Below are 57,671 nucleotides of genomic sequence, written 5' to 3' on the forward strand. Positions count from 1 at the left end.
GTCGAGCCCTCTAACGACCCCGCATGAACAACCGGTCCAGCTCAGCCACGCTGAGCTGGGTCCAGGTGGGGCGACCGTGATTGCATTGACCGGAACGTTCGGTCGCCTCCATCTCGCGCAGCAAGGCGTTCATTTCGGGAATACCCAGACGCCGGCCGGCACGCACCGAACCGTGGCAGGCCATGGTCGAAAGCAGTTCGTTTTCCAGCTCCTGCAGGCGACGCGAGCTGCCGTGCTGGGCCAGCTCGCCAAGCACGTCGCGGGTGAGCTGGCCGACATCCGCCCCTTCCAGCAAGGCCGGAATGCGCCGCACGACGACACTCGAAGGGCCGCTGCGCGAAAGCTCCAGCCCCCAGTCGGCCAGCGCCTCGGCATGTTCCTCGGCCGCGGCCGCTTCTTTCGTGCTGACCGCCAGACTCAGCGGCACCAGCAGGAGCTGCGAGCGCAGATTGCTGCAGGCCCGGCCCGCCTTGAGCTTTTCGTAGGTGATGCGCTCATGCGCGGCGTGCATGTCGACCAGCACCAGGCCCTGCGCATTCTCGGCCAGGATGTAGATGCTCTTGAGCTGGGCGACGGCGAAGCCGAGCGGCGGCGCCTCGCCGGGATCGGCATCGGGCAGCGGCAGCACTGCGGACACCCGCGGCGGCTCGCCGGCAAGGGCCGCATAGTCGGCCAGCGGTTGCTCACGCACACCCAGCGGCAGCCGGCTCTGTGGCGCATGCGCAGGCCACGACTGCATGGCCGGCAAGCCGGGTACCGGCGCACTCGACGTGGCCATGTGCAGACGGCCGTCGTCAGCCTGTGCCTGCGAGGCCACCTGCCCTGCGCGGGTCTGCGCCAGCGCCTCGTGCAGGGTGCGGAATAGGAAGTCGTGTACCAGCCGCTGCTCGCGGAAACGCACCTCGTGCTTGGCCGGGTGCACGTTCACGTCGACGCCGGCGGGATCCAGTTCCAGGTACAGCACGAAAGCGGGGTGACGACCGTGGAACAGCACGTCGGCATACGCCTGACGCACCGCATGCGCCACCACCCGGTCGCGCACCAGCCGGCCATTGACGTAGAAGTACTGCGAGTCGGCCTGCGCGCGCGAGGCGGTGGGCAAACCGACCCAGCCGGACAGGCGCAGACCGGCTGCCGCATGATCGACGCGCAAGCTTCGTTGCGGGAAATCGGCACCCAGTACCTCGGCCACCCGCTGCAACTCCGACTGCTCGTCGCGCGCAGCCTTCCAGATCCGCACCGGCTTGCCGTTGTGGCTGAGCCGGAACTCCACCCTGCCGCGTGCCAGTGCCAGCGACTTCAGCAGGTCGTCGATATGTGCGAACTCGGTGCGTTCGGCACGCATGAACTTCTTGCGCGCCGGCACGTTGTAGAACAGATCGCGCACTTCGACGCTGGTGCCCGGCGGATGCTGGGCGGGGCGTGCCGTCTGCACATTACCGCCGTCGACCTCGATGCGGAACGCGCTGTCCGCATCGCGCTGGCGCGAGGTCAGCGCGAAACGTGCCACCGACGACACCGACGCCAGCGCCTCGCCGCGAAAGCCCATGCTCGCCACGTGTTCGAGATCGTCGAAACTGCCGATCTTGCTGGTGGCATGCGAGGCCACCGCCCACTGCAGTTCGTCCGGGGCGATGCCACCACCGTCGTCGCGCACACGGATCAGGCGCGCACCGCCCTGCTCGATGTCCACGTCGATCCGGGTGGCGCCTGCATCGAGGCTGTTCTCGACCAGTTCCTTGACCACCGACGAGGGGCGTTCGATGACTTCGCCAGCGGCGATCTGATTGATGAGTGCGGGGGGAAGCGGGCGGATCTGCTGCATCGGCCAAGCTTAGCCGAGCACGCTCTGGCTGCGGAAGCCGGACGCCATGCATCAACGCGGCAAAATCCCGGCAGGCGAGGCTCAGCTGGTCGGTATCATCAACACCATGCCGGCACGCAGGGTGTTGCCGCTGATGCCGTTGGCGCTCTTCAGCGAGCTGACGCTGACGCCGTAGTGGTGCGCGATGCTGGACAGGCTCTCGCCACGCATGACGCGATGCCGGTCGCCCGCAAGCGACGGGGCATGCCGCTTCGAGGTCGATGCCACCTGCTCGTCCATGTGACGGTCGGCCTGGGCCGCGAACCAGGTGCCCGGCGGCGGCGACGTCTGGAAGTAGTCCTTGATGCCGTGCATGATCGCCAAGGCAAGCTTTTCCTGATGCGCGGGGTTGCGCAGCTTGCGTTCTTCCACGGGGTTCGAGATGAACGCCGTCTCGACCAGGATCGACGGCACGTCAGGCGAACGCAGCACCACGAAGTTGGCATGCTCGATGTGATCGCGATGGGTCGGACCGATCTTGGCCAGCGCATGGAGCACATTGTTGGCAACCACCGTGCTGGCCTGCACTGCCCAGCCCTGCTGCATGTCCAGCAACACGGAGGCCAGGCTGTCGTTTTCGGCCGCCAGCGAAACGCCGCCGATCAGGTCCGAGCTGTTTTCACGGTCGGCCAGCCAGCGTGCCGCCACGCTGCTCTTACCGCGCGAGGACAGCACCCACACCGACGAGCCGCGCGCGTCGCGGCCGTCGTAGCTCGAGTCGGCATGGATCGACACGAACAGGTCGGCCTTGGCGGCACGCGCGATCTCGTAACGCTGCTTTAGCGGAATGTAATAGTCGCCGTTGCGGGTGAGGATCGCCTTCATGCCCGGCTGCTTGTCGATCGCCGCCGCCAGGTCCCGCGCCACCGCCAGGGTCACGTTCTTTTCCAGCGTGCCGCCGGGGCCATGGGCGCCAGGGTCCTTGCCGCCGTGACCGGCGTCCACCGCCACGATCACCTTGCGCTCGCCGCCCAGCAGCGCCGCGACCTGGCGCGAGTCCATGTGACGCGACACCACCGCCCGGTACCGGCCCCGCGCATGGGTGTCCGCGGTATCGGCGGCGGCCGACCGGGGCGCCGGCTGCGCCGATGCGGCACCACTGTCCGGGTAGAGATCGAGCACTAGCCGATAGCCGGCCTGTCCGGAGGGACCCAGCAGGAAATCGTGCGGCCTGCTGCCGGGTGCCATGTCGGCGGTGAGCTTCAGCGCACTGCCGTCGCGCGCATCGGTCATGCCCTTGTAGCGCCCCTGTGCTGACGGCGCATCGAATCCGGGGGCCAGCCGACTGGACGGCAGCTGCAGCACCACCTGCCCGTTCTGCTGCACCACACGGTAGTGCACCGGCCCGGACAGGTCGAACACCACCCGGGTGTAGGCCGGTCCGGCCCAGACCCGTGCATCCCGCACTTCCGCGGCGCGACTGGCGCCATACGGCAGGACCGTCGCCAGGACGGTACCGGACAGCCACAGCAGACGAGTCAGGGATCGGTTCATGGAGCCGCATTGAAACGCACCCCATAGACGAATGCAAGGGTTTTTCCCTTGAATATCCATAACCTGCATGGCATTCGTCAGATCAAATCAAGGTTTGGGAGCCGGCGATCCGGCGCTCAATATCGGCACCGGCCCGCCCGGCGATCGTATTTTTCCTATACGAAACGGTGACTTGCGATCGAATTCAGGCGAGTCGATCGAGCACCGACCGGCCGCGACCGCTCAGCGCGCGTAGGACGGCCTGCCGTCCGCTGCCGGCATAGGCCAGATCGATCACCAGGTCGGGCGCAGGCAACGCCCCACGGCCACGTTCAGGCCACTCCACCAGCACCAGCGCGAGCGGATCGGACAAGGCATCGAGTCCCAGCCACTCAAGCTCGCCGGGATCGGCGATTCGGTAAAGATCCAGATGCCAGGCGGGACGGCCCTGGGCCCGGTAGCCTTCGACCAGGCTGTAGGTCGGGCTCTTGATCCGCTCACCCACGTCCAGCGCGCCCAGCAGCGCGCGCGCGAAGCTGGTCTTGCCGGCACCAAGTTCGCCATGCAGGTAGACCACCAGCCCTCCGCCCTGCAAGGCCTGGGCGAAACACTGCCCCAACGCCGCCGTCGCCGCCTCGTCGGGCAGGTTCCGGATGCGTGCGGGGTCATGTCCGGAGGCATGCTCCACCGAGCGCTCAGTCATGATCGAGTCCGTTTCCAAGCCGGCGCAGCACCGGCAACAAATCGCTGGCGAGCAGCCCGCGCTCCCCGCCCAATGCCGCCCGGTCACCCGCCCGTGCATGCAGGCCAACACCGAGGCAGGCCGCTTCCCAGGCGTCACAGCCCTGGGCCAGCAGGGCCGCGACGATGCCGGTCAACAGATCGCCCATCCCCCCCGAGGCCATCCCCGGATTGCCCCATGGGCATACCGCCACACGTCCGTCGGGGGCCGCAATCAGGCTGCCCGCCCCCTTCAGCACGACAACGGCGCCATAACGCGCCGACAGCTGGCGGACCGCGGCGAAACGGTCGGCCTCGACCGAAGCCACCGTGCCTTGCAACAGGCGAGCTGCCTCGCCCGGGTGAGGCGTGAGCACGGTCGCCGCCTTGAACGTCCGCGGTTCCTTTGCCAACAGGTTCAGGCCATCCGCGTCGAGCACCAGCGGCTTGCCGGCGTCGAGCGCGGTCAGCCACAGCGCATGACCCCAGGCCCGCTGACCCAGGCCGGGACCAACCGCCAGCACACCGGCCCGGTCGATCAGCGGCTGCAGTGCCTGCGGCCCGTCCACCGCATGCGCCATCAACTCGGGACGCGCACAGTTCAGGGCGAGCAGATGATCGGCATGCGTAGCCACGCTGACCAGGCCGCCGCCCGCACGCAATGCCGCCTCGCCACACAAACGGATCGCCCCTGCCGTCCCCTGGTCGCCACCCACCGCCAGGACATGACCGTTGTTGCCCTTGTGTGCCGCGCGGGCGCGTGGCGGCAGATGTCCCGGTCGCAGCATCCGGGCATCCGCTGGCGTGCCGTCGAACACGCTGTCCGGCAGTCCCAGCACGTCGAGTTCGAGCCGACCGACATGGTCGGCGGCGTGCCCTGTGTGCAGGCCGCGCTTGGCGGCGATGAAACTCACCGTGACATCGGCCCGGATCGCCGCGCCGGGACAGGTCCCGGTATCGGCATCGAGTCCGGATGGCACGTCCAGCGCAAGCACCGGCGCATGGGTACCAGTGATGGCCTCGATCAAGGCCGCGACATCAGGTTCCGGGGCGCGACGCAGACCGGTGCCGTACAGCGCGTCGACATGGACATCGGCCGGCGGCAGTGCCTGCCCCACGTCCCATCGGCGCACCGTGCCACCGGATTGCGTCCAGGCATCGCGGGCCAGCGCGGCATCGCCACGGGCGACATCGGCCAACGCCAGCAGTTCGACCTGCACGCCAGCTTCACGGGCCAGCAGCGCCAGCAGGAAGCCGTCGCCGCCATTGTTGCCCGGTCCGCAATAGACCGCGATACGCCGCGCCTCCGGCCAGTGCCGGCGCAGACTGGACCAGCCGGCCCAGGCGGCCCGCCGCATCAGCTCGATGCCGGGCACGCCGCATCCGCCGATCGCTCGGCGGTCCAGCGCGCGCACCTGTTCGACGGTGTAGAGATCGTGGCTGTGCGGATGAGCGGGCATGCGCGAATTATAGGCATGGCGCACCGGTGGCTCGACGGCCCGCCGTACAATCACGGCATGCCTGCCGCCGTTGACCTCGACTACGCCGCCCTCGCCCGCGACATCAAGCGCTGGTCGCGCGAGCTCGGTTTCGCCGATGCCGGCATCAGCGGTGTCTCGCTGGACCAGGACGAACAGCACCTGCTGCGCTGGCTGGACGACGGCCATCATGGCGACATGGACTACATGGCCCGGCACGGCACCCGGCGCAGTCGGCCGGCCGAGCTGGAGCCCGGGACCCAGCGGGTGATCTCGGTGCGCATGGATTACGTTCCGCCCGGTACGCGCAACGCCTGGGATGTGCTCGACGACGATACAACCGGTTATGTGGCGCGCTACGCGCTGGGCCGCGACTATCACAAACTGATGCGCAACCGCCTGCAGAAGCTGGCCGAACGCATCCACGCCGTCGTCGGCGACTTCGGCTATCGCGCCTACGTGGACTCGGCGCCGGTGCTGGAGAAGGCGCTGGCCCGCAATGCCGGGCTTGGCTGGATCGGCAAGCACACCGTGCTGATCAATCGCCGTGCCGGCTCGTATTTCTTCCTGGGCGAGCTGTACACGGACCTGCCGCTGCCCGTGGACGAGCCGGCCAGCGCCCATTGCGGCAGTTGCCGCCGCTGCATTGACATCTGTCCCACCGGGGCCATCGTCGCGCCCTACCGGTTGGATGCACGCCGCTGCATCGCCTACCTCACGATCGAGCTGAAGGGCTCGATCCCGGAGGACCTGCGGGCACCGATCGGCAACCGCATCTTCGGTTGCGACGACTGCCAGCTGATCTGCCCCTGGAACAAGTTCGCGCAGGAAACGCAGGAGCCCGACTTCGCGCCGCGCCACCAGTTGGACGGAGCGCGCCTGCTGGAACTGTTCGCGTGGAACGAGGAGACCTTCCTCAACCGCACCGAGGGCATGGCGATCCGCCGCACCGGCCACGAAGGCTGGCTGCGCAATATCGCCGTCGCACTGGGCAACGCGGCGTATTCGGACGCCATCGTCGAGGCACTCAATGCGCGAGCCGACGATCCATCGCCGATCGTGCGCGAACACGTCGCCTGGGCGCAGCACCAGCAGGACAAAAAGAGGCGCGCCCGGTCAGCCGGCACATGACCTGGGCTATCTGCCAGAACGAACAGATACGCCGCATGCCAGGCATGCGGCGTCCGTATGCGTCAACGTCGAAACAAGCTGGCCGGGACGCCTGATGCAGGCCCCGGCCTGAGTTGCGGCAAACCGGTCAGGCGGCCGCCATCTGCTTCGGGATCGAGCGGTTGGTGTGGCTGATACGGTTGCCTTCGCCGGCCGCGATGTAGACGCAGGTCGGCTGGAACTTTTCCAGCTCCGCTTCGTTCAGCTGCGCAAAGGCGGCGATGATGATCAGGTCGCCCTTCTGCACGCTGCGCGCGGCGCTGCCGTTCACCGAGATGATGCCCGAACCTTCTTCGGCACGCAGTGCGTACGTAACGAAACGCAGGCCGTTGTCGATGTCCCATGCGTGGATCTGCTCGTACTCGCGGATGCCCGCAGCGTCCAGCAGCAGGCCGTCGATGGCGATCGAGCCTTCGTAGTGCAGTTCGGCATGGGTGATCGTGGCGCGGTGGATCTTCGCCTTCAGCATGTTCAGTTGCATGACTTCATTACCTGCAGGAACCGCCTGCACAGTCGCACATTATCGAACCCCCGACATTGCGTCGCAACATCGGGGCCTTTACCGGGATATGGGGATGGCTCAGTCGAACAGCAAGTTGTCGATAAGACGGGTCTTGCCAAGCCGCGCCGCAATCAGGCCGACCAGTCCATCACGCTCGCCCTCTGCGGGCTCGGAAAGGTCGGCTGCGCGACGAATCGCCGCATAATCAGGCTCGAAACCGGCGCGTTCCAGTTTCGACAGCGCCGCCTGTTCAACCACCCGCCACGCATGGCCCTTGCCGATCAGCTCGCGCATCTGCGCCAGTACGGCATGGATCTGCGGCGCCAGGGCCCGCTCCTCGTCGGACAGGTACTGGTTCCGCGAACTCAGCGCCAGGCCGTCCTCGGCGCGCTGCGTGGGGGCAGCCATCACCTTCACCGGCAGCGAGAGGTCGCGCACCATCCGCTCGATCACCTTCAGCTGCTGGAAATCCTTCTGCCCGAACACGGCCAGGTCCGGCTGCACCAGGTTGAACAGCTTGCACACCACCGTGGCCACTCCGTCGAAATGACCCGGCCGGTGCGCGCCCTCCAGCGTGTCGGTGATCTGGGGCACATGCAGGCTGACGCTGTGCTGCGCCCCATACGGATACATCGTGGCGACTTCAGGCGCGAACAGCAGGTCGCAACCCTGTTCGGCAAGGCCGGCCTGGTCCTGCCCCAGCGTGCGCGGATAACGCTCGAAATCCTCGCTGGGCCCAAACTGGGTCGGATTGACGAAAACGCTGGCGACCACACGATCGGCCCGCGTGCGCGCCAGCTTGATCAGCGAAAAATGGCCTGCGTGCAGATTGCCCATGGTCGGCACCAGGCCCACCGTCTGCCCCTGGGCATGCCAGCCACGGATCGCGGCACGCAGGGCGGGAACGTCATGTACGGTTTGCATGCAACCCTCAGTCGAAGCAGTGCTCGGGCGCCGGAAAGGCACCACTGCGCACGTCGGCCACATAGGCCCTGATGGCGGCGGCCACGGAATCGTGGCCGGCCAGGAAATCCTTGCTGAACTTGGGACGCTTGCCGCGGGTGATGCCAAGCATGTCCTGGATCACCAGCACCTGGCCGTCACAATGCGGCCCTGCGCCAATGCCGATCACCGGAATGGACAGCGCGCGCGTCACGCGTTCGCCCAATGCAGTAGGCACCCCTTCCAGCACCAGCATGCCGGCACCGGCGACCTGTACCGCCTTCGCCTCGGCCAGCACGCGGTCGGCGGCATCCTGTTCGCGCCCCTGAATGCGGAAGCCACCGAACTTGTGGACTGACTGCGGCGTCAGGCCCAGGTGTGCGCACACCGGAATTGCCCGCGCGACCAGCGCCTCGATCGCCTCAAGGATGTGCGGTGCCGCGCCCTCGATCTTCACCATCGCCGCCCCAGCCTCGCCCACCAGCCGCGCACCGGCTTCCAGCGCGTGGACCAGGTCGCGATCGGCCATGAACGGCACATCGGCCACCAGCAGCGTAGCGGACAGTCCGCGGGCCACCATCGCCGTGTGATAGACCATGTGGTCGAGCGTCACCGGCAAGGTGCTGGCGTGTCCCTGCATCACCATGCCCAGCGAGTCGCCGACCAGCGCCACATCCACACCGGCGGACTCCAGCTGCCAGGCCATGCTGGCATCGTAGGCGGTAAGCATGGTGATCCGCTTGCCATCGGCCTTCATCGCCTGCAGGCGCGGCACGGTGACCGGCTTGCGCGCTGGAGCGTCGGCATTCTGTACGTACACGGCAGAACCTCGGAGTTGCTGCAAAGCAGAATGCCGATTATGAGTCGCAGAACGACGAAGGCTCAAGGCAATACTTCGCAACCGGCCCGGTCGACCTGTGCCAGCAAGGTATCGACGCGGCCCTGACCGGGCAATTCGAGCATTGGCGCGACGTCATGCAGCGGCAGCAGCACGAACGCCCGCTGCGCAATGCGTGGATGCGGCAAGGTCAGACGCTCATCGTCGATTCGCACGCCGTCCATGTGCAGTACGTCGAGATCCAGTGTCCGTGGCCCCCAGCGCTCGCCGTCGCGCAGGCGGCCGGCGGCCCGCTCCATCGCCAGCAACGCATCGAGCAAGGCATGCGGCGACAGAGACGTCTCCAGCGCGGCCACCGCGTTGACGAACTGCGGCTGCTCGCGCACGCCCCACGGCGGAGTCAGGTACAGCCGCGAGCGTGCCAGCATCCGGCTACCAGGCAAGGCGGCCAGGCCATCCAGCGCATCCAGCACCTGCCGTTTGGGGTCGCCCAGATTGCTGCCCAGCGCGACATAAGCGCGATGCATAGGCGGCTATTTGCCGGTGGGCTTGCGGCGTCGGCGACGACGCTTGCGTGGCGGGGCACTCGACAACTCGGCCTCGACGACATGACTGCCATGGCCAGGCAAGGCCGCCGCCAGGGTCTCGTGCGGCAACTGCTGCGCGTGATCCCACCACTGGCCCAGCTCGCGCATGGCCGGAGATTCATGCGAACGCAGCAACAGGAAATCGAAGGCGGCACGGAAACGCGGATGCGTCAGCAGGCGGAAAACCTTCTTCCGCTGGATCTGTTCGAAGCGCGGCTGCAATGACCAGATCTCCTCCATCGTGAAGGTGAATCGCCGCGGAATCGCCACCCGCTGGCACTGTTCGCCGACCACATGCATGGCCGCACGAGCCCAGGCCTCGTCAGGAGCGCGATCCTGCTCGATCAGCAGCTGCGCCTGATCACGCACTTCACCCCACAGCAGCACCGCGAACAGGAACGCAGGAGTTACCGACTTGCCCTCCGCGACACGCTCGTCGGTGTTCGCCAGGCCCTGCTCGACCAGCGCGCGAAGCGCCTCGTCACCACGCTCCAGCGCCCGTGCCGTGGCCGGAAACATGTACTTGAGCAGGCCGCACTTCTCGAGCATGCGGAAGCTCTTCAACCCATGCCCGGCGAGGAACATCTTCAGCGACTCGTCGAACAGGCGCGCTGGCGAAGCCTCGCCAAGCAGGTCGCCCAGCTCCGCGAACGGTGCTGCCGCCGCCCTGTCGATGCTGAAACCGAGCTTCGCAGCGAGACGAACCGCCCGCAGCATGCGGACCGGGTCCTCGCGGTAGCGCGTGGCCGGGTCGCCGATCAGCCGCAGCACGCGGTCGTCGAGATCCTGCATGCCGCCGACATAGTCGCGCACCGAGAAGTCGCTGATGTCGTAGTACATGGCATTGACGCGGAAGTCGCGCCGCAGCGCGTCTTCCTCGATCGAACCCCAGACGTTGTCGCGCACGATGCGCCCGTCCACGATGTGACGCTCGCCTTCGCTACCCTCTTCTTCGCCGGTGCCGCGGAAGGTCGCGACCTCGATGATCTCCGGGCCGAACACCACGTGCGCGAGACGGAAGCGCCGTCCGATCAGGCGGCAGTTGCGGAACAGCTTCTTGACCTCGTCCGGGGTGGCATTGGTGGCCACGTCGAAGTCTTTCGGCTCGCCGCCAAGCAACAGGTCGCGCACCGCGCCACCCACGAGAAAGGCGTCGTAGCCCGCCTCGTGCAACCGGTACAGCACGCGCAATGCGGCCTTGCTGATGTGCTTGCGGGAAATGATGTGCTGTTCACGCGGAATGACTCGCAACGCGTGCACAGGTTCAGTCCTTGCTTTCGGGTTCAAGCGGTCGGAATCCTTGCGGAAAATCTGCCGGGTAGAGTTGTCCGGTCGCGGAGCCATGCCCTGCATACCGGTTCAGCCGGCCCGAACGGCACCGTGCGGAATAAACCGCAGGATACACATCGGCTGCACGAGGGCATTGCCGGACGAAACAATTCGGCTATACTACCGCGCCTCGCAACAATACGCTCCCATCGTCTAGTGGCCCAGGACACCGCCCTCTCAAGGCGGGAACACGAGTTCGAACCTCGTTGGGAGCGCCATTCTTGCTTCACCTGCGCGATCGGCAGCGGTCGCGGCCCGTAGCGCAGCGATGCCCCTTTCGGCACCCGCCGCCACGATCAGGTGACGCACGCGGTCGTAGTTTTCACGAAAGGCAGGCCTCATGACCTTCGTCGTTACCGACAACTGCATCAAGTGCAAGTACACGGACTGCGTCGAGGTCTGCCCTGTCGACGCCTTTCACGAAGGCCCGAATTTCCTGGTGATCGACCCGGACGAGTGCATCGACTGCACCCTGTGCGAACCGGAGTGCCCGGCGAATGCCATCTATCCGGAAGACGACGTCCCGGCCGGCCAGGAAGGCTTCGTCCCCCTGAATGCCGAGCTCGCGAAAGACTGGCCGGTGATTACCGAGCGCAAGGACGCCCCGGCCGACGCCAAGGAATGGGAAGGCAAGCCGAACAAGCTGTCCCTGCTGCAACGCTGAACAGGCCTGCTTCGCGTCGCCTCGCTTCCGCGAAGCACGCCAGCCATCATCACACCAGCCCAAACGAAAACGCCGCCCAAGGGCGGCGTTTTCAATGGCGACGCGGAAAACCGCTACTCAGCGCACGCCGAGGCTGGACTTCAGCGCGCCGATCACCTTGGCCACGGCCGCCGCATTGCCCTGCGCCCGGACCTCGCTGCCGTTCTGACCGCTGGTCGCGACACTAACTTGCACCGGATAGGTGGCAGCGCCCTTGGCCTGCTTGCTGTCGTGATGGAACATGCGATGGAAGAAGCCTTCCTTGTGGCCCGACAGCGGCGCCGCCGTCACGTCCAGCGCGTAGGTATGCGCGCTGTCGTCGTGCGACTGCACGGTGCCGATGGCACCCGACTGCAGCGCCTTGGCCACGCGGCCGTAGGTGTCGTCCACGCTGGAAGCCAGCACGAAACCATCGGAAATGACGCCACCATTGACGCCGAACCGGGAGGTGGCGCCACTGGAGGTCGGCTGATTGGCGCCGGGCGGCGGAATGACCAGCGCCTCGCTGGCGGTCGGGGTGTCCAGACCCGGAGGAATCTCCAGTGGCGACTCCTGCTTGGCGGTGTCCCACGCCTTGGTCGAACGGAACATGCCGCAGCCCGAAAGCAGCAGGCCGGTAAGCGCCAGGGCCGGCAGGGCAACGGCGAGCGAGGTTTTCTTCATGGAGTCATATTCCGTCAGGTAAGTCGGGCGGCCGCTTTATCAGGCAGCGTCCGCCAAGGATGCCAGAGTCGCCAGTTCCTTGCGCAGCAAAGCCCGCGCAGGACCTTCTTCCAGTTCTACCAGTGGCAACCGCGGCATGGCCAGGCCAAGCCCCAGTTCGGGCAGGCCAGCCTTGACCGCGATCGGGTTCGGCGCGCATTCGAGCGCCTTTAGCAAGGGGTCGAGCATTGCCCCACAGCGCGCCGTACCGTCCCGATCACCACCCGTGGCCGCATCACACAGCGCCCGAAACACCCTGGGCACCAGATTCGCCACCACCGAGATGGTGCCAGCCGCGCCGGCCAGCATGGCCTCGCCAGCTGTCGCGTCGTCACCGGACAGATAGACGAAATCCGGGCGCACAAGTTCCGCAAGGGCGCGAATGCGCGCGGCGTCGCCCCGTGCTTCCTTGATGCCCACGATCATCGGATGATCGTGCAACCTGGCCACCGTCGCTGGCTCGATATCGCATGCAGTGCGGCTTGGCACGTTGTAGAGCACCACCGGCAAGCCGCCCTGCTCCGCCACCTCGAGGAAATGACGGCGCATGCCTTCCTGGGTCGGGCGCACGTAGTACGGCGCCACCACCAGTGCCGCGTCGGCACCGAGCTTCCGCGCCCGACGGGTCAGCGCGACGGTCTTGGCCGTACCCGCCTCGCCGGTTCCGGCGATCACCGGGATACGGCCAGCCACACGCTCCACCGCGAAGGCCAGCAGGCGATCGTACTCGTCGTGTTCGAGCATGTGCGCCTCGCCAGTGGAACCGGCCACCACGACCGCCTGCGTGCCGCCCTCGAGCTGGCTGTCGAGCAAGCGCCCGAACGCCGACAGGTCGAGTGCGCCATCCGCCCCGAACGGGGTAGCCAGGGCACAGATGCTTCCGCGAATGCTCATTGCGTGTTCCGCATGAAACCGAACTGCTGATCTTACTTGCGGGCTCGCCAAGCGGACAAGTAAGCTGGGCGGACCGCCCTTTCGACCGCGTCGAGCGGGACTCTTGCAGGCCATGCCCTTGAACCGCTCCGCCAGCCGCACCGGCAACGACCACCAGCTACTGATCCAGACGCTCACACCCTCCAGCCATGCCCCGCTGCTTGGCCTCGCCAAACGCATTGCCGACGCCGGCTGCAACCTGTCCGACGCGAGGGTTTCCAGCATCGGCGACGACACCTCGCTGATGCTGCTGGCAACCGGCTCATGGGACGCCATCGCCAAGCTGGAAACGGCACTGACCAAGCTGAGCCGCGACGACAGCCTGCGCCTCGTGCACTACCGCACCGAGCCGCGCGCACCCAGCGGCAACCTGCTGCCTTACCTGGTCGAAGTGGTGGCGGCCGACCGCCCCGGCATCCTGGTGCAGATCGTGGATTTCTTCAGCCGCCTGCAGATCAGCGTGGAACAGCTCAGCTCGATGCGCTACCACGCCATGCAGACGGGCGCGGCGATGTTCCAGGCCCAGTTCACCGTGGGGATTCCCGCCGAGCTGCATATCGCCGCGGTACGGGACGATTTTCTCGAATTCTGCGATGGTCTGAATCTGGATGCGATCATGGACCCGGTGAAGTTCTAGCATGCCCCCAAGCATGGCAACTGACAAGGCTGTCATCTGTCATCACAACCGCGCTAGTCTCTGCCTCGCAGACAGGCGAAACCCCGTCGGGTTTCCGGAGAGACCATGCCGACACTCGGAAAGAAAGTCCCCGCACTTAAAGGTGCCACGGGCGACGGCTCCACGCTGAAGCTCGCCGACCTCAAGGGCCAATGGGTCGTGGTGTATTTCTACCCCAAGGACTCGACCCCCGGCTGTACCAACGAAGCCAAAGACTTCCGCGACCTCTACCCGACCTTCCGCAAGCGCCATGCCGAGATCATCGGCGTCTCGCGCGACTCGGTGAAATCCCACGCCAACTTCGCCGCCAAGCAGGAGCTGCCGTTCCCGCTGGTGTCCGACCCGGACGAGACATGGTGCGGCGCCTTCGACGTGATCCACGAAAAAGTGCTCTACGGCAAGCGCTACCTTGGTGTGGTGCGCAGCACCTTCCTGATCGACCCGGACGGCAAGCTCGCCGCCGAATGGCGCGGCGTGAAAGTGCCGGGCCATGCGCAGGCCGTTCTCGACGCCATTCCCGCCAAGTGATCCTGACACACGCCGACCGTCCGACCGTGACATGCCGCATGTCGCGCATCCATTTCTGCATCTCCAGCGAGGTTGCTTCCGCATGACCGAAGGCAAGCGCATCTACGTCCTGGATACCAACGTGCTGCTGCACGACCCCACGTCACTGTTCCGTTTCGAAGAGCACGACGTGTTCATTCCGATGACCGTACTGGAAGAACTGGACGACAAGAAGAAAGGCGGCTCGGAAGTATCGCGCAACGGCCGCCAGGTCAGCCGTTTCCTCAACGAACTGATCGAACGCGGCAACGGCCATGGCATCAGCAACGGCATTGAGCTGTACAACCCGCAGGGCGTAAGTCTGAAACGAGGCAACGCCGTCGGTCGTCTGTACTTCCAGCAGCGCACCACCAACGGACACGGCAAGGCCGACAACCAGATCCTTTCCGCGGTTATCGAACTGCGCGAGCAGTCGCCGGACCGTGCGGTGGTACTGGTCAGCAAGGACATCAACCTCCGCATCAAGGCGAAGATCTACGGCATCCACGCCGAGGACTACGAAAACGATCGCGCGCTGGACGACTTCGCCCTGCTGTTCACCGGTTCGGCCGAACTGCCCGAGCACTTCTGGGACCAGCATCCCGAAGTGCATTCCTGGAACGAGCACGGCAGCACCTACTACCGGCTCGACATGCACGAGGACGAGGACTGGTACCCCAACCAGTGCCTGTACCTGCCCGGCGACAACAGCGTGGAGCTGCGCGTGCTGCAGGTCGACGGACAACAGGCCACGCTGGCACTGCTGGGCGACCACAGCCATCCCAGCCACAGCGTCTGGGGCATCGCCGCGCGCAACCGCGAACAGAACTTCGCGCTCAACGTGCTGATGGACCCCAATGTGGACTTCGTCACCCTGCTCGGCACAGCCGGCACCGGCAAGACCCTGCTGGCCCTGGCCGCCGGCTTGGCCCAGGTGATGGACCAGCAGCGCTACCGCGAGATCATCATGACCCGCGCCACCGTGAGCGTCGGCGAGGACATCGGCTTCCTGCCCGGCACCGAGGAAGAAAAGATGACGCCCTGGATGGGAGCACTCACCGACAACCTCGAAGTGCTGGCCAATCCCGAGGAAGGCGGCTCATGGGGCCGTCAGGCGACCAACGACCTGCTCGCTTCGCGCATCAAGATCCGCTCGCTGAACTTCATGCGCGGCCGTACCTTCCTGTCGCGCTACCTGATCATCGACGAGGCGCAGAACCTCTCGCCCAAGCAGATGAAGACCCTGATCACCCGCGCCGGCCCCGGCACCAAGATCGTCTGCCTGGGCAACGTGGAGCAGATCGACACGCCCTACCTCACCGAGACCACCTCGGGACTTACCTACGCGGTGGACCGCTTCAAGAACTGGGAGCACTCGGCGCATATCACGCTGCGTCGAGGCGAGCGTTCCCGGCTGGCCGATTTCGCCTCGGAAGCACTGTAGCGACAAACCCTGCAGGCGGTCCGGCGTGCCAACCAAACGGCACGCCGGACACCGTTGACGCATTGATCTGCATCAAGCCGCAACAGCCGGTTTCGCTTGACTTGAGACATGGCGGCCACATACTCGTGGCCTGCCGTCCGGCAGCGTGAACTGGCCCCCGTCGATGGATTTCCTCAGCCCCCGCTTTATCGCTCTCTACATTCTGCTGGCATTCGTGCTGTGCGTGCTGCTGGTGCACCTGCGCGGCCGGGCGCGACTGCGCTTCGACCGCCAGCTGGTCGACCACTCCGCCGTGTTCGCGCCGTACAACCTGCTGATGTACGCATTCTCGGCGGTCCCGGCCCGACCGATTCTCGACCGCCGCGGCTTCCCGCAGCTGGACCTGCTGCAGGCCAACTGGCAGACCATCCGCGAGGAAGCCCTGACCCTGTTCGACGAAGGCCACATCCGGGCTGCCGAACGCAACAACGACGCCAGTTTCAACAGCTTCTTCAAGCAGGGCTGGAAGCGTTTCTACCTCAAATGGTACGGCGAGCCACTGGCCTCGGCCGAAGCGCTCTGCCCGAAGACGGTCGCGCTGCTGAACTCCATCCCCAGCATCAAGGCCGCGATGTTCGCCACGCTGGCGCCGAACAGCAAGCTGAACCCGCACCGCGACCCGTTTGCCGGCTCGCTGCGCTACCACCTCGGCCTGATTACCCCGAATTCGCGCGACTGCCGCATCTTCGTGGATGGCGAAGAACATGCCTGGGGCGACGGCAAGGACGTGGTGTTCGACGAAACCTATGTGCACTGGGTCGAAAACAAGACCGACCAGACCCGGGTCATTCTGTTCGCCGACGTCGAGCGCCCGCTGCGCTCACGGCTGGTCGGCGCCATCAACAAACGTGTGGGGGCGTTCATGGGAAAAATCACGGCATCGCCCAACACCGAATCGCCGGAAGAGAAAACCGGATTCGTCAATCGCGTGTTCGCACTCAATCAGCGCCATCGCGACCGCAGCCGCGCTTTCAAGAAGAAGTACCCCAGGCTGTTCCGCGCACTCAAGTACGCCGGCATGCTGCTGCTGATCTGGCTGATTTTCCTCGCGCCCTGGCCTTTCACGCGCTGACCGTCACGCTCGGCGACAGCTATGCGTCCTTGACTTGTTGCCCTTCGTGGAAACCGTCATGGCCCCCAAGACCGCCCAGTTCCAGAAACTCCGTCCACGCCTGTTCGGCCTGGCGGTGTGACCCCGATCAACGCCTGGAACCGCGTCGCCATACCCTCGAAAACGGAACCGGGTCACCACCAGCCCGGCCGGCATTGACCCTTCCGACAGGCGTGCCGGACGAACCCCGGAAACGCGAACGCCGCGGCAAGTGCCGCGGCGTTCGAGACGAAACGCTCAGGTTGTTCAGGCCTTGACGCGCTTGGCGATCGCTTCGCCGAAGCTCTCGGTAGAACCCTTGCCGCCCAAGTCGGGCGTGACGCTGTCGCGATCGTTGGTCATGGTGTCGCGGATCGCCTTGCGCAGCTTGTCACCCTTGGCCACCATGCCCAGGTGGTCGAGCATGTCAGCCGCCGCCAGCAGCAGCGCGCACGGGTTGGCGATGCCCTTGCCGGCGATGTCCGGCGCCGAGCCGTGCACGGCCTCGAAGATCGCCGCGTTCTCGCCGATGTTGTCGCCCGGGGCCAGGCCCAGGCCGCCGACCAGACCGGCGCACAGATCGGACAGGATGTCGCCGAACAGGTTGGTGGTGACGATCACGTCGAACTGCTCGGGACGCATCACCAACTGCATGCAGGTGTTGTCCACGATCATCTCGTTGAACTCGATCTGCGGGTATTCCTTGGCGATTTCGCGGGCCACGTTGAGGAACAGCCCGGAGCTGGTCTTCATGATGTTGGCCTTGTGCACCGCGGTGACTTTCTTGCGGCCCTTCTTGACCGCCATCTCGAAGGCGTAGCGCACGATGCGCGAGCTGCCCTTGCGGGTATTGCGGATGATCGACTGCGCCACCTCGCCGTCTTCCGACAGCGTCTGGCCTTCGGCCAGGTAGGCGCCTTCGGTGTTCTCGCGCACGGTGATGATGTCGATGTTCTCGAAGCGTGCCTTGGTGCCCGGGAAGCTGATCGCCGGACGCACGTTGGCGTACAGGTCGAAATGACGACGCAGGGTGACGTTGATCGAGGTGAAACCGCCACCGATCGGCGTGGTCAGCGGCCCCTTGAGCGCAATCTTGTGCTCGGCGATCTTGTCCAGCGTGGCCTTCGGAAGCAGATCGCCATGCTTGTCCAGCGCGACCATGCCGGCCTCGGCAAAGTCGTAGCTCAGGTCGCAATCCAGCGCGTCGAGCACGCGCAGCGTGGCAGTCATGATCTCCGGGCCGATACCGTCGCCCGGGATCACCGCAATGGTCTTGCTCATGGGGAACTCCTTGAGGAATGAACCGGTCGGCCAGCGCCGTGGGGAACCGCGCAGTGGGCCGATAACCGGTCGATTATCGCCGATATGGCTGATAACGAACAGGGCAGGAGCCACCCGAGGCGTTGCAAATCCTCGCACGGAGCGTTGCGTAAACCTGCATGCGCCCCGTACCGGAAACCCGGATCAGGCGTGATCCGGGCACTGACCGGCGCTGTCCGCCTCGCCCGCTTCCAGCGTATCGAGAAAATCCACCGCGCGGCGCAGATGCGGAATGACGATGGATCCGCCGACCACCAGGCCCACGCTGAACACCTCGAAGAATTCGTCGCGGCTGACGCCGGCTTCCTTGCACTGCGCCACGTGGTAGCTGATGCAATCGTCGCAGCGCAGCACCATCGAGGCGACCAGACCGAGCATCTCCTTGGTTTTCACGTCCAGCGCGCCGGCCCGGTAGGTCTGCGTGTCCAGCGCGAAGAAGCGCCGCACCACCTGGTTGTCCTCGGACAGGATGCGCTCGTTCATGCGTTGCCGGAACGCGGTGAAATCCTCGACCCGGCTCTTGCCGGAGGGCGTATCGCCGCTGCTCATGCGGCAGCATCCAGCAACTCGGCCAGTTTGCCGCTGCGGTCCGCCGCCACCAGGTCGTCGTAACCGCCGACCAGCTGGTCGTTGACGAAAATCTGCGGCACGGTGCGACGACCGCCCGAACGTGCCAGCATGGTTTCCCGCTGCGCCGGGTCGGTGTCCACGCGCACTTCTTCCCAGGCCAGTCCCTTGGCTTTCAGCAGGTTCTTGGCCGCCACGCAGTACGGGCACACGGCGGTGGAATAGACTTCGATTTTCGGCATGGTGGAACTCCGCGAAACAACTGCCCCACAGATGGCGGCAAGTGTTGATTATTACAAGTCGGCGGGCAATGAACCGCACCTGCCCGTCATGGTCGAAGTGCTATTGTCTCGCAACCTATGCCGATGTCACCACGCCGCCCCATTCCCCGCCTGCTGACGGCACTGCTTCTCGCCGGCCTGAGCTTCGGTGCTGGGGCCCAGTCCCAGGTGCGCCTGCCCGACCTGGGAAGCTCGGCCAACGCACTGATTTCGCCGCAGGAAGCACAGGATTACGGCGCCGCCATGTTCCGCCAGATGCGCGCGATGAACATGCTGGTGGACGATCCGCTGCTGGACGACTACATCAACAATCTCGGCTTCCGCCTGGTCGCCGCCTGCGCCAAGCCGCGCGATCATTTCGCGTTCTTCATCGCGCGCAACCCGGAGATCAATGCCTTCGCAGCGCCGGGCGGCTATATCGCGGTCAATTCAGGACTGATCGTGCTTGCCAAGAACCAAAGCGAGCTGGCCGCGGTAATGGCCCACGAAATCGGCCATATCACCCAGAACCACCTGCAACGCGCCTTCGAGGCGTCGAAGAAGGACACCCCGCTGCTCGCGCTGGTCCTGCTGGGCGCCATCGCCGCCGGCTCCACGCCCAACGGGGGCGATGCCGGCATGGCGGTACTCACCGGCGGTCAGGGTCTGCTGGAACAGAAGCAGATCAACTTCACTCGCAAGGACGAGGCCGAAGCCGACCGCGCCGGCATCCAGACGCTCGCCAATGCCGGCTTCAACCCCAATGCCATGGCGGACTTCTTCCAGCGCATGGAAGACGCCATGAGCACCGGCTCGGGTGGCGAGAGCGTACCGGCGCTGCTGCAGGACCACCCGGTTACGGCCGAGCGCATCAGCGACGCCAGGGCACGTGCGCGCCAGCTCATCGCGGAACAGAAGCAGCGGGCATCCGGTGTCATCGTCAACAAGGCGCAATGGGCAAAGCTGACCGCGCCGATCATGTACGTGAAGGACCCCACCGCGCTGCAACCACCCCGCACCGGCAAGAACCACCTGGACACGTTCCTGCTGATGCGCGCGCGCGTCCGGGTACTGGCCGGCGACCCGCAGCGGCTGGATACCTACTACGCATCGAACATGGCCAGGCAGCACGGCTTCGATACGCCGTACAACCGCTATGGCTATGCGCTGGCGCTCACCCTGAGCGGCAATGGTCCGCAGGCTGTCACGGAACTGCAACCTGTGCTGGCGGCCCATCCGGGCAACATGATCGTGCGGCTGGCCATGGCCGGTGCGCAGCTGCAAGCCGGCCAGCACGAACAGGCGCTGGCCATGTACCGGTCGCTGAACAATGAAATACCCGGCAACCGGGCGATCGCACTGGCCTATGCCCGCGCACTGACCGACGGCGGCAGCAAAGCCCAGGCCACCCTTGCCACTGACCTGCTGCGCCCGCTGCTGGACAACAGCGACGAGCCCAGTCTGTACGACGCCTACGCCCGCGCCAGCGACAAGGCAGGCAACAGCGAGCTGGCGGGTGAAGCCTTCGCCGATGCCAGCTACCTGTCCGGGCGTCCGTTCGACGCCATGCAGCAACTGCAGCGCCTGCTCAAGCGGCCCGACCTCGACTATTACGCCCGCGCCCGCATCCAGGCCCGGCTGGCCGAGCTGACACCGCTGGTCATGGAGCTGCGCAAGCGCAGGATCAAAACCCCCGACAACCCGGATGCCCACTCGTCACAGTGACCGGCAACCCGCCGTCGCAAGCGCCGTTCGCGCATGTCCACAGCGACTTCGTGCAATGACAGGCCGGTTGTCGTACTTTGATGCTGTCATCGCCACGTAACATGGCGAAGCTGCAATACCAGCGTCACAGGCCACACGAGCGAGCCCGCGCGTGCACAAACGCATCCTGATCGTCGAAGACGAACCCTCGATCCGCGACATGGTCGCCTTTGCCCTGCGCAAGGCCGACATGGAAGCCGTACCCGCCGCCGACGCACGCGCAGCCCAGATGGCCATCGCCGAGCGCATCCCCGACCTGATCCTGCTCGACTGGATGCTGCCGGGCATGAGCGGTCTCGAACTGGCACGCCGCCTGCGCCGCGAGGAATCCGGCCGCGAGATACCGATCATCATGCTGACCGCGCGCGGCGAGGAAATGGACCGGGTGAACGGTCTCGAAGCCGGCGTGGACGACTATGTCATCAAGCCGTTCTCCTCGCGCGAACTGATCGCCCGCATCAAGGCGGTGCTGCGACGCAGCCACGGTGATGACGGCTCCGGCGTGATCGAGCTGGGCGGCCTGCGCCTGGACGGCCCTGCGCATCGCGTGTTCGCCGGCGACGAGGCCGTGTCCATCGGCCCCACCGAATACCGTCTGCTGCATTTCTTCATGACGCATCCCGAGCGCGTCTACTCGCGCGCGCAACTGCTCGACCACGTCTGGGGCGGTAGCGTCTATGTCGAGGAGCGCACCGTCGACGTGCATATCCGGCGCCTGCGCAAGACCCTCGAGCCCTGGAAGCTGGACGAACTGATCCAGACCGTGCGCGGTGCCGGCTACCGCTTCTCCACCAGCACCTGACCTGTCGACTGGATGGCTCGATTCACACAAGGCGCATGGTTGTCTCCGCTGCCGCTTGTCGCCGGCCTGGCCGCTGGCGCCCTGCTGGGTGCGCTGGCAGGACATGCGGCGCTCGGGCTCGCCATTGTCGCCGTGACGGAAATCGTCCTGCTGCTGTCGCGTCTCCGTCACCTGACGCACGCAAACATAATGCCCATGTCCGCCCCCAACCCGCTTCGCCACGATCGTTTCATGCGCCGCTCACGCCGTCTCGCCAGTAGCCTGCACGACCTGCGCCACGCTGCCGCCAACCTGCCGGATGCCCTGGTGCTGCTTGACCAGAGTCTGCGTATCCGCTGGTTCAATCATGCGGCGGAAAGCCTGCTCGGCCTGCGCCGACCGAACGATCGGGGCAACCTGCTGGCCGACCGGCTGCGCGGCTCGGAACTTGCCCACTGGCTGCAGGGCGATACCAGCGAACCGCTGGGCGACATTGCCGCCCCGGGCCAGCCCAGTCGCCACATCAACGTGACCATGCTGCCGTTCGGCAACCGCCAGCACCTGCTGCTGGCCCGCGACATCAGCCATCTCACCCGACTGGAACAGATCCGTCGCGACTTCGTCGCCAATGTCTCGCACGAACTGCGCACACCGCTGACCGTCATCCATGGCTATCTGGAACTGCTCGACCCGGAAGACGTGCCCGAACTGGCCCCGGTACTGGGCGAGATGCGCACGCAGTCCAAGCGCATGGGGCAGATCGTGGAAGACCTGCTGACCCTGTCCCGGCTGGAAACCCAGGATCACGTGGTGGACGAACGCGTGCCCATGGCGCCACTGCTGGCAACCCTGCGCAAGGAGGCCGAGGCACTCAGCAAGGGGCGTCATCGCATCGTCGTCGAGGACCTCACGCACGTGGACCTGGTCGGCTCGCAGAAAGACCTGCACAGTGCCCTGTCCAACCTGGTCAGCAATGCCGTGCGCTACACGCCCACCGACGGCTGCATCACTATCCGCTGGGAATGCCTGCCCGATGGCGATGCCATCTATTCGGTCAGCGACACCGGCTTCGGCATTCCCGCCAATCACCTGGCACGCCTTACCGAGCGCTTCTACCGCGTCTCGTCCAGCCGCTCGCGCGAAACTGGCGGCACCGGCCTGGGCCTGTCGATCGTCAAGCACGTGCTGAACCTGCACCAGGCGCAACTGGAAATCCGCAGCAGCCCGGGCGAGGGCTCGACCTTCGCCTGCCGGTTCGGCCACGCACGCCTGCTGCAGCGTGAAGCCAACGCAGCCAGCCTCAGCGCCAACGGTTCCAGCAGCGGAACCTGAGGCCTTTCACCCAGGAGAGGCCCGACATGCCGGGCGGCGTGCACGCCATCGCGGCATGGGCCAGAATGTCCCGATGTCACATCCCGCCCCGTCGCCATCCCTGTTGCCCGATCCCACGGCCCCCGAGTTCTATCTGAACCGCGAACTGGCCGCACTGGAATTCAACTTCCGCGTGCTGAGCCAGGCACAGGATCCGCGTGTGCCGCTGCTGGAGCGACTACGCTACCTGAGCATCGTGGCCAACAACCTCGACGAGTTTTTCGAGGTGCGCGTGGCCGTGCTCAAGCATCACCACAGTTACGGCACGGTCGCACCGGGCCCGGATGGGCTGAGCTCCGCCGAGACCCTCTCCCGCATCCGCCAGCGCGTGCTCGATCTGGTCAGCGCCCAGTACACCACCTGGCACGAGCAGCTGCGTCCGGCACTGGACATGGAAGGCATCCACTTCCTCACCCGCACGCAGTGGAGCGACCGCCAGCGCCGCTGGCTGCACGGCTACTTCGAGAACGAAGTACTGCCGGTGCTCTCGCCGCTGGGGCTGGACCCGGTACATCCGTTCCCGCGCATCCTGAACAAGACGCTGAACATCGCGGTGGTGCTGCACGGCCGCGACGCATTCGGCCACGAAGGCCACATCGCCCTGGTTCGCGCACCACGCTCGCTGCCCCGGATCATCCGGCTGCCCGACGAGGTATGCGGCCCCGGCGAGCATTTCGTGTTCCTCGCCGAACTGCTGCAGGCCTTCGCCGACCTGATGTTCCCGGGCCTGGAAGTCGCGGGTTCCTACCAGTTCCGCGTCACCCGCAACAGCGAGTTGATGGTGGAAGAAGCCGAGGTGGACAACCTCGCCCGCGCACTCAGCGAGGAACTGCTCGGTCGCGGCTACGCGCGTCCGGTGCGTCTGGAGATCGGCAACGACTGCCCGCAGTCGATCGTGTCCATGCTGATCGCCAATTTCGAACTGGAAGAGACCGACGTCTACCGCTGCGACGGCCCGGTCAACATCATCCGCGCCGGCTCGATCTACGGCCAGCTGGACCGCCCTGCCCTGAAATTCCCGCGCTTCACCCCGCGCATGCCGGTGGGGCTGGATCCCGACGTCAGCACGTTCGACGTGCTGCGCCAGCGCGACATTCTGCTGCACCACCCCTACGAATCGTTCGGCGCCGTGGTCGACCTGCTGCGCCAGGCCGCCCAGGACCCTGATGTGCTGGCGATCAAGCAGACGCTCTACCGTGCCGACTCCGACACGCCACTGGTCGACCTGCTGGTGGAGGCCTCGCACAACGGCAAGGACGTCACCGTGGTGATCGAGCTGCGCGCACGCTTCAACGAGGAGGCCAACATCCGCCTCGCGACGCAGTTGCAGGAGGCCGGCGTACAGGTGGTGTACGGCGTGGTCGGCTACAAGACGCACGCCAAGATGATGCTGATCGTGCGCCGCGAACACGGTGCGTTGCGGCGCTACGTCCATCTGTCCACCGGCAACTATCACCAGGCCAACAGCCGTGTGTATACCGACATCGGCCTGATGTCGGCGCAACCGGAGATCGGCGAGGACATCCACAAAGTGTTCCAGCAGCTGTCCGGACTGGGGCCGCAGATCAAGCTGAAGCGCCTGCTGCATTCACCCTTCACGCTGTACACCAGCGTGGTGGCAAAGATCGAACGCGAAACCGCCCACGCCCGCGCCGGCAAGCCGGCACGCATCGTCGCCAAGCTCAACGCACTGAACGAATCGCACGTGGTCGAGGCGCTTTATCGTGCCTCGCAGGCCGGCGTGGAAATCGATCTGATCGTGCGCGGGGCCTGCACGCTGCGCCCGGGCCTGCCCGGCCTGTCCGAGCGGGTCCGCGTGCGCTCCATCGTCGGACGTTTCCTCGAACACAGCCGGGTGTACTGGTTCGCCAACGACGGCGATGCCGAGGTGTACTGCGCCAGTGCCGACTGGATGGGCCGCAATCTGCTGCGCCGGATCGAGATCGCATTTCCCATTCTCGACCCCGAACTGGCCCAGCGTGTCTACGAGGAGACCCTGGCGCTCTACCTGGCCGACAACACCCATGCCTGGCTGCTGGGTGCCGACGGCCACTACACCCGTGCCGAGCAGGGCGACGCGGAACCCTACGACGCACAGCAGACCCTGCTAGACAAGCTTTGCCCATAAGGGCGGCTATCCGGCATGATCTGCCGATCGGGCATCAGTGCCGAGAGCAAGGAATCCACGCTTGAGCCAGAGCGACGCCACCCCGATCCACAACGGCGAGCTGATCGCCGCAGTGGACATGGGCTCGAACAGCTTCCATCTGATCGTCGCGAGGGTCGAGCACGGTGAACCGCGCGTCATCGACCGCCTGCGTGACAATGTGCGCATGGCTGCAGGCCTGCGCTCCGACGGCACACTCGACCCGAGCCGGCGCATGCTGGCCCTGGAGTGCCTGGCACGCTTCGGCCAGCGTATCGCCGGCATCCCCAGTAGCCACATCCGCGCCGTGGCCACCAATGCGGTGCGCCAGCTGGCCACGCCGCAGACTTTCCTGAGCGCCGCCGAGGCGGCACTGGGTCACCCGGTGGAAGTGGTGTCCGGCCGCGAGGAAGGCCGCCTGATCTTTCTGGGTGCCGCCCACGGCCTGCCGATTTCGCGCGAACCGCGGCTGGTGATCGATGTCGGCGGCGGCAGCACCGAGTTCATCATCGGGCGGGCGCTGGCCCCGCTGCAGACCGAAAGCGTGCAGGCCGGATGCATCGCCTCCACCCAGCGCTTCTTCCCCGGCGGCAAACTCACCCGCAAGCGCTGGCAGCGCGCCAACAACGAACTGGGCCTGCTGCTGCAGCAGTTCGCCGAGGACTACCGCGAGGTCGGCTGGCTGGATGCGTACGGCTCATCCGGCAGCGCCAAGGCGATCGGCGCCGCCGTGCAGGCCATGAAACTCGGCGACGACGGCATTACCGCGGGCGCACTGGCCGTCCTGCGGGATGCGATGCTCGAACAGGGCCAGATCGGCACCCTGAAGCTGCCCGGACTGACCGACGACCGCGCGCCCGTCATCGCCGGGGCCGTGGCCATCTTCGAGGCAGCGTTCGAGGCGCTGGGCATCGAACGCATGCGGGTCTGCGAGAACTCGATGCGGGAAGGCCTGCTGTGGGACCTGCTCGGCCGCGCCGGCGGCAGCGATCCGCGCACGTCGAGCATCGAGGCGGTAGCCAGCCGTTATGGCGTGGACCGTGCCCAGGCGCGCCGGGTCGAATCGACCGCCCTGGCACTGTTCGACCAGGTGGCCGACAGCTGGTCGCTGGACAGCGAGGCGCGCGAATGGCTGTCGTGGACGGCCCGCGTGCATGAAATCGGCCTGTCCATCGCGCACAGCCAGCACCACAAGCACGGTGCCTACATCCTCCGGCATGCCGACATGGCCGGCTTCTCGCGCCAGGAACAGCAACTGCTGGCGGCCGTCGTGGAGTCGCACCGGCGCAGGCCCGACAAGGCCACCTTCGCCGGCCTGCCCCTGCGCTATCGCCAGCTCGCACGGCATATCACCGCGCTGCTGCGACTGGCCGTACTGCTGCGCCGGGCACGCCGCCCCGAATCACTACCTCTGCTGCGACTGTCCGCTGCCAGCCAGCGCCTGCATCTGCAGCTGCCCGGCGACTGGCTAGCCCAGCACCCGCTGTCCCGCGCCGACCTCGGGCAGGAAGTAGCACCGATGGGCGAACTGGGGCTGACGCTGGACGTTTCGCCGGACTGAAATCCGCTCCCGCGCGATCGAATGACTCCGCAATAGAGCCGTATTCACCCGCTCCGCGTATGATGGGCGGATATTCCTGCCGCCTGCTCCGCCATGCACAAGTTTCTGCTCGCATCACTGCTCCTGCTGACGCTGCCCGCGCTCGCCGCCGAACCGACCAAACCCGTCGTGCCGGGAACCGATCCCGAGGTGTTGCTGCATACGTCGATGGGCGACATCACGCTTGAGCTGTTTCCCGACAAGGCCCCGAAAAGCGTGGCCAATTTCCTCCGCTATGTCCGCGAAGGTTTCTATGCCGGCACCGTGTTCCACCGCTCGATTCCCGGCTACCTGATCCAGGGTGGCCTGTACACGCGCGAATTGCAGCCGCGACGCACACACCCGCCGGTGCCCAGCGAAGCGAACAACGGTCTTTCCAACCTGCGCGGCACCATTGCAGTGGCGCGCGGCGCCGACCCCAATTCCGGCACATCGCAGTTCTTCATCAACCTGGTCGACAACCGCCGGCTCGACTACGCCGGCAACCAGAGCGGCATGACCTGGGGCTATGCCGTCTTCGGCAAAGTGGTCAAGGGCATGTCCGTGGTCGACAAGATCGCCGCCCTGCCGACGCGCCCGCTTGGCCCCTTCGCCGCCGACGTGCCCAACCCGCTGGTCGTGATCGAGGGTGCCCGTGTGCTCAATGACGGCGCTCCGGCTGCCGCCAGCAGCAGCGCTGCACCCGCCGCACCCGCATCCACCGATGCAGCCAAGCCGGAATCCAAGACCAAGCCGGCCAAACCCGAACCGCATGCGAAGAAGAAGGCCAAAGCGGCGGCCAGCCACTCGCACGCATGAGCGCCACCCTGTTCATCGCCGACCTGCACCTGGATGACAGCCGGCCGCAGATCACCACGCTGTTCGAACGCTTCCTGGCCAGCGACAGCGTGCGCGACGCCGACGCGCTGTACATCCTCGGCGACCTGGTCGAGGCATGGATCGGCGACGACGACGACGCCGAACTGCTGCAACGCATCGCCCACGCCACCCGCGCCGTGCACGACGCCGGCGTACCGGTGTACTTCATGGCCGGCAACCGCGACTTCCTGCTCGGCAGCGACTACGCGCAGCGGGCCGGCTTCAGCATGCTCGACGACGGCACCGTGCACGATCTGTACGGCACCCCCACCCTGCTGATGCACGGCGACCTGCTGTGCACCGACGACGTGGCCTACCAGACCGTGCGCAAGCAGGTACGCACGCCCGAGTGGAAGGCCCAGGTGCTCGGCATGCCGCTGGAAGCCCGCCGCGCCTTTGCCGCCAAGGCACGTGCCGACAGCAAGGCACACACCGGCAGCACCATGGAGTCGATCATGGACGTCAACCAGGACGCCGTGGCCGAGGCCATGCGGCAAGCCGGGGTCACACGCCTGATTCACGGCCATACCCATCGCCCGGCTGTCCACTCTCTCGAAGTCGACGGCCAGCCCGCGAAGCGCGTCGTACTCGGCGACTGGTACGAACACGGCTCGATGCTGGAAATCACACCGCACCATCTGCAACTGCGCGGCCTGTCGGACTGAGCGCACGGCGACACCGATCGCCTCGCCCCCTGTGAACCCACTCCGCAGAGGTTCGCAGCACTTGCGCCGCTTGCTGGACACCGGACATAGTTTCCGCAGGCTCAAGGAGAGGCCCAGCGGAGCTCAAGGGGAATGAAGATGCGGCGATGGCCATGGCTGGCATGGTGGATGGCGCTGCTTGGCGCCGTGGTCAGCAGTGCTCATGCCACGGCATGCCCGGCGCCCTCCGGCAAACAGGTCATACACGTTCAGGGACATCCCTTCTCGGCGATTCCCAGCCCTGATGGCTGCTGGCTGTTCGTATCGAGCAACCGCACAAAGACCAGCGAAGTGATCGTGCTGCACAACGCCGGCGGTGTCTTCGCTATGGATCACGCCGTCACATTGCCGGCCCGGGCCTACGGCGCCGCCCTCTCGCCTGATGGCAAAACACTGGTGGTAGCCGGCGGTGCAAAAACCAGTGTGCTTGATGTCGAACAGCTCGAGCAACGCAGCGGCCATGCAGTGCGCGGTGTCCTCGATGACGGCAGGCATGCGGGAGCCGTGTATGTAGCGATATCGCCAGACGGTCGCCACGTCCTGGTGGCAGACGAATGGGCCGCCCGTATCGACATGTTCGATCTCGGCAAACTGACGGCAACGGCATCCGAACTGGCCCCGATGGGGCGCATTCGTACCACGCCTTCACCAGTCGGCCTGGCCATCACCACCGACGGACATTGGCTGTACGCCACGACCGAAAACGGATTGCCGGGCATGCCGGCCATATGCCATGCCGAGCGAGGCCCCGACCGTGGCCACGCGGACGGTCTCTTGCTTCGCATCGACCTGCGGCGCGCACTCGCCCATCCAGCGTATGCCTCGGTGGGTGCCGCACTCCCGGCCGGCTGCAACCCGGTACGTGTCGCACTGAGCCCGCACGACCACCATCTCTGGGTCACCGAGCGTGGCAGCGGCACGCTGATGATGGTCGACGCCAGCAGCTGGCTCCAGCATGCCACGCAGACGAATATCTCCGGCTATTTCGTCGGCGACAGTCCCGTGGGCGTCGTCGTACACCCGGACGGGCATGAAGTGTGGGTGGCGCTCTCGGCCCGCTTCGCCACTCATATCAAAGGCGGCCTGTTTGGACTCACGACACCTGCAGCGGGCCGCCCTATGAAGCAATACAGGCTCGATCTTGCGGGGTTTCCGCGTGACGTAACGTTCCTGCCCGACGGACACTGCCTGGTCGCCACCCTCTACAACGCCAGACAAGTGCTGCTTGTACCTACCCCCTGAAAGCGTGGGCGATCCGGTAAAAACCAGCGGGACCATCAACATGCCGTAACGCATTTCTTCGGGGCACAAAAAAGCCCTGACGCATCAGGGCTTTTTTGTATCTGGCGGAGAGAGAGGCCGCCTCCAACTAGTCCAACCAGGCACAACGGACCACCATCAAACTCAATAATTAATCCTAATATTCAAATACTTATGCTTACTCATGCATCAAGGATCACCAACGAATCTCAATCCGTGACAAACCAGCATGGCATACTCAATGGCATACTGACATTCTCGCATGGAGCCCTCGCTCAATGGCGCTACTCACCGATACCAAAGCACGTAGTGTCAAACCCGGAGGCACCCCGCTGGCGCATGGCGGAGTAACCGGGCTGACACTTCACCCGTCGCCCGCCCACAAGGGGCAAGGCAAATGGGTACTACGCTATGTCAGCCCCATCACCAAGAAGCGCCGAAACGCCGGACTCGGCAGCTATCCAGACATCAGCATTGCGGGAGCAGCTGAACAGGCCCGCGTCATGCGCGACCAGATTGCCCACGGACAGGACCCATTGGAGGTCAAAGCGGCCGAGGCAGCCATGCCGCGTATCCCCACCCTAAGGGAGGCAGCTGAAGTTCTGCACAGGGAACTAACCCCGGGCTGGAAGAATGCGAAGCATGCCCAGCAATGGATCAACACTCTGACGGAGTATGCCTTCCCCCTGATTGGCCAGCTTCCGATCGACCAAGTTCTGCCTCGACACATCGCCGAGGCACTCCGCCCCATCTGGCTGGACAAAGCAGAGACCGCAGGCCGAGTTAAGCAGCGCTTGCATGCCGTCATGGCATGGGGGTGGGCGCATGGCCACTGCGCCGCTAATCCCGTGGATGTCGTACATCACCTCCTGCCTCAACAGCCAAGCAAGACTGTCCGCACCCAACATCAGCCAGCCATGCCGTGGATGGACATCCCTGCATTCATGGCCAAGCAGCTTCAGCACCCACACGACGTAGTATGTGCTGCTCTTAAGCTGCTGATACTGACAGCGACTCGCTCCGGTGAAATCCGGGGCGCTCGGTGGTCCGAATTTGACCTTAAGCACGCCATTTGGACGATTCCAGCCGAACGAATGAAGGCGAAACAAGCGCACCGCATCCCCCTCGCCAGGCAGGCAGTCGATCTCATCAAGAAGCAACGTGGTCTGCACGACACCCTGGTATTCCCATCGATGCGCGTTCAGAACGAGCTGTCTGATATGACCCTGACGGCCTTCCTACGCCGAGCCAAAGCGGTGAGCGACACCGCTGGCCGTACAGCGACCGCACATGGATTTAGGTCTAGCTTTCGGGATTGGTGTAGCGAGAACGGCTATGCACGTGATCTCGCAGAGAGATCCCTCGCCCACACGGTTCAGAGCCAAGTAGAAGCGGCATACCACCGAACGGATCTACTTGAGCAGCGACGCCCCATGATGCAAGCGTGGGCTGATTTCGTAGCCCGCTAACCGAGCCGCCTTCCCCGAGCCGCTGCACAGGGGAGCGGTGTCGCTTATGCCAGTTTTCATCAGGAGCATATGAGCGTGGCGTGCAGCTGCAATTGATTGGACCGGGAAAGCCGAACCAGAGCGCCTACTTCGAATCGCTTAACGGCAGATTTCGCGACGAGTATCTCAACGAGCACTGGTTCCCCAGCCTCCTGCATGCCCGTGCCGAGATCGAACGCTGGCGCTGCGAATACAACGAGAGGCGACCGAAGAAAGCACTGGCCGGACTGACACCGCCCGCTTACGCGAAGCAGTAAAAGCCCCCGGACTCTGAACCCATCCGCTACTCAAGGCGGGGAATGTCGCCCCGCTACCGGGACCACAAGCACATCCATCCGCATGGCGATGACATACCCCTAAGTCACGATCCGCAGGAGGCCACCCTAAGCTACTGGGCAGTCATTTCGCGACCTAAGAGCTGACCACACCATCGCCAATCATTTCGCTCTTACAAAATTTTATGAAATCGGACATCATCATCACCCGGCAAGGAACTCCAAGATATTCAAAAACAGCCACACATTTACGAAAAAAACGCCTATCGTTCGTAACAAAGTAATCACAGTAAGCACCATAAATAGCATGAGTAATATCATGCATATCCGATCTGCTCTTGGCAACCGGCTCCGGATAAAATCTTGAAATAGTTAAAAACTTCATAGCCGCCTCAATCATTGCCATAACTGCAGCATGAAAATTCGCTATTAAAGGAAAGGACTCCCTGGGACTCTCAGGACCTTCCGCCAAAGTTCGCCTAATTTCTTCATTGATAAACTCCGCGCAAGCTATGTTAAATTTTACATTTACTACAGAACCCGCCTCAAGAATTTCCTTATATTCCGACATTACGGCCTGCGCGGCACCATCATTACCAAAGAGGCTCATGGGATCAACATTATTTACAACCACTGAACTAACATCTGTATCAGCAGCCCTATTGGAAAAATCCTCCTGCCCCTTTTCTGCGGATTTATTCAGGCCGCGATGCAAGTAAACCCGTTCAAAGCAAACCAAAGTTGATTCATGGTGAAAGTGAGCACCAAAAGGCCCCATCCTAGACACAACCCGCATCCCTCGCCTAAAGCCCGGACCAATAGATAAATCCTCCGTAAGATTGGATATTTTCAATAGTTTATCGCTTACGTCCTCAAGCCCTCTTGAACCAGACAAGTAGGGTACGCACAATTCTTCCATATGAGCCGGGCTATAAACAACGTCCGAATTTTTTGATATAAATTCAGCTATATTGTCAGGAAAAATTCTTTCAACCCCCTCTTCAATAGGATCCACGATGTAAGACACAATGTTGTAATCAAGATAAATCTTCTTCCCCGAAAGCACCGTCATATATAACCCCTTCACTTCTAAAAGTGACTTTTTCCAACCATTAAAGCCACCAATCTCATGGCAAATAGTAGGCATTTCGCGCGATACCGATACTAGAACCTACGACTACATGTTCAACAGCCTTTTCTTCCGTGGCTCTTTATCAGTGGCAAGACTGCAAACCGGTGTCGTTCGATAACCTCACGCACATACTCAGGCACAACATCCTCTGGCAGCTGACCGGCATCGTTTCTCACGTCGGCAGGCAACCCTTTTTCAAGGAGCCAGCTGCACATTCCTGGCGTCATAGTCAGGTGCAAGAGACTATTTCCATGCACATCGTGGGCACCATGGAGCGAGCGCACTCTCATCAGAAGACTGGTGAACACAGGTGAGACAACTGGTAGGCTCGTTAATGGTCTGCCGCCTGCAGAAAGCCGCTCGTTCTCGCAGTCAATGAGGAGGGCGAGGCCCGTTGCCGTGAGCCCCCGAAGCTCCACGGGTACGCCATCGACTTCCACGGACCGCGTGAAGCGATAGTCACCGTTAGCTCCGCCGTATTTGACGAGGCGACGCACCCGCTCAGCATCCCTAGCCTCAAGTGCCCATCCGATGACCTCTGCAGGATGGAAGGCGGCCAGCAATGGCGGTGGTCCGACCAGATCCCTTGCTACATCAGCCGAGACGCGGGCCTGATCGCCGTAGCCAAAGTGCTTCAACACTGCGAAATGGTCATTGTCGAGGACTTTTCTCCATTTCGATTTTGGTAGCAAAGGTAAGGCCCACCCAGTTGCTCCCTTCCCTGCCAGCGCCATGGTCACTTCCGCGCGATCAACCACTCCAAGAAGAGCAAGAGCCTTTTCGCATTCTTCAATACTCTTCGGCGACGGATCGGCCACAAGCGCAAGAAGCACTTCCCGCGCACTTGCGCCCCCCATAAACGGCGCACCATGCTCGATGAGGTAACGCAAAACACTGCGGCTGCGCGCGAAAGACAGTAGCGTGCGACCTTCGGAATCGACCTGTGCGATGTTGCCTCCGTGATGGAGCAAGAGCGGCGTGAGGAAAAGCCCGTCCGCTTCACTGTCGAGAGTGACGGCCCAGGACACTGCGGTAAGGTTCGTAAGCCATTTGCCATCGCGCATCTCGTGCACCATGCATTCAAGCTCGAGGTTCGCTCCGGCCGCGAGTTGCTCTGTGATGCCGTAGAGGTCACACCTGAACAGCGCATGCTCTAATGCACGCGTGGCGTCGTCTGGACTACCCGTTGTCGTCGTAGGCACCGCTTGAACTTGCACTTGCGGCATCTGCAATTCCCATCTTCTTCAAACAACCAGCCCCGAAAAGCAACGATTGACCGCCCGGTCCCTTGTTGCTCCGTCCTTTGTTCTAGGCGGTCCAATAATTGGGCGACAACGACACGTAAACAGGAAGGCGCGTCAGATCAGGCGGGCGCGAGCGCGACCTCCACCATCCGCTTTCGCTCAATGAGCACTTCCAGCATGGCGTCGAGGGCGCAGAGAAACTCCTCGGGATCATCGGACATCGCCGACTGGGGCAGCTCCCCAAGCATCGCTGTCGCCGCTGCCATCGCCTTGCGCCAATCCTTTGGCTTTGGCACGTTGGCCGTTGCGGCATTTCGCGCTTGGTCAATGGTTAATTCGAAAGAATCGAGTTGGCTCAGCAGTGACCAATGCTGATTCTCAACGAGGTAAGCCACGTCCTTGATTTGCCGAGGATCATGAATCCTACGCCCGTTTCCTTGCTCCTCGTCGGGTGTGATCCAAGAATAGAAGCGCTTGCAGTTCTCAACGTTCGAAAATGACCGGGTGTTGTCGCTCCATCCAAGCCAGTCCTTCAGCGAACTCGTGCGAAGGACGGTCTCGAACAGGGAAAAATAGTCGTTCCTAGCCTTCCGGCCATAGTCTTCATCAGCAGCCATCTGCGCAAGAGCCTTGTAAGGCCGGTAGAGCCTTCCGACGGCCACGGCCGACAAGCCAAACTGTTGGCCGGTCGCCGACATTGACTGGCCGAGCCGGTCTATCTGGTCGGCGATGAGCTTGGCGCGTTGCGCGGGTTCCCAATCGCGGACGCCATTGATATGGCGGATGCCCTGGAGGATCCAACTGATGTCTTCACCACTTTTGCCCTGGTAGACCAGGACCTCGATCTCGTTAGTCTGGGCCACCAACCGCTCTAGTTGTTCGGGCGGAATCTCTGCATCAAATGACCGACCTTCGGCGATGTCCTGTCGGAGTCGGGAGAGCGACTGGAAACGGCGATTTCCTTCTACCACAACGAATTTGCCTGGCACCCCTTCGAGTTCACGCACGACAATACGGTCGAGGAGCAAAAAACCGTTGTACAGGATGCTGTTGTAGAGCGAATCGATGCCATGATTGTGGTTGTCAATTTCATCTCGCGTCCGCTTTTGGACCGCTGGCATGACAATGCGTTTGTCAGGAACGGGGTTGTGGGCTGCGCCGGTCCAGAAGCGAGGATTGTTCGGGTCAAGATAAATGTTGGCCACATCGATGCGATGGGCGGAGAGCTGTTCTGTATACATCGTCATCGATCCCTGATAGCAGTTACGGCTCGCGCAGACGACGCGGCAGCTTGACGTTGTCGTCCCCCCGAGCACTGGCATAGCGCTTACGTAGTTTGGCAACGTCCACATCGAGCCCAAACATGTATCTGAGCAAGTCACGGGCGAGGGTTTTGTTGGCGACAACCATCTTTCCCGTCGAAGGATTCCAGAGCACATCACGGTACGGACGTGCATCGAGTTCCACCGGAAAGTCATCCAGCCATTTGACTGCCTCGGGCAGATTCAACTCGTGCTTCTTGGCGACATCGACGGCCAGTCGCGTGAAGATGTCCAATCCCGCCGGACGGAACAGAATATGCCCGCCATGGGGGCCGCGGTGGAGCTGGGTGACCGTGGCAGGATCCCTAGCCTTGAACAGTGCATCAACTGGAGGAAACGTCGCAGCGATCGCCGAGAAATACTTGACTGCGAACATCTGGTACTGGTCGAGCACAGCATCCGATGGCCGAAAGAATCGTAGCTCAGCGTCCCTGGTGCCAACACCTGCCTTGAAGCGGAAGGCAATCTTTAACACATCGTAGAGGTTCGCGATGGTCGTTAAGCTTATCCGGTTTGTCACCGGAAGGCTTTCACTGGACGCGACGAGGATTTTCGGGTTGCGGAACCAAGCGTTCTCCTCGACGAGACGTCTGGCAATGATCGCCATCGTGTCGTCCTCATCGAGCGCGATGATGTCGAGCTTCTTGACGGGCCTGGCAGTCTTGTTGAGGGTGGTGAATAGACGGCGCGTGCGGGCTGGCTCGTCTTGCGCATGGGCGATGAAAATGGCTGTTACACGCTCCTCGCCCCCACTGAATCCGTCGTCCCGCGCCCGTTTGATGCCCGCAAGCCTGTGTTGGCCATCGACCGCAAAAATTCGCTCGTTACCGTTAAGGCTGAGAAACCCCATGGTGTCGAGCGCCTGTTCATCGAGCGTTGCGTAAAGCGCCTTTTGGGAGACAGCTCGCAAATTGCCGACCTCAAGCCACTCGGGACGGCCATCGTAGGTCGCAAGCACCAGCGCATTGAAGAACCGCTGCGGCGTTCGTTTGAGATAGGTGCTTATCTCCATCGAACGACCACCCTCGAGCTGTCGCTGAATGAGCTGAGAGAGCGCCTTGTCGGCATGAATGGTATCGGCGTATTCGACACGCTTGGCGATCTCATTTAACGGGACAAGGCAGGTGTAATACACCCAATCGCCCATGCTTCCGCGCAGCGCGGGCAACAGGAGAGGCTCCACTTTCGCCGACGCGCTCTTTACAGGTTTCTTCGTTACCACGCGGACCTCCTTGTGCGGCCAAACTCACCGCTGTAATCGCGTTCATTGATGGGCGGGTCCACCGCGTCGAGAAATTCGGTCTCCAGGGCCTCGAGATTGATGGCGGGGTCAGGAATGGGCGCGAAGTTAAAAAAGAGGTGATCTTCGAACCGCAGGAGCATGTCGAGCACCTTGGGCCTTTCATCGACCCTCCGCTGGCCCTGCAGGTACTGCCCGAACCGGCTACGCAACGTCGCTGACGACTTGTCGCCGGTTATGCCCATATAGAGAATCATGCCATGCGCGGGAAGCTCGGACGGCTCGAGCCTGAGGGTGAACACATAGATACCGCGCGTCGCTGGAATTTGCGGACGCGAAGACGGCAAGAACCGCGTCATGGTCCAGTTGAGGACACATGGTGCGCGAAATTTGCGCCACCGGGCCATATCCAGATGAAAGTCGTGGGTGTAGGCCTTGTACCTGTCAGTTGCCGCCAGTACGTCCCTCCCAATAAGTCCTTTTAAAGCCACGCGCCCCCCCGTTGCCCGTCAAAATCAACTCCGAATACTACGGCAGGGGTGGGATTTTCTGAACCACACCTCCTCCCGCGATTGGGCACCTCGAAAAACCCCGCCCATGCCGGTAGCGTAGCGCGCAGCCGAAGCCGAAGCCGCCCGAGAATTGCCCGATGATCAGCCTGTTTGCCGCCGAGGAACGAGCCGCCAAGCGCGAACAGCTGGGTGATCCGCTGCAGGTGCTGGATCGAGCCATCGACTTCGCCGCCCTGGCCCGGGCGGTGGACGCCAAGCTGGAGATCGGAGACACCGGCCGCGGTGGCCGTCCGCCGTATCCGACGGAGCTGATGATCCGGCTGCTGGTGGTGCAGCAGTTGTACAACCTGTCCGACGAGGCGCTGGAGTATCAGGTACTGGACCGGTCCAGCTTCCAGCGCTTCGCGGGGTTGGAGAAAAGCCGCATTCCGGATGCCAAGACGGTCTAGGTGTGGCGCGAACGGTTGAAGAAGCAGGACCTGATCGGCGACATCAGCGAGGCCGTGGGGCGGCAGCTGGCGCAGGCCGGGTTTATCGCGCGAGGGGGTCAGATCATCGACGCTAGCATCGTTACGGCGCCGGTGCAGCACCGTCGCAGCGAAGGGAACGAGGCGATCAAGCGCGGCGAGGTGCCGGCCGACTGGAACGCGGCCTAGCAGGCTGTTGAGAAACGCCCCGCAGCCGCGACAATGATAGCCCTCATCAATGATCGGGTTGTCACGGTGCGCGGAGCAGATATCCAGCAGTTGGGCATGTTCTCGTATGTATCGGTGGACGAGCGCGTGCCAGGCGATCATCCGATCCGCAAGCTACGCATGCTGGTCGACACGATCCTGAAGGAGCTCGACGAACTCCTGGCGTCGCGCTATGCACCGGGTGGCCGCCTCTCGATTCCGCCGGAACGGCTACTGCGGGCCTCGCTGCTGCAGGTGGTCTACAGCGTGCGCAGCGAGCGGCTGCTGATGGAGCAGTTGAACTACAACCTGCTGTTTCGCTGGTTCGTGGGCCTGAATATCGACGACCCGGTGTGGGACCACTCCACGTTCTCGTTCAACCGCGACCGCTTGTTCGACGCCGAGATCGCTCAGCGTTTCTTCGCGCACACGGTCCTACTGGCCCGGCTGGGCGAACTGGTCAGTGACGAGCACTTCTCGGTGGATGGCTCGCTGCTGGAAGCCTGGGCCTCGCACCGCAGCTTCCGTCCCAAGGACGGTTCGGACGATGGGGATGGCAGCGACTTCCGTGGTCAGAAGCGCAGCAACGACACGCATGCCTCCACCACCGACCCGGACGCGCGGCTGGCCCGCAAAGGTCAAGGTCAACAGGCACGTCTGGCCTATCTGGCCAATGCCTTGATGGAAAACCGCCACGGCTTGCTGGTGGGTGTGGACGTTCGTCACGCCACGGGCACGGGGGAACGCGATGGCGCCTTGGCCCTGGTCGATGCGCACCTGCATCGTGGCGCGACGCTGGGTGCCGACAAGGGTTACGACGTGCGCGACTTCGTCGGCCAGCTGAAGCAGCGCGGTATCAAGGCGCACATCGCCCGCAACACCGCCAACGGTCGGCGCAGCGCCATTGACGGGCGCACGGCGCGTGGCAAGGGCTACGCCATCAGCCTGCAGGTGCGCAAACGCATCGAACAGGGCTTTGGCTGGGTCAAGACCGTCGGCGATCTACGCAAGCTGCCCCTGGTCGGTTTGGCGAAGGTCAGCGCCTGGGTGCACTGGAATTTTGCGGCCTACAACCTGATCCGGCTCGGCGGTATTGGTGAGTGGTGGAATCCCTCGCCCACGTGAGGGGACGTGCGTCCAGCGACGGCAACGCCATGCCATGGCGGTCGTTTCATGATTCATTGAACCTATCGTGCGGCCTCTGAATGGGCGCTTCTCAACAGCCTGCTAGCTGGCGCAGAAGGACGTGGATGCGTGCTGGACGAAGAAGCACGGCAAGAGCTACTACGGCCACAAGCTGCACGCCAGCACCGACCGACGCTGGGGCTTCATCCGCCGCATTGAGGTGACCGCGACCTCGGTGAACGATACTGAGGTGTTCGAGGCCATCCTAGACGAAACCAACACGGCTAAGGATGTCTACGCCGACCGCGGCTATGCCAAGCACGCGCAGGAGACGGAGCTGTACGTGCAGGGTTACCGCGCGCACATCCAGCGCAAGGGCACGGCCACGCAGCCGATCAGCGACGCGCAGCAACGGCGCAACCGTCGCATCGCCAGGCAGCGCGCGCGAACACCCGTTCGCGCGTCTGGCGCAGATGGGCGGCAAGCACCTGCGAACGATCGGCCTAGCTCGTGCTCGCGCCGTGATCGAACTGAAGGTGATCGCCCACAACCTGATGCATCTGGCGCGATACAAAGACCGGGGCGTGGTGCCTGCATGATGCGGGCAGGCCGCTCACCGGCGGCCGACGCGCTTGCAAGGGCGCCTTCTGGGCTTGAGGGGCGTCGCTTGCCGATTTTGCGAGCGGTGCGAACGGCGATATGCCGCTCACACCATGCCAAAGGATGGGTTATTCGAGGTGCCCGACTGCACCGGCGCGCTGTGACACTTCAGAACCGGCGATTCCAACCCGTGTAGCGAGCATTTAGCGCCGGGAATTGTTGTGTATGCCCACACCATTTCGTCGTGATAAGCAGCGCGCCATTCAAAGCGCTCATGCTCCCGCTCCTATTGCCCCCCCTAGACGCGTTCCTGATGCACGGCGTGCCGAACCTGCCAGGAGAGGACGGGGCAGAACCCACGGTTGCTTCGTTGCCTGCGACAAGAGTCGCGCCACGCTCCGACCCGGTTGGCGCATCGAGGAAGCATCGCATCTTTCTCGCGTCGAGAGCTCGCCCTCAGGTTTCGGGCGGGCGCGCATTAGCCGAGGGTGCTGGACGACACGGACTTACCCCTTAACTCGCCGAATCCGAGCTTGGGCATGCGCGGCACGCGCCCTCCGCCGAAACTCAGGCACTGGCTTGGGGGCAGCAACGAGCAAGCGCCGACTAACCGCCGCCTCCAACTTTTCGGCCAGGCACCAAACGCAGTAAGCTTCACGAAGAAACTTCCAGCGATACTGACAGAAACTTCCAAGAGGGAGCGATGGAACCAAATAGCTACCAGTTTACGGCCATGAGGGGCATCCAGGCCGGCCGCGCATATTACGTGCTGATGTGTCCGATGAGGCTGGTGCCGAAGCTGTTCCGATTCGACGACGAGGCCCTGCCCCCCGAACTGCGTGCTCAGCGCGTGCTCAACCGCACGCGGGTGCCCCAGATATCGCGGTACATCGTCGAGCACTTCGACGAATATATCCTCTCTTCCCTTTGTGCCTCGGTCGACGGCGACATCGAGTTTGAACCGGTCGCGCCCTCCGGCCCAATGCGCTCTATTGGCCTTCTCCGCATCGGGATGAGTGCCACCATCTTAATCAACGACGGCCAGCATCGCCGGGCCGCCATTGAGGAAGCACTTATTGAGCGGCCCGAGCTCGGCGACGAATCCATCTCCATCGTGCTTTTCGCCGACAGTGACCTATCGCGCTCTCAGCAGATGTTTGCGGACCTCAATGTCCACGCCATCCGGCCCACCAAATCCATCCGTCTCCTGTACGACCACCGAGATGCAATGGCAAAGCTGGTGCTTGACGTCGTCCAGAGCATCCCCCTTTTCCGGGAGTACACGGATCTTGAAAAAAGCAGCATTTCCAACCGGTCCTACAAGCTCTTCACCTTGAGCTCGCTTCATCAGGCATCCGTGCACTTTCTCGGCAACCCGCCGGCGGGAACACTTGATGACACGCACCGCGCCGCGCTGACCGAATTCTGGACGGCAGTCATCAACGGGATGCCGGACTGGCAGCGCGTGGCCAACAAATCCGCGCTCGCTCACGAGCTGCGCCAAAGCTACGTCCATGCTCATGGCGTCGCGCTCCAGGCCATCGCCGTCGCCGGCGCGCGCCTCCGGCAGGCTCACCCGAAGGATTGGGTCACTCGTCTGCGGTCCCTCAAGACCATCGACTGGTCGCGCTCTAACAAACAGCTCTGGGAGGGGCGCGCGCTCGTGGGCGGGCGAATCAACAAGTCGGGCAGCAGCGTCACGCTGGTGTCTAACGTTCTCCTGAACCATCTGGACGTGCCGCTTGTCGGCGAGGCCCTCCGCATCGAAAACCTGTCGGTCCCCGCCGCCAAGGCGACGCCCGGCAGCAAAAGGAAATCCGCATGAAAGCCCAACGTGCTGCTGGCACCATCGAGGCGCTCTACGACGAGGCGCAGGAGCTGTACTTGGCGGACAATCGCCCCTGGGTGCTTGGCTTCAGCGGTGGCAAGGACTCGACCTGCACCTTGCAGGTCATCTGGACAGCCATCTCGCGCCTGCCTGTCGAGCAGCGACAAAAGCCGGTATATGTCATCAGCTCGGACACGCTGGTTGAGACCCCGGTTATCGTCAACTACATCGACGAAACCCTAGCACGCATCAACCAGGCGGCCCTTGACCAAGGCCTACCGTTCCGCACCCACAAGGTCGTGCCACGCGTTGACCGCAGTTTCTGGGTAAACATGATTGGACGAGGCTATCCAGCCCCTTCCCGCCGCTTCAGGTGGTGTACCGAGCGGCTGAAGATTGAGCCCGCCAACGAGTTCATCCTCGACCGCGTGGCAGAATTCGGCGAAGTCATCATGGTCCTCGGCGTGCGTTCCGCCGAGAGCGCAACGCGCGCCCAAGTGATGTCGTTCCACCGCATCAAGGGGTCACGCCTTTCGAACCACTCGTCACTGAACAACGCGTTTGTCTACTCTCCCATCGAAGCGTTCAGCACTGACGCTGTGTGGGGTTACCTGCTGCAAAACGCGTCACCGTGGGGAAACGACAACCGGGACCTTGTGGCTATGTACCGGAACGCCCAGTCGGGCGAATGCCCGCTCGTAGTCGACACCACCACGCCAAGCTGCGGCAACTCCCGTTTTGGCTGCTGGGTTTGCACGGTCGTGACCAAGGACAAGGCCATGGAGGCAATGATTGACTCCGGGCAAGACTGGATGACACCCCTGTTGGAATACCGCGACATGCTCGCTTCGACGCAAGACCCTGTGCGCAAGCGACAGGTGCGGGACTATCGCCGCCGCACAGGACAAGTGTCCTTCAAAGCGGACTCCGACGACATCATCCCTGGGCCCTACACGCTCGACTTTTGCCGTGAACTCCTGACAAAGCTCCTACAAGCGCAAAAGGAGGTGCAGCGCGAGTCGCCGCCAGGAGAGACCCCGCTCCTCATCCATGAAGAAGAGTTGCATGCCATCCGGCGCATCTGGCGTCAGGAACGGGGCGACTGGCAGGACTCCGTCCCCGGAATCGTCCGCGCCGAGCTCGGCGACATTGTCAACTGGATCACCGACGATGCCGTCACCTACTCACACGCCGATGGCGAACTGCTTCAGAACATTTGTCATGAGAACGGTGTTCCGGTCGAGCTCGTTGCTCGACTGCTCGACATCGAGCGCTCGACGCACGGGATGAAGCGACGCCACGCGGTCCACAGTCGCATCGAAGATGTGCTAGCGGAAGACTGGCGTTCGCGCGAGGACGTCATTGCCGAGCGACGGGAGATGCTGGCCGGGACGGGGGTCGCCTACGGCGCTGACGAGGGTGTCAGCGCATGCTGATCCATTCGCTAACGCTCGAAAATTTCGGACTGTATGCCGGACGACAAACCATTGCCGTATCCACGGACGGGGGCAAGGGAAAGCCACGTCCGGTCGTGCTCATTGGCGGGCGTAACGGGTCAGGCAAAACAAGCTTTCTCGAAGCCGTGCGAATTGCCCTCTACGGCAAGCTCGCACTGGGTGACCGCACGTCCCAAGCCGCGTACGAGGCGCACCTACGGTCGCGAATCCATGTAGGGAGCGCGGCGCCCGCCTCGGAAGCTGGTGTCGAGCTCGATTTTGATTTTGCCGAGGACGGCATGATCCACCGCTATAAGGTGGTGCGCCGGTGGGCCGCAAAGGGGGAGCGTATCCAGGAGGACCTCCAGGTCTTCAAGAACGGCGATGCGCTGATCGACGCTCCACGCGAGGAATGGCCACATTTCCTCGAAGACCTCCTCCCGGCAGGCATCTCGCAGCTCTTTTTTTTCGATGGCGAGAAAATCACCGAAATGGCTGACGATGCAAGAGAAGGCCAACAGCTCAGCGCCGCCATCCGCACCTTGCTCGGTATCGAGCTCGTCGGGCGGCTCCGTACGGACCTTGGCATTTATCTGGCGAAAATGCAGCGCGCCGACGCCAACCAAAGTGGCGAACTTGACGCCATCCTCGCCGAGATCGAGCGCCTCCGCGTCGAATTGTCCGAGCACAATGACCGCCGTGCCGACCTCATGACTTCCCTCGACAGCCACCGACGGGCTGTCCAGCGCACCCAGCAGCGTTTCACGGCCTCGGGCGGCGACGTCGCATTGAACCATGGAAGGCTGACTGGCGAGCGCCAGGCACTGGTCAATGAAAGAAACACACTGCTTGCTCAGTTCCGTGAAGGGTCATCACGCATGTGGCCGTGGCTTGTTGCGCCTAAGCTGCTTGTGCAGCTGACCGAAGCGGTGCATGCCGGCGATGGCCATGAACACGCCGAGGCCGGCCAGAAACTTCTAGCCGCCTTCGACCGCTGGCAAAAACGGAGTACGACGACCGTACAAAGGCGCTGGACTGCACGCCACCGCGAAGAACTCGAAGCGCTGGTTGCCAAGTCCCTGGGCATTGCTGACGCAAAATCAGGCGCGCGTCATTTCAAAGATGTTCCCAACGCTTCCGACATCCTCGCCCAGGCGACCGCCAGTTCCGCGCCGGCGGCTGCATTCTCGGAGCGCCTACGCGAGATCGATGAGCGCATTGCAGGCATCGACGTGGCCCTGACAAGGGTCGACGAGGCGACCTCGAACCATTTGCTCGAAGAGCTGCGCAACGCGGAGGCGACCTATGGTGTCTCCTTGGGCCGAGTGAACCAGATTGATGAGTCCATCAAGATGCTGCAGTTCAAGATGGCCAATGCCCAGCGAGAGCGGGAACGCTTTCTCACACGGCAGGCCGAAGACACGAAAGGCATGCGCCAGGCAGCGCTCGCCCGACAAGTTGCAGGCTCACTTGCACAATACGAGTCAGCCCTCCTCCTGCAAAAGACCCGCGCCTTGGAAGTTGCGTTCGTCGATTGTTTCAACCGCCTTGCGCGAAAGTCAGAGCTGGTGCGCTCCGTGCGCATCAATGACCGGACGTTCGAAACGACGCTGATTGACGGGCACGGTGCGGAAATCGCCCGTGCGGCACTGTCCGCAGGTGAGAAACAAATTTTTGCCATCGCCATGCTCTGGGCGCTGGCGAAGACAAGCGGTCGGTCGCTACCGGTCATCATCGATACGCCGTTGGCGCGTCTGGACACCGAACATCGCACCGCAATTCTTGAGCGGTACTTCACCGAGGTCAGCCACCAGGTCATCGTGCTGTCTACCGACACCGAGATTGACGGTGAGGCAGCGCAGGACCTCCAGCCACATGTGGCGGCTAGCATCAAGCTAGAGTACCTGCCGGGTGAGCGGCGAACGCAGGTGACGACCGGCTATTTTGCAGCCCCAAACCGGACCGGAGCGACCAATGCAGTACAGTAAACTAAAGGTTTCTTCCGCTGCGACGGGAAAACTGCGCGCACTCCAGCAGCGCATAGGGCTGACGCCCAACCTTCTCTGCCGGTACGCCCTCCTCGCCTCCCTAGAGAGCGGTCCCATCGGGAACGCGCCCGCACCCGACGAGGATGGACAGGAGTTCAACGCCTACACCCTAACTGGCGAGCAGACTCAGATGCTGCTTGCCGCAGTTGCCTTCGTCGAATCGGGCAATGGCGGCAAGGCACCGAGCGCGGTGAGAATGCTTGAGTTAATGCGAGCACACATTCACCGTGGAGTTGGCACCCTGGCCGTGCGACTCAAATCGCCGGCCGACCTGTTCCGGACTACTCCGTGAGCGCAAACCGCCCCATTTACCTAGATTCGAACGCCACCACGCCAGTCGATGCCCGTGTGCTCAAGGCGATGCTGCCCTGGTTTTCCGACGCGTTCGGCAATCCCTCTAGCGTCGAGCACGCCTATGGAGCGGAAGCCGCCTCGGCCATCGAGCGCGCACGCGATCAGGTCGCCACCGCCATCAGTGCTCGGTCGGGCGAGGTGATCTTCACTGGATCCTGCACGGAGGCTGACAACCTCGCCATCGTAGGGGCTGTGCGTGCTGCGGGTGGGATTCGCCATGTGGTCAGCACCGCCATCGAGCATCCGGCGGTGCTCGAATCCCTCCGTCAGCTCGAACGCGAAGGCCACCGCATCACCATCGTTGGCGTGGACGAGTCCGGAACGGTGCGCCTCGATGAGCTCGAGGCTGCCATCAGGGACGACGCCTTCCTTGTTTCGGTCATGGGTGCAAACAATGAGGTTGGCACCATCCAGCCCCTTGCCGAGGTGGCCCGCCTGTGTCAAGCCAGTGGCACTCTTTTCCACTCAGATCTCGCCCAGCTTCCTGCCTACGCCCGCATTAGCGTCGACGATCTTGGTCTCGACCTTGCCAGTTTCTCGGGCCACAAGGTCTATGGACCCAAGGGTGTTGGCGCGCTCTACACCCGGCGTCGGCGCCCGCGCATTACCCTCTCCGCCCTGACTTGGGGTGGCGGACAGGAAAAGGGGCTACGTAGCGGAACGATCAACACGCCCTTGGTCGTCGCGTTCGGTGAAGCCATGGCTATTGCAGCAAGGGACTGGCAGGCGGATAGCTCGCGCATCGGTGCGCTGCGGAACGCCATGCGCGACCATCTGCTCCTCGAGGTGCCTGGTGTGTCGGTCAACGGGCATCCCGAGCACCGCCTTGCCAATAACCTTTCGCTGTCCATCGACGGCATCGAGCCGCTGGCACTCATGCGCCTGCTCCGCGAGACCCTGGCCTTTTCCGCATCAAGCGCCTGCTCGACGGAGTCGTTTGTCACCTCCCACGTGCTGCTTGCCATGTGGGGCGACGGACAGCGAAGCCGGCAAGCCTTCCGCCTGTCGCCTGGCCGCCTCACCACTGAAGAAGACATCCAGGTGGCCAGTGCCGCTCTTGTCGGCGGCATCGAAACCTTGCGACGCCTGTGAGCATTTCAACTTCTACCCGGTCTGTCGGGCTCGCTTGCCTTGTGTTTACAGTGACGATTGCGGTCCAAGCCGGGGAACCGGTTGCCGGTCGTCCGAAAAAACTGCACGTAAGCGCGACGCAAAGCGTTCTACATACAACGAGCGTGGCCGCCACACCTATCGCAGCACCATCGGTCGCTTCCGTACCCACGCTGTTGCCAACTGCTCTACCAGCGGTACCTCAAGACAATCCGGTCACGGATTCGATGCTCAATGCCGTAGCACATGACCTCAACAGTCAGCTTGACACGATTCGTCATAGCATCGACAGCCTTTCAAAACCTGCCAGTGACAAATGGCTATCAGCCCTCATAGGCCTCCTTGGCGTCCTGGCCGGTGCCGGCGTTACTGGTGGCTTCGGCATTATTCTGCAGCGCTGGCGGCTCAGAGCGGAGGAGGAGGCGGATGACCGAAGGGCCACGCGAGAGACTCGACAAGCCGAGCGTGACTTTGGCCTCGCAGCACTAGCTGACCTGCAGGTCTTCCGAACCCGTCAACTCAATGAATTCTACGGCCCGTTCCGGGTACTGCTGTCGCAAATCCGCGTCCTACGCGACGAATTCGACCAGCGGTTGATGGCGAGCCTAAGGTCTGGGAACGAGATCCGCCTTGAGCTCCAAGGCATCGGACGCCGAAGACATATGGTAATCGAAAAGCCGAATTCACCTCCGAGAGGCTTTCGCCTCATCGACGAGATGGCATTCGTGCAAAAGGAATTCCCCGATCTCATGTCGACGGTAGGAGAAATAGTCTCAACCGGAGACCTCCTTGCGGATCACCTGCACAAACACGGTGGACTCCTAGACCCGAGGAGTACCTGGCTCGGCAAGAATATTGCCATTTACCTCGCACACCAGCGTGTCCTTAAGGAAATCTTCGAGCGGGTCAAAAAAGATCAGAACATCAGCTGGGTCGCGAACTACTCAACGGTTTATCCTCGTGCCCTCGACCTGCTCATCGAGCGCGATTATGGTCGACTCTATCGCTCGCAAAGCCGGTGGACCACACAAGCCGCAGCATGGTCGAAAGCGGTTTATTGACTGTTTGAGGATTTGCTGATTTGATCGCATGATTTATCGGGGTGGCAACCGGGAAGCATTGATGATGGCCGAGGAAGACGTTCGAACCGACTACTGGCAACAGTTTGGGGAAGTACTCAAGGAGAGAACTCTTGAGCCACTGAATCATCCCACCTTTATCGGATTTTTCCTTGTTGCCGTACTTGCCATCGGCGGGCTTGGTATTTGGGTCGAGATTTTCCGGGCCGTAGCGGATGCATCCTCCAGCCCAAAGGGCATTCTTCTCGCAATCAACGTCTTCTACCCATCGGTCGGTGTAGCCGCTGCGGCCCAACTACTTATAAACCGTGATCTACCGAGCTACCTAAAAGCGCTCGCGCTCCTTATGGAGCTCGTGTTTGTCGGGGGCTGTATCACTCTCCAATTCACATGGCAGCACCCTATCTTCGCCATTGTCATGGAGAGCCTAATATCCGTTGGTGCTCTCTGGTCGTGGTGGATTGCCAACGCCAAGAATCCCGAGCTACTAGATAAGCCCGAAAAGGTACCCAGTGCAGCTGGCCCAGCAGACCCAACGGCAAGCGACCTGCCCGGCAATCTAAACGGCTTGAAGGTGCAATGAGCATGATGCGACCGACCTACCCTATCGTCACAACCGCTCTGCGCGTTGAACAACCGCTCGGCATCTTCTACGTCGTCTCGCTCCCTGCCGCCGTGCTCCTCGACGTCGCCTATAGCGACAGACTGGCCGCCGAATATTCCCCAGAGAAAAACGAATACACCATCAAAGGGGCCCAGCGGGCTCTACAAATGCCGCGCCTCGACACAATCGCGAAATATGTGGGGCGGGTTGATGCGGCCTTCCCCAACGCAATCATCCTTGCTAGCAATGCTCCCCAACTACCACAAGAGGGCGACGATGCCAGTGATTCCTCAGATGAGGATAGCGTGGACGACACGGACGACAATCGCGACTGGACCATCACAGAAGGCGTGGATGGAGCTTTCAAGCTCACGATTCCCACCGCTGAGAAGATGGCCAGCATCATCGATGGCCAACACAGACTCTTCGGCATTGCCCGCGCGCCCATCGAAGCCATCGACAAAATGGAACTTGTATGCGCGGTCTTCCTCGACCTACCAAAGCCCTTCCAAGCGCAGCTCTTCGCCATCATCAACTCGACGCAAAAGCCAGTCGACAAGAGCCTCACTTACGAGCAGTTCGGCTACAACGTTCTGGACGAAGAACCGAACATGTGGACACCAGACAAGCTCGCTGTCTTCCTGAGCCGGCGCCTTGCGGTTGAGCCAAACTCCCCACTCTACCGCCGCATCATCATCGCTCCAAAGAAAGATAAGGCTCTGGAAGCTATCACAGGACACGATTCGTGGCGGGTATCAACGGCAACGGTCGTTCAAGGCATCTCACGGCTGTACTCCTCGAACCCTGGCCGTGATGCCACCCACATGCTCTCAGGAAAGCGGAAACCACGCTCTTCGCTTGAGGGATTCCGGAGAGACCGCTCACCCTTGCGGAGCCAGTTCATCGACGTGAACGACCTGCTCATCTACACAATAACGTTCAATTTTCTCGCAGCCTGCAATGTGGTGTTTTGGGGAAAGCAGCCTGCATCGTTCATCACCCGAACGGTCGGCGTGCAGGCGCTCTTTGATATCCTGCGTCGCCTTGCGCCTGAAGCCCTTTCAAACGAGACCATCGCCACCAGCTGGTTCGAGCAAAGACTTGTGCCTGCCGCCGACATCAACTTTAGCGAGGCTCGGTTCAATGCATCTGGCTCCGGCCGCAGTCTGATTTCCAGGGAAATCAGGGAACGACTGGGCATACTCTAGAAAGCCCCCATCAAACAGATAGATTTTTGGGTAGAACCTCGCCCGCTCAACGTCGATGACGACCGTCTCCTGCGTGGTTTCATCGACCAGCGCCAAGCACTTGAGGACGCACCCTTCGGCCCGAAGTCCATCGATCAGGCCTCCTTGGCTTCCCGTGCTTTTAGCTATTTGCGCCTCGCACGCTGCTCGATCCAAGCGATGACCTCAGACTCCAGCCAACCGACTGCGCTCCGACGAGCGAGGCCACCAAGGCTTACCCGTTTGGGGAACGTTGGATCGAACCAGGGACTCCGCGGATTTTCGCGATTGTTGATCGATGAGTCGCTCAACCCGACCATGGTGCGAAGCTGCGGGCGGCGAATAATCTTGTCTTGCAACATAAGGCGATACCCCTATCAAGTACATGGCTGCATGATGCAACCACCACAAGGACATCGGGCATCAATTTTCCTATTAAGCCAAAAACTCAAGCGCAGAGCCGGTCTCAGGAAATCTGGTCAGAGCAACCCGCAGCGTAGGTAAGCTTGTCCAGATTGACATCGACGCCGTGCGTGGCTGGGTGACCTGGATCTTCTCTGCCTTCAACCTGGACCTGCCGGCGCTCGCGCCAAATTCACCATCGTGCTCGCTTTCAACTAACCATCTCCACTGACGGCGAACTCTCGCCACGCGCCAAGGTTGGTCGGCACCGACCTTGATTAATCAATTTTCAGCAATCCGGTCAGATCCAGGCGCACGCCAACACTTCGCGTCATTTTGAGGCACCACTCAGCGGTTCTGCAGCATTTCTAGTGCTCCGTCCAGTGCGGTGATTGATTCGACTATTGTGCGCACCGTGGCGCGGTCAAATTCATGGTCACGCTGGGCATCGTGCACGCCGCTGTTGAGGTAGCCCCACTCGATGCTGGTGCCACTCACATTGAGCAGGGCAGCGAGTGCGGCAACCGCCTGCGGCGCACCGGCATGCTGTGCCGCGATCCGACCGACCGCAGATCGCAGCTTGCTGCACTTGTTGTTCAACTCCCAAGGTGAGCGGGGCCCGCCCAGCCTGATATCGATCCGACCGTCCGCGCGCCGACCCAGCCATGTCCAGAGACGGTCTGTCAGACTTTCCAGCGCCGGCCGGGCCTGGCGCAGTGCCTCGCGCTTCTCGTCGGCCGCCAGCGCCTGCTGGGCCAGCAGAACATAGTTCTTCGTCGGCGGGTCACTGTCGACGCGCAGTTCGTGCTCCCCCTGATGCGGGAGGAACTTGTAGCGCTTGATGGCCACGGCACGTCGCACGCCCAACTCCTGCTGGATGCGGTGCAGGAATTCCTCGGCGTGGGAGGTAAGGATGACCTGTTTGCCATCGAGCAAACCGTTCTCGAAGAAAGTGCGCCAGATGCCATCGCGGTGGTCGTCGTCGATCGCGTTGACGACATCATCGAAGATGACCACGGGGCAGCCCTGCGCGATGTTCTTAGCGAGCAGAATCGCCAGGCCCAGGCATTTGATGTGCCCTTCGCTGAAAACGATCAGCGCGTCGTAGCGCACGCCCGGCTCGCCGGCGAACTCCACCTCGATCTTGCCGTTCTCCGCCACCGGCAACCACAGCGCGTGCAGCAGATCGCCGGGCGGATCGGCTCGGTTGAATGCGTTGTACAGATGGCGGGCCTGTTCCCCCAACCCTTGCAGAAGAACACCCGGCAGAGCCGTCAGATAGGCCTGGATCTCGGGCAGGAAGCCGTCGTAGGCGGCCTTAATTCGCTGATGGTGCGCCACCACCGGCACTTCGGCTGCGGCGGCCCAGATCAGGTCGCGGTTCGCCTCGTCAAACTGAGCCACCGTCTGACGGGCGACAGCGAGGTCCTGATCGGCCGCGGCGCGCATCGTCCGTAGCCGTTCGATCTCCAGCTGATGCTGCTGCAGTCGGTCCCGCTCCTGGGCCAGCGCACCGCGCTGCACATGCGCTTCACGAGCCTGCGCGTCGAAGCCTTCGATGATCTCGGCGATCCGCAGCAGGGCTTGCCAGGCACGCCGGTCCCCATCGACCCACTGGCCGAGCCAGTTGCCCACAGCGGTGGGGGGCAGCAGCGGCAGGTCTGCGGCCTGCAATTCGGCTGGACAGGCGACCGCAGCAGCCGCCAACACGCGGCGCATCTCATCCCACAGCGCTCGAACCGCCTCGCTCAACTGCGCCCGAAGCCCAGTCTCCTGCTGCTGGAGGACAGCCAGTTGCGCGAGCTGGTCCAAGCCGGTTCGCGCCTTTGCGAACGGGTCTTGCGCCACGGCGGCCAGGCCTGTGCCACAGGCAGGACAAGCGGTCGCACCGTCGGCCAGCGCCAGCACGGCCTCGTAGAGCTTCGCGTACGACACCTCGCCTGCGCGGGCCGCGAGTTGCGCGGACGATGCCTGCCACAGTCCCTGAGCGCGGTAAGCCTCTGCCAGCAACGTCTGCAGGCGGGCCTGGGTCACCTCGTGAACAGCAGGCGGGTTGGCGTCCAGCTGTGCCTGGACATACGGCAGCCGCCCCTGTTGCTGCGGCGTACCGAGCAGCCAGTCCACGCAGACCTGGTAGGTCGCGTCAGGCGACATGCGCTGCGCCAGCGCTTGTCCCAGCGCCTCGATCGCTGCGATTTTTTGCGGGTAAGCGGCGATCGTCTGCTCGGAATTCGCCAATTGCAGGCGACGCTGTGCCAACAGCGCCGCCTGGGCGCCCGCAAGCATCAGGTCCTGATCGAGCGACGGGTTGAAGCCGCGAACGAACTCGCTGAACTGGTCCACGCCGAACAGGGTTGCGATGAGCTGACGCTGATCGCCTGGGGTGCGCGCAGCGATACGGGCAAAGTCGTCAAGGCGGTTCTTCTCGATGAAGCAGAAGCGGTACTCGGCTTCGTCGGGCCGGACGGCCTGCGCTTCGTCTGCCGCCTTGGACGACAGGACCGGCGCGACGTGACGGCGCAGGCGCGCATTGTTGCAATAGATCCGCTGATCGACCCGCTTGGCCTGCGCTTCGCTGATCGAGCCGAGCATCGCCACTTCCAGCGCCTCGCAGAAACTGCTCTTGCCGGTGCCATTGGCGCCGTAGACCAAGGTGATGTCATGGCTGAGGTCGAACGTCTCCTGCCGCATGAACCCGCGAAACGGCCCGACTTCGAGCTGCTGCAGTCTCCCGAGCACCGGCCCGGTCTCGGGCCCGTGGGAGTCCCCGTCGTAGGCGACAGGCATCTGCGCCAGCTGGGCGATGGCCAGCGGCGCCAGGCGCGTGGACCGACCGCGGCGCACAGCGCCGACCTCGGCCAGTGGCTGCAGGTGATCGAGCACCAGGTGCGCGAGCCGCCGCACGTCATCGTGCACGTCTCGCTGTGTCAAGTGCGCCAGGAATCGGTGGTACTCCGAGTGAATGCTTGCCATGCAGCCTCTCTCTGAACGTCGTCCTTGGCGCTGTTAATCGGCCACCCGCGCCCAGGCCACAGGTGGTTCGTGCTTCCATACGCGGTTATGGCTCGTGGAAGTTCTCTGCGAAATAGTCGATGACCTGGGCCGCCTGCGTCCCCTGGCGGAAGCGCTTCTGCTCGTCGAAATCGATCGATGGCAGCATGTGGATCAGCTGATGATCGGCGTACAGCGCCATGACCTCCTGGGCGTCCAGCGCCCCGGCACGTTGCCCCGTGAGCGTGCTCGCCGCCTCGATGGCCGCGCCGATCATCACGTCCGCCAGCTGCACGGCGGGACTGTTTCTGGAGTCGACCTGCGTCACCGACTGGAGCTTGAGCGGGAAGGTGATACTGGCGATTTCCGACTGACGGAAGGTGACCATGTCCTCGTGGCGGATGTAGCGCTGCAGTAAGTCGTGATAGGTGAGCAGGTTCTTCGATTGGTCGTGCTCGACCCGATAGGGACCATCGGCCATGATCTCCATCCGGCTGACCAGGGATTGCAGCACCACCAGGGCAGCATCCGTGCTGACACCTGGCGCGGCGATCGCTCGCAGGCACTCGGGTGCAGCGAACTGCGCCAAGGGTCCCAGCACTTCCGGCAATTCCTGCCAGCGCGAGGCGCGCGCGGCCTGGACCAGAGTGGTGAGCGCTGCCGGGCTCTTTTCTTTCACCGCACGCTGGAAACTCGCAAGCAGGCGGTCGAGAGCCCCTTGCCCGAGAAGCGCCGGTCCCACGGTGTACAGCAGGGATGCCAGCGCGTAGTTCTGCCCATCCTGGTAGAAGTCCATCCCTCGCTCGTAGTAGAAGGGCTCGACGGCATAGTCCAGGAACATCAGCAGCAGCAGGTAGCGCTTATCGCAGACGTAGGTTGCGCACTTGTAGTGGCTGAGCAAGTCGCGTTGCAGCGCCATCAGGCGGGGGCGGTTGGCCGATCGTCGCGCCAGGGCCCGATACTTGAGCTCGTCCGCCTGCAGCGTGGGAAGGTGCTCCCGGATCAGGCGCCTAGCCTCGTCATCGCCGATGGCGATGGCCGTCGCACCTTGGAACCGCTGCTCCGGGTTTAGCAAATCGAAGCCCGTGTAGCCGCTTTCGTCGATTCGGAAGCATTCCACTTTCAATGCTCCCGTAGAGCGAGAAAGATTCAGGGGAATGATACGGCTAGTACAGGCCAAGGATATCGCGCAACGACCGCTTTTGCCGGCCGGAGGTGGCCTGCCGGCTCCTGCTGTTGATGTGCGTTGCCAGGCCCGTTGGTGATGGTCAGGATCAGCTCTAAGAATGGGCAATGTGAGATGGCAGTCGGGCTGCCGCCCGTGATCAGCTTCGTTGGCGAGACTGATCAGTCGCCGTAGCAAACATTGGCAGGCAGCAGGCGTCTTTGCATCAACAGCCTGCTAGCCACTGGCAGGTGCGACTACGCACCGCTGTACCTGTCCTCTGCCGGCACAAGAGTGATTGCTTACCAGGTGCAAACCTACCGTCCAGCGAAAGCGGCGTTTAAGAGCGGACCGGCGGCCTCTTGGAGCCATCCGGTCTTACGTATTTCTCGCTGAGGATTCGTTCAAGGATCTTCTGTAGCGCTTCACCCTTGAATCCAGACTCGCCAAGCCTCTTCATCGTTTTTCCGCTGGTCGTCGACCAGTGGTTGGCAACCTCACTTCGATGGACTAAAGCGCACCGCGCTAACATGATCACCACTCGGAGCGGAACGCTCACATCGGCCTCCACTTGAAAATGAGGATCATTCGTTAGCAATTGGTGATAGGCGGCGTCAAAGGAGGTAGCTGCTGCGCCTCGCCCCCAAACGTGCCGCGGATCGATGACCCTGAAGCACACATCCAGGCTCTCGCGCGTATTGAACGGACGGCCGTACTTCTCAAGGAATGCTCCTACCTCCTTCTTGAGATCGGCAAGGCGCTTCTTGTCCAATGGGGCATTGCCACGCTCGAGCTTGGATAGTGGCACCGCAAAGCGCTTGGCCGCACGGTGCAGATGAAGTAGCGCCGGCATGCCACGAGCGAGCATATGAAGGTCATCTGATGAGCGGTGTCGACCGACAGCCTCGCGCAGCACATCAAGATCACACATGTCGATAAAGATGCTCTCCAAACGGAGCCGCAGCGTGTGCTCTGGCGCATTAACCAAGGCCGGTGGAGGAAAGTCCCATCTGGGCCTGGGAGATGAGGGAAATGTCCTCTGGACCCACTCCCGAGGGCGGATACAACGCAGCGTTGACCAAGGCCTTGCCCTCATCAAACCACCGTTCTTGCCGATGCATAGGGCACCTCCCCTGAACCAATGCAGGGAACCCTCCAACTCGTTTAGGAACGTCTTCATCGTGTCTTGATCGAGCTGAAGAAATCGAATGTCCTCCCGGACAACCGCTTCCGTGATGGCTTCACCGTTGAGCCTCAGACCAAGAACCTCATATCCCTGGCCCAACGGATGCATCTTTGTAAAGTCGCCCCCCAGCGGCTCGAAATTCTCGATGACACACGATCCATCGGGTATCCGCACATAGACATGCATACCGATTGAGGTGGCCTGTTTCAGGACAGCCTGGGCAAGCGGCGAGCCGACCAGAGTGTCCGGGATGACCTCTCCTATCAGTGGCACGACTACCACGCCGCCAGGCTCGGAAGATTCAGATGGCATCATCGGTTCCAGCACGACCTCATAAGAGTTTTAGGTGAGCACTTACCTGCAATCACCGTCAAAGCGAATCAATTGTTGGGGTAACGCTAGCCGCTCCCCCGCCGCCGGAACAGGCGCAAGGAGGATGCCCTCCGCGAGGGCGAGAGACGCTCCATCCCTACGGGGACGCCCTCGCTTGTGACGGCGCTCCCCTTTCGGAAGCTGCCCTTTCCGGAGGTTTCGGCCATGTACCTCGTGGACAAGGACATACGCACCATCCTCGCACAAGTACCAGATCGCGCGTCGAAGCCCCTCCAGTTTGTGCTCGTCCCGGTAGTGAAGATGACCGAGGCAGCAGTATTCCAGCTCATGCCTGCGGATCCAGACATTGAAGTAGCTGGCAAGCGAAGGAGACCCTACGCACTGATCGACCCAGAACTTGCCGATGAGCTCAGAAAAATAGAATGCATCGCAATGCATATCGCCGTTCATAGCGACCAGTACGTGGTAATGGATACGCCGCTCAAGACCGTCCTCCCGCTTCGCAATATAGCGGAGCACATCCGGAACTACCCGCCCTTCACGCAATGCACGCATAAACTTGTTAAATGCATTTTTCGCCTTCTTGGATTCTGAAAGATCCCTCCCATCGCCCTCGAAATAAAGATCGACGCGGAGAACAAGCGGCCTCGCGTGATCGTGAAACATGCTCAACATGTAATTAGCACAACTGTGATAATTCTTCTTTGCTCCACGCTTATGGTTGTTCACTGCAGCGCGAAATGCTTTGCCTTCGCACGCACATCGGATGGCGTTAAAAATCTCAACCATACCCGCACGGACCAACTCATGACCACCTGGAAGAAGACCATTTATGTCCGTGTAGGAGATAAGTCTTGATCGCCACTCGTAAGCAAGGCGTAGCCCAACATCCAGCCAAGGATTCAGTCTACGCCCCTCGACGAGAGACTGCGGCGCAAACTCTTCAACATCGCGTATGGAATACCAGAGTTCCTTCGCTGCCTTGGAAAGCACCAGCCGCCCGGTCAAAGTTCTTTCCCATGGACCACTCTTTCCTCCCGCCACAGCGATAACCCGGCGTTCCAGGCGACCAAGAAAGTTGATCATTCGCTTGACACACCCGACCTCAACAGTGCGTAGGACTAGGCCTTGCGAATCCCGCACTGTTCCATACTTAAGGTGGTGCATGCTATCTAGCATAGTGAAGCGTTTGCCACGCTCCGCCGAAGCACTTGCACTATTGGCACTCATGGCATCTTCTTATCGATTGATCGAGCATGCTAAGTAAAGGTAGCTACATATTGATCATTCCATCATGGATCAATTTAAAAAAAGCACTATTCATCCAAACAATCAACAAGAACCACTTAACGACCATTCAGTACCATTCATAAACAACCTAACTATTTGTACTTACCGTAATAGACTCTTACCGGAACTCCGAAGACGGGAAGCGAGTGTAAAAACATGCCAAAGCAGAGGACTTATCTAGGTTAAATGGACTACAACTTACTTCACACATCATGTTTAGTTAGTGTCACGACCCAATGCAATCGCAGCCCTCAAACTTACCGCCACCTCCCAAGGTGTATTTCGCTGAAATTGATTGACTGGACTATCGGGCGGGCAAAAAGCGGAATGCTTTAAAAGTTGGACGCGGCATCAGAACGGTGCCAAGAGCCCGGCTAGATTCGATGACAACCCGTGGCGGTGTCACGCTCCATCATCGGGCGATAGTTCGCGAGACGCCCAATATTTTACATGTATATCAATATCTTACATGAAATCGTAAGCCATGCGTGTGACGCCACCCCCAACTGCACGCGGTTTCGCTGGCTCGCATAGCAATCGATGCCACCAGCCACTACCAGCAGACCACTGACTTGCCATAGGGAGTTCATCGGCTGCACCAGCTTTTTTTCCGATGATTTTTTTCGTGTGAAATCAGGAAAAAGAACTAAGTCGACAAAAAAAATTCACATTACACTGCTCGCTGCAAGGGACTTTTCGTGGCTCGACACAGGGCATTCAATCAGTCGCATGTCATTGATTTTTTGCCATAAGCTGACATCCCACGATCCGTATAGCGCAAATTCAATCCATATCGTCGTACGCGGATTGGGCAAAGATAAAAGTTCGAGCCCGGAGGCCCCAAAGCTCTCGGGCAGCCCACTCTTTCTTGGGATCCACACACAAGCGATATGTACAGTCTCCCTTCCCTTCTTCCTCCGCCCCCTATCGCGGCGCTTCCGCCTTTCCTACAGGAGCTGACACTTTCAATATCGAATCAGCTGAACGTCGACCCCTGCATGGTTCTCGCCTCGCTGGAAGCCAGCATGGCTAGTGCAGTGCACGGCATCGCATCCGTTATCCATCCCAGCGATGGCACCCAGGAACCCCTCTCCTTGTTCAGCCTGGTGGTCGCCGGACCGACGACCGGTAAGTCCCGTACCTACAGGAAAACTCACCAAGCACATCTGGAAGAAGACCGCCGCCGCCACACGAGCTATCTCGCCGTGCAAAAGGGTGCGGCAATTACGCATGCAAGTGATACCAAGGGCAGGCAGGCTGATCGCGTCCGGTGGGTTTCTCTTCAGAACGTGACGAATCGCGCGCTCATCGAAGCCTTGG

52 protein-coding genes, 1 tRNA gene and 1 pseudogene (1 of these 54 cut by a window edge) are annotated in these 57,671 nt (G+C 62.6%); 30 read left to right on the forward strand and 24 right to left on the reverse strand.

The features are described 5' to 3' along the window. Positions 1-10: 10 nt before the first annotated feature. From mutL to RA164_RS09975, 4 genes are all read right to left on the reverse strand, one after another. Positions 11-1,825, reverse strand: a complete 1,815-nt coding sequence (mutL, locus tag RA164_RS09960; RefSeq protein WP_329740696.1) for a DNA mismatch repair endonuclease MutL — start codon at positions 1,823-1,825, stop codon at positions 11-13. A gap of 81 nt (positions 1,826-1,906) precedes the next feature. Continuing rightward, positions 1,907-3,358, reverse strand: a complete 1,452-nt coding sequence (locus RA164_RS09965) for an N-acetylmuramoyl-L-alanine amidase (RefSeq protein WP_329740697.1) — start codon at positions 3,356-3,358, stop codon at positions 1,907-1,909. A gap of 184 nt (positions 3,359-3,542) precedes the next feature. Beyond that, entirely contained in the window at positions 3,543-4,040 is a 498-nt protein-coding gene (tsaE, locus tag RA164_RS09970) for a tRNA (adenosine(37)-N6)-threonylcarbamoyltransferase complex ATPase subunit type 1 TsaE (RefSeq protein ID WP_329740698.1), read from the reverse strand. Further along, complete coding sequence (locus RA164_RS09975) at positions 4,033-5,517, reverse strand: NAD(P)H-hydrate dehydratase (protein WP_329740699.1); 1,485 nt, start codon at positions 5,515-5,517, stop codon at positions 4,033-4,035. The genes tsaE and RA164_RS09975 overlap by 8 nt, the downstream gene beginning before the upstream one ends. Before the next feature lie 57 nt (positions 5,518-5,574). Between RA164_RS09975 and queG the strand changes: the two genes are divergently transcribed. Then, on the forward strand, positions 5,575-6,666 hold the full coding sequence (gene queG / locus RA164_RS09980; RefSeq protein WP_329740700.1) for a tRNA epoxyqueuosine(34) reductase QueG: 1,092 nt from the start codon (positions 5,575-5,577) through the stop codon (positions 6,664-6,666). A gap of 127 nt (positions 6,667-6,793) precedes the next feature. Here queG and panD read toward each other — a convergent pair whose 3' ends face one another. From panD to pcnB, 5 genes are all read right to left on the reverse strand, one after another. Next, positions 6,794-7,186 carry an aspartate 1-decarboxylase gene (gene panD, locus RA164_RS09985; RefSeq protein WP_329740701.1) on the reverse strand — a complete coding sequence of 131 codons (393 nt, stop codon included), beginning with the start codon at positions 7,184-7,186 and terminating at the stop codon, positions 6,794-6,796. Positions 7,187-7,285: 99 nt separating this feature from the next. After that, positions 7,286-8,131: a pantoate--beta-alanine ligase gene (gene panC, locus RA164_RS09990; protein ID WP_329740702.1), complete on the reverse strand. Its 846-nt coding sequence runs from the start codon at positions 8,129-8,131 to the stop codon at positions 7,286-7,288. Between the two features lie 7 nt (positions 8,132-8,138). Then, a complete protein-coding gene (gene panB, locus RA164_RS09995) occupies positions 8,139-8,969 on the reverse strand; it encodes a 3-methyl-2-oxobutanoate hydroxymethyltransferase (protein ID WP_329740703.1) in 831 nt (276 codons plus the stop codon). Between the two features lie 62 nt (positions 8,970-9,031). Beyond that, positions 9,032-9,514 (reverse strand): 2-amino-4-hydroxy-6-hydroxymethyldihydropteridine diphosphokinase, encoded by a 483-nt coding sequence (gene folK, locus RA164_RS10000; protein WP_329740704.1) that lies wholly within the window; start codon positions 9,512-9,514, stop codon positions 9,032-9,034. A 6-nt stretch (positions 9,515-9,520) separates the two neighbouring features. Next, complete coding sequence (gene pcnB, locus RA164_RS10005; protein WP_412731015.1) at positions 9,521-10,834, reverse strand: polynucleotide adenylyltransferase PcnB; 1,314 nt, start codon at positions 10,832-10,834, stop codon at positions 9,521-9,523. Between the two features lie 211 nt (positions 10,835-11,045). Between pcnB and RA164_RS10010 the strand changes: the two genes are divergently transcribed. Together RA164_RS10010 and fdxA are read left to right on the forward strand one after the other, a co-directional pair. Continuing rightward, positions 11,046-11,121: transfer RNA gene (locus RA164_RS10010), tRNA-Glu, on the forward strand. Positions 11,122-11,243: 122 nt separating this feature from the next. Beyond that, positions 11,244-11,567 carry a ferredoxin FdxA gene (gene fdxA, locus RA164_RS10015; RefSeq protein WP_329740706.1) on the forward strand — a complete coding sequence of 108 codons (324 nt, stop codon included), beginning with the start codon at positions 11,244-11,246 and terminating at the stop codon, positions 11,565-11,567. A gap of 117 nt (positions 11,568-11,684) precedes the next feature. On the opposite strand, the gene RA164_RS10020 is transcribed toward fdxA, so the two are convergent. Together RA164_RS10020 and dapA are read right to left on the reverse strand one after the other, a co-directional pair. Further along, positions 11,685-12,269 (reverse strand): hypothetical protein, encoded by a 585-nt coding sequence (locus tag RA164_RS10020; RefSeq protein WP_329740707.1) that lies wholly within the window; start codon positions 12,267-12,269, stop codon positions 11,685-11,687. 39 nt (positions 12,270-12,308) lie between these two features. Beyond that, complete coding sequence (gene dapA / locus RA164_RS10025) at positions 12,309-13,202, reverse strand: 4-hydroxy-tetrahydrodipicolinate synthase (RefSeq protein ID WP_329740708.1); 894 nt, start codon at positions 13,200-13,202, stop codon at positions 12,309-12,311. A 112-nt stretch (positions 13,203-13,314) separates the two neighbouring features. Here dapA and RA164_RS10030 point away from each other — a divergent pair, with 112 nt between their 5' ends. The 4 genes from RA164_RS10030 (at position 13,315) to RA164_RS10045 (ending at position 17,018) form a co-directional block, all read left to right on the forward strand. Further along, the gene (locus RA164_RS10030) at positions 13,315-13,878 is read left to right on the forward strand and encodes a glycine cleavage system transcriptional repressor (RefSeq protein WP_329740709.1); all 564 of its coding nucleotides are present in this window, start codon (positions 13,315-13,317) and stop codon (positions 13,876-13,878) included. 105 nt (positions 13,879-13,983) lie between these two features. Beyond that, entirely contained in the window at positions 13,984-14,445 is a 462-nt protein-coding gene (locus RA164_RS10035) for a peroxiredoxin (protein WP_329740710.1), read from the forward strand. Positions 14,446-14,527: 82 nt separating this feature from the next. Next, positions 14,528-15,907, forward strand: a complete 1,380-nt coding sequence (locus RA164_RS10040) for a PhoH family protein (protein WP_329740711.1) — start codon at positions 14,528-14,530, stop codon at positions 15,905-15,907. A gap of 187 nt (positions 15,908-16,094) precedes the next feature. Next, entirely contained in the window at positions 16,095-17,018 is a 924-nt protein-coding gene (locus RA164_RS10045; protein ID WP_329743527.1) for an aspartyl/asparaginyl beta-hydroxylase domain-containing protein, read from the forward strand. Between the two features lie 285 nt (positions 17,019-17,303). Here RA164_RS10045 and RA164_RS10050 read toward each other — a convergent pair whose 3' ends face one another. From RA164_RS10050 to grxC, 3 genes are all read right to left on the reverse strand, one after another. Further along, positions 17,304-18,317 (reverse strand): isocitrate dehydrogenase, encoded by a 1,014-nt coding sequence (locus RA164_RS10050; protein ID WP_329740712.1) that lies wholly within the window; start codon positions 18,315-18,317, stop codon positions 17,304-17,306. A 183-nt stretch (positions 18,318-18,500) separates the two neighbouring features. Further along, complete coding sequence (locus tag RA164_RS10055; protein WP_329740713.1) at positions 18,501-18,905, reverse strand: carboxymuconolactone decarboxylase family protein; 405 nt, start codon at positions 18,903-18,905, stop codon at positions 18,501-18,503. Beyond that, entirely contained in the window at positions 18,902-19,165 is a 264-nt protein-coding gene (gene grxC / locus RA164_RS10060) for a glutaredoxin 3 (RefSeq protein ID WP_329740714.1), read from the reverse strand. Before grxC ends, RA164_RS10055 begins: the two co-directional genes overlap by 4 nt. Before the next feature lie 117 nt (positions 19,166-19,282). On the opposite strand from grxC, the gene RA164_RS10065 reads away from it, so the two are divergent. The 10 genes and pseudogenes from RA164_RS10065 to RA164_RS10110 all read left to right on the forward strand — a co-directional run. Further along, complete coding sequence (locus RA164_RS10065; protein WP_329740715.1) at positions 19,283-20,908, forward strand: M48 family metalloprotease; 1,626 nt, start codon at positions 19,283-19,285, stop codon at positions 20,906-20,908. A 151-nt stretch (positions 20,909-21,059) separates the two neighbouring features. After that, positions 21,060-21,749, forward strand: a complete 690-nt coding sequence (gene phoB, locus RA164_RS10070; RefSeq protein WP_329740717.1) for a phosphate regulon transcriptional regulator PhoB — start codon at positions 21,060-21,062, stop codon at positions 21,747-21,749. Positions 21,750-21,761: 12 nt separating this feature from the next. Continuing rightward, on the forward strand, positions 21,762-23,060 hold the full coding sequence (gene phoR, locus RA164_RS10075; protein ID WP_412731016.1) for a phosphate regulon sensor histidine kinase PhoR: 1,299 nt from the start codon (positions 21,762-21,764) through the stop codon (positions 23,058-23,060). A 73-nt stretch (positions 23,061-23,133) separates the two neighbouring features. Then, the gene (gene ppk1, locus RA164_RS10080) at positions 23,134-25,227 is read left to right on the forward strand and encodes a polyphosphate kinase 1 (RefSeq protein WP_329740718.1); all 2,094 of its coding nucleotides are present in this window, start codon (positions 23,134-23,136) and stop codon (positions 25,225-25,227) included. 118 nt (positions 25,228-25,345) lie between these two features. Next, complete coding sequence (locus tag RA164_RS10085; RefSeq protein ID WP_412731101.1) at positions 25,346-26,806, forward strand: Ppx/GppA phosphatase family protein; 1,461 nt, start codon at positions 25,346-25,348, stop codon at positions 26,804-26,806. Positions 26,807-26,899: 93 nt separating this feature from the next. Beyond that, positions 26,900-27,643: a peptidylprolyl isomerase gene (locus RA164_RS10090; RefSeq protein WP_329740720.1), complete on the forward strand. Its 744-nt coding sequence runs from the start codon at positions 26,900-26,902 to the stop codon at positions 27,641-27,643. After that, entirely contained in the window at positions 27,640-28,368 is a 729-nt protein-coding gene (gene lpxH / locus RA164_RS10095) for a UDP-2,3-diacylglucosamine diphosphatase (protein WP_329740721.1), read from the forward strand. Before RA164_RS10090 ends, lpxH begins: the two co-directional genes overlap by 4 nt. A gap of 132 nt (positions 28,369-28,500) precedes the next feature. Beyond that, positions 28,501-29,649 carry a YncE family protein gene (locus RA164_RS10100; RefSeq protein ID WP_329740722.1) on the forward strand — a complete coding sequence of 383 codons (1,149 nt, stop codon included), beginning with the start codon at positions 28,501-28,503 and terminating at the stop codon, positions 29,647-29,649. A 296-nt stretch (positions 29,650-29,945) separates the two neighbouring features. Continuing rightward, positions 29,946-31,136 carry a tyrosine-type recombinase/integrase gene (locus tag RA164_RS10105; RefSeq protein WP_329740723.1) on the forward strand — a complete coding sequence of 397 codons (1,191 nt, stop codon included), beginning with the start codon at positions 29,946-29,948 and terminating at the stop codon, positions 31,134-31,136. A gap of 65 nt (positions 31,137-31,201) precedes the next feature. Continuing rightward, positions 31,202-31,432 (forward strand): annotated as a pseudogene (locus RA164_RS10110) (integrase core domain-containing protein); the annotation flags it as partial. A gap of 154 nt (positions 31,433-31,586) precedes the next feature. Here the strand turns inward: RA164_RS10110 and RA164_RS10115 are convergent. The 5 genes from RA164_RS10115 to RA164_RS10135 all read right to left on the reverse strand — a co-directional run bounded on the left by RA164_RS10115 (position 31,587) and on the right by RA164_RS10135 (position 36,879). Further along, entirely contained in the window at positions 31,587-32,597 is a 1,011-nt protein-coding gene (locus RA164_RS10115; RefSeq protein WP_329740724.1) for a hypothetical protein, read from the reverse strand. Between the two features lie 38 nt (positions 32,598-32,635). After that, complete coding sequence (locus RA164_RS10120; protein WP_329740725.1) at positions 32,636-33,808, reverse strand: hypothetical protein; 1,173 nt, start codon at positions 33,806-33,808, stop codon at positions 32,636-32,638. Positions 33,809-33,945: 137 nt separating this feature from the next. Continuing rightward, positions 33,946-35,067: a ParB N-terminal domain-containing protein gene (locus tag RA164_RS10125; RefSeq protein WP_329740726.1), complete on the reverse strand. Its 1,122-nt coding sequence runs from the start codon at positions 35,065-35,067 to the stop codon at positions 33,946-33,948. A 22-nt stretch (positions 35,068-35,089) separates the two neighbouring features. Beyond that, positions 35,090-36,370, reverse strand: coding sequence for a DGQHR domain-containing protein (locus RA164_RS10130; protein WP_329740727.1), 1,281 nt, complete (start codon positions 36,368-36,370; stop codon positions 35,090-35,092). Then, positions 36,364-36,879 carry a hypothetical protein gene (locus RA164_RS10135; protein WP_329740728.1) on the reverse strand — a complete coding sequence of 172 codons (516 nt, stop codon included), beginning with the start codon at positions 36,877-36,879 and terminating at the stop codon, positions 36,364-36,366. Before RA164_RS10135 ends, RA164_RS10130 begins: the two co-directional genes overlap by 7 nt. A gap of 158 nt (positions 36,880-37,037) precedes the next feature. Between RA164_RS10135 and RA164_RS10140 the strand changes: the two genes are divergently transcribed. The 12 genes from RA164_RS10140 (at position 37,038) to RA164_RS10190 (ending at position 48,966) form a co-directional block, all read left to right on the forward strand. Further along, positions 37,038-37,349: a transposase gene (locus RA164_RS10140; RefSeq protein WP_329740729.1), complete on the forward strand. Its 312-nt coding sequence runs from the start codon at positions 37,038-37,040 to the stop codon at positions 37,347-37,349. A gap of 15 nt (positions 37,350-37,364) precedes the next feature. After that, entirely contained in the window at positions 37,365-37,556 is a 192-nt protein-coding gene (locus tag RA164_RS10145) for a hypothetical protein (RefSeq protein WP_329740730.1), read from the forward strand. 66 nt (positions 37,557-37,622) lie between these two features. Continuing rightward, positions 37,623-38,699: an IS5 family transposase gene (locus tag RA164_RS10150; protein ID WP_412731017.1), complete on the forward strand. Its 1,077-nt coding sequence runs from the start codon at positions 37,623-37,625 to the stop codon at positions 38,697-38,699. A 121-nt stretch (positions 38,700-38,820) separates the two neighbouring features. Then, a complete protein-coding gene (locus RA164_RS16610; RefSeq protein WP_412731018.1) occupies positions 38,821-39,495 on the forward strand; it encodes a transposase in 675 nt (224 codons plus the stop codon). 507 nt (positions 39,496-40,002) lie between these two features. Then, entirely contained in the window at positions 40,003-41,124 is a 1,122-nt protein-coding gene (dndB, locus tag RA164_RS10155; protein WP_329740732.1) for a DNA sulfur modification protein DndB, read from the forward strand. Continuing rightward, on the forward strand, positions 41,121-42,563 hold the full coding sequence (gene dndC / locus RA164_RS10160; RefSeq protein WP_329740733.1) for a DNA phosphorothioation system sulfurtransferase DndC: 1,443 nt from the start codon (positions 41,121-41,123) through the stop codon (positions 42,561-42,563). The genes dndB and dndC overlap by 4 nt, the downstream gene beginning before the upstream one ends. Further along, the gene (gene dndD / locus RA164_RS10165) at positions 42,557-44,551 is read left to right on the forward strand and encodes a DNA sulfur modification protein DndD (RefSeq protein ID WP_329740734.1); all 1,995 of its coding nucleotides are present in this window, start codon (positions 42,557-42,559) and stop codon (positions 44,549-44,551) included. Before dndC ends, dndD begins: the two co-directional genes overlap by 7 nt. Continuing rightward, a complete protein-coding gene (dndE, locus tag RA164_RS10170) occupies positions 44,538-44,903 on the forward strand; it encodes a DNA sulfur modification protein DndE (protein ID WP_329740735.1) in 366 nt (121 codons plus the stop codon). The genes dndD and dndE overlap by 14 nt, the downstream gene beginning before the upstream one ends. Beyond that, a complete protein-coding gene (locus tag RA164_RS10175; protein ID WP_329740736.1) occupies positions 44,900-46,057 on the forward strand; it encodes a cysteine desulfurase family protein in 1,158 nt (385 codons plus the stop codon). Before dndE ends, RA164_RS10175 begins: the two co-directional genes overlap by 4 nt. Before the next feature lie 245 nt (positions 46,058-46,302). Further along, positions 46,303-47,136, forward strand: coding sequence for a hypothetical protein (locus RA164_RS10180; RefSeq protein ID WP_329740737.1), 834 nt, complete (start codon positions 46,303-46,305; stop codon positions 47,134-47,136). Between the two features lie 61 nt (positions 47,137-47,197). After that, positions 47,198-47,737, forward strand: coding sequence for a hypothetical protein (locus RA164_RS10185; RefSeq protein WP_329740738.1), 540 nt, complete (start codon positions 47,198-47,200; stop codon positions 47,735-47,737). 2 nt (positions 47,738-47,739) lie between these two features. Further along, on the forward strand, positions 47,740-48,966 hold the full coding sequence (locus RA164_RS10190; RefSeq protein ID WP_329740739.1) for a DGQHR domain-containing protein: 1,227 nt from the start codon (positions 47,740-47,742) through the stop codon (positions 48,964-48,966). A 164-nt stretch (positions 48,967-49,130) separates the two neighbouring features. Here the strand turns inward: RA164_RS10190 and RA164_RS16615 are convergent, their stop codons facing one another. The 5 genes from RA164_RS16615 to RA164_RS10215 form a co-directional block, all read right to left on the reverse strand. Next, positions 49,131-49,346 carry a helix-turn-helix transcriptional regulator gene (locus tag RA164_RS16615; RefSeq protein ID WP_329740740.1) on the reverse strand — a complete coding sequence of 72 codons (216 nt, stop codon included), beginning with the start codon at positions 49,344-49,346 and terminating at the stop codon, positions 49,131-49,133. A gap of 388 nt (positions 49,347-49,734) precedes the next feature. Continuing rightward, a complete protein-coding gene (locus RA164_RS10200; RefSeq protein ID WP_329740741.1) occupies positions 49,735-52,359 on the reverse strand; it encodes an AAA family ATPase in 2,625 nt (874 codons plus the stop codon). 85 nt (positions 52,360-52,444) lie between these two features. Further along, positions 52,445-53,557, reverse strand: coding sequence for a DUF3800 domain-containing protein (locus RA164_RS10205; RefSeq protein ID WP_329740742.1), 1,113 nt, complete (start codon positions 53,555-53,557; stop codon positions 52,445-52,447). Between the two features lie 325 nt (positions 53,558-53,882). Next, positions 53,883-55,040 carry a hypothetical protein gene (locus RA164_RS10210; RefSeq protein ID WP_329740743.1) on the reverse strand — a complete coding sequence of 386 codons (1,158 nt, stop codon included), beginning with the start codon at positions 55,038-55,040 and terminating at the stop codon, positions 53,883-53,885. A gap of 42 nt (positions 55,041-55,082) precedes the next feature. Beyond that, positions 55,083-56,147, reverse strand: a complete 1,065-nt coding sequence (locus RA164_RS10215) for a YagK/YfjJ domain-containing protein (protein ID WP_329740744.1) — start codon at positions 56,145-56,147, stop codon at positions 55,083-55,085. A 1,202-nt stretch (positions 56,148-57,349) separates the two neighbouring features. Here RA164_RS10215 and RA164_RS10220 point away from each other — a divergent pair. After that, a protein-coding gene (locus tag RA164_RS10220; RefSeq protein WP_329740745.1) for a DUF3987 domain-containing protein crosses the window boundary here: on the forward strand, positions 57,350-57,671 show its beginning. The gene runs 983 nt beyond the window's last position; the window shows 322 of its 1,305 coding nt (coding positions 1-322); it begins with the start codon at positions 57,350-57,352; its stop codon lies beyond the right edge, outside the window.

It is taken from the genome of Dyella sp. A6 (genome assembly GCF_036320485.1).
Classification (GTDB): domain Bacteria; phylum Pseudomonadota; class Gammaproteobacteria; order Xanthomonadales; family Rhodanobacteraceae; genus Rhodanobacter_A; species Rhodanobacter_A aluminiiresistens.

Coding starts and splice junctions, on each gene's coding strand:
- RA164_RS10140 (WP_329740729.1), top strand. CDS start 37,038: ATGATCAGCCTGTTTGCCGCCGAGGAACGAGCCGCCAAGCGCGAACAG.
- RA164_RS10020 (WP_329740707.1), bottom strand. CDS start 12,269: ATGAAGAAAACCTCGCTCGCCGTTGCCCTGCCGGCCCTGGCGCTTACC.
- RA164_RS16615 (WP_329740740.1), bottom strand. CDS start 49,346: ATGTTGCAAGACAAGATTATTCGCCGCCCGCAGCTTCGCACCATGGTC.
- RA164_RS10065 (WP_329740715.1), top strand. CDS start 19,283: ATGCCGATGTCACCACGCCGCCCCATTCCCCGCCTGCTGACGGCACTG.
- RA164_RS10105 (WP_329740723.1), top strand. CDS start 29,946: ATGGCGCTACTCACCGATACCAAAGCACGTAGTGTCAAACCCGGAGGC.
- folK (WP_329740704.1), bottom strand. CDS start 9,514: ATGCATCGCGCTTATGTCGCGCTGGGCAGCAATCTGGGCGACCCCAAA.
- phoR (WP_412731016.1), top strand. CDS start 21,762: ATGGCTCGATTCACACAAGGCGCATGGTTGTCTCCGCTGCCGCTTGTC.
- RA164_RS10210 (WP_329740743.1), bottom strand. CDS start 55,040: ATGCCATCTGAATCTTCCGAGCCTGGCGGCGTGGTAGTCGTGCCACTG.
- dndB (WP_329740732.1), top strand. CDS start 40,003: ATGGAACCAAATAGCTACCAGTTTACGGCCATGAGGGGCATCCAGGCC.
- dndE (WP_329740735.1), top strand. CDS start 44,538: ATGCAGTACAGTAAACTAAAGGTTTCTTCCGCTGCGACGGGAAAACTG.
- RA164_RS10090 (WP_329740720.1), top strand. CDS start 26,900: ATGCACAAGTTTCTGCTCGCATCACTGCTCCTGCTGACGCTGCCCGCG.
- RA164_RS09965 (WP_329740697.1), bottom strand. CDS start 3,358: ATGAACCGATCCCTGACTCGTCTGCTGTGGCTGTCCGGTACCGTCCTG.
- RA164_RS10040 (WP_329740711.1), top strand. CDS start 14,528: ATGACCGAAGGCAAGCGCATCTACGTCCTGGATACCAACGTGCTGCTG.
- RA164_RS10200 (WP_329740741.1), bottom strand. CDS start 52,359: ATGGCAAGCATTCACTCGGAGTACCACCGATTCCTGGCGCACTTGACA.
- RA164_RS09975 (WP_329740699.1), bottom strand. CDS start 5,517: ATGCCCGCTCATCCGCACAGCCACGATCTCTACACCGTCGAACAGGTG.
- RA164_RS10030 (WP_329740709.1), top strand. CDS start 13,315: ATGCCCTTGAACCGCTCCGCCAGCCGCACCGGCAACGACCACCAGCTA.
- mutL (WP_329740696.1), bottom strand. CDS start 1,825: ATGCAGCAGATCCGCCCGCTTCCCCCCGCACTCATCAATCAGATCGCC.
- RA164_RS10180 (WP_329740737.1), top strand. CDS start 46,303: ATGCTCAATGCCGTAGCACATGACCTCAACAGTCAGCTTGACACGATT.
- RA164_RS10120 (WP_329740725.1), bottom strand. CDS start 33,808: ATGCCGCAAGTGCAAGTTCAAGCGGTGCCTACGACGACAACGGGTAGT.
- RA164_RS10215 (WP_329740744.1), bottom strand. CDS start 56,147: ATGATCAACTTTCTTGGTCGCCTGGAACGCCGGGTTATCGCTGTGGCG.
- panD (WP_329740701.1), bottom strand. CDS start 7,186: ATGCAACTGAACATGCTGAAGGCGAAGATCCACCGCGCCACGATCACC.
- ppk1 (WP_329740718.1), top strand. CDS start 23,134: ATGTCACATCCCGCCCCGTCGCCATCCCTGTTGCCCGATCCCACGGCC.
- dndC (WP_329740733.1), top strand. CDS start 41,121: ATGAAAGCCCAACGTGCTGCTGGCACCATCGAGGCGCTCTACGACGAG.
- RA164_RS10115 (WP_329740724.1), bottom strand. CDS start 32,597: ATGCCTACTATTTGCCATGAGATTGGTGGCTTTAATGGTTGGAAAAAG.
- RA164_RS10035 (WP_329740710.1), top strand. CDS start 13,984: ATGCCGACACTCGGAAAGAAAGTCCCCGCACTTAAAGGTGCCACGGGC.
- fdxA (WP_329740706.1), top strand. CDS start 11,244: ATGACCTTCGTCGTTACCGACAACTGCATCAAGTGCAAGTACACGGAC.
- tsaE (WP_329740698.1), bottom strand. CDS start 4,040: ATGACTGAGCGCTCGGTGGAGCATGCCTCCGGACATGACCCCGCACGC.
- RA164_RS10055 (WP_329740713.1), bottom strand. CDS start 18,905: ATGAGCAGCGGCGATACGCCCTCCGGCAAGAGCCGGGTCGAGGATTTC.
- RA164_RS10190 (WP_329740739.1), top strand. CDS start 47,740: ATGATGCGACCGACCTACCCTATCGTCACAACCGCTCTGCGCGTTGAA.
- dndD (WP_329740734.1), top strand. CDS start 42,557: ATGCTGATCCATTCGCTAACGCTCGAAAATTTCGGACTGTATGCCGGA.
- dapA (WP_329740708.1), bottom strand. CDS start 13,202: ATGAGCATTCGCGGAAGCATCTGTGCCCTGGCTACCCCGTTCGGGGCG.
- RA164_RS10185 (WP_329740738.1), top strand. CDS start 47,198: ATGATGGCCGAGGAAGACGTTCGAACCGACTACTGGCAACAGTTTGGG.
- panC (WP_329740702.1), bottom strand. CDS start 8,131: ATGCAAACCGTACATGACGTTCCCGCCCTGCGTGCCGCGATCCGTGGC.
- RA164_RS10050 (WP_329740712.1), bottom strand. CDS start 18,317: ATGAGCAAGACCATTGCGGTGATCCCGGGCGACGGTATCGGCCCGGAG.
- queG (WP_329740700.1), top strand. CDS start 5,575: ATGCCTGCCGCCGTTGACCTCGACTACGCCGCCCTCGCCCGCGACATC.
- RA164_RS10100 (WP_329740722.1), top strand. CDS start 28,501: ATGAAGATGCGGCGATGGCCATGGCTGGCATGGTGGATGGCGCTGCTT.
- lpxH (WP_329740721.1), top strand. CDS start 27,640: ATGAGCGCCACCCTGTTCATCGCCGACCTGCACCTGGATGACAGCCGG.
- RA164_RS10085 (WP_412731101.1), top strand. CDS start 25,346: ATGGGCTCGAACAGCTTCCATCTGATCGTCGCGAGGGTCGAGCACGGT.
- RA164_RS10125 (WP_329740726.1), bottom strand. CDS start 35,067: ATGTATACAGAACAGCTCTCCGCCCATCGCATCGATGTGGCCAACATT.
- grxC (WP_329740714.1), bottom strand. CDS start 19,165: ATGCCGAAAATCGAAGTCTATTCCACCGCCGTGTGCCCGTACTGCGTG.